The 57,671-nt window shown below is 45.8% G+C and carries 38 protein-coding genes and 1 tRNA gene (1 of these 39 running past the window's edge); 19 read left to right on the top strand and 20 right to left on the bottom strand.

Annotation, left to right across the window (positions count from 1 at the left end; genetic code table 11):
* Positions 1-42: 42 nt before the first annotated feature.
* From QUA57_RS14890 to QUA57_RS14905, 4 genes are all read right to left on the bottom strand, one after another.
* Positions 43-303: a Uma2 family endonuclease gene (locus QUA57_RS14890; protein WP_333061794.1), complete on the bottom strand. Its 261-nt coding sequence runs from the start codon at positions 301-303 to the stop codon at positions 43-45.
* A 59-nt stretch (positions 304-362) separates the two neighbouring features.
* On the bottom strand, positions 363-917 hold the full coding sequence (locus tag QUA57_RS14895) for a hypothetical protein (RefSeq protein WP_333061796.1): 555 nt from the start codon (positions 915-917) through the stop codon (positions 363-365).
* Positions 918-1,032: 115 nt separating this feature from the next.
* Positions 1,033-1,710, bottom strand: a complete 678-nt coding sequence (locus QUA57_RS14900) for an ATP-dependent Zn protease (protein ID WP_333061797.1) — start codon at positions 1,708-1,710, stop codon at positions 1,033-1,035.
* Positions 1,707-1,904: a hypothetical protein gene (locus QUA57_RS14905; RefSeq protein WP_333061798.1), complete on the bottom strand. Its 198-nt coding sequence runs from the start codon at positions 1,902-1,904 to the stop codon at positions 1,707-1,709. The genes QUA57_RS14900 and QUA57_RS14905 overlap by 4 nt, the downstream gene beginning before the upstream one ends.
* 60 nt (positions 1,905-1,964) lie before the next feature.
* Here QUA57_RS14905 and rseP point away from each other — a divergent pair, with 60 nt between their 5' ends.
* The 3 genes from rseP (at position 1,965) to rpsN (ending at position 4,404) form a co-directional block, all read left to right on the top strand.
* Complete coding sequence (gene rseP / locus QUA57_RS14910; RefSeq protein WP_333061799.1) at positions 1,965-3,059, top strand: RIP metalloprotease RseP; 1,095 nt, start codon at positions 1,965-1,967, stop codon at positions 3,057-3,059.
* A gap of 221 nt (positions 3,060-3,280) precedes the next feature.
* A complete protein-coding gene (nth, locus tag QUA57_RS14915) occupies positions 3,281-3,928 on the top strand; it encodes an endonuclease III (RefSeq protein ID WP_333061801.1) in 648 nt (215 codons plus the stop codon).
* A gap of 173 nt (positions 3,929-4,101) precedes the next feature.
* Positions 4,102-4,404, top strand: coding sequence for a 30S ribosomal protein S14 (gene rpsN / locus QUA57_RS14920; RefSeq protein ID WP_006633844.1), 303 nt, complete (start codon positions 4,102-4,104; stop codon positions 4,402-4,404).
* Positions 4,405-4,543: 139 nt separating this feature from the next.
* On the opposite strand, the gene QUA57_RS14925 is transcribed toward rpsN, so the two are convergent.
* Positions 4,544-4,873 (bottom strand): hypothetical protein, encoded by a 330-nt coding sequence (locus QUA57_RS14925; RefSeq protein WP_333049991.1) that lies wholly within the window; start codon positions 4,871-4,873, stop codon positions 4,544-4,546.
* A 46-nt stretch (positions 4,874-4,919) separates the two neighbouring features.
* Between QUA57_RS14925 and aat the strand changes: the two genes are divergently transcribed.
* The 3 genes from aat (at position 4,920) to leuS (ending at position 12,141) form a co-directional block, all read left to right on the top strand.
* Positions 4,920-5,516: a leucyl/phenylalanyl-tRNA--protein transferase gene (gene aat / locus QUA57_RS14930; protein ID WP_445304479.1), complete on the top strand. Its 597-nt coding sequence runs from the start codon at positions 4,920-4,922 to the stop codon at positions 5,514-5,516.
* A gap of 267 nt (positions 5,517-5,783) precedes the next feature.
* The gene (locus tag QUA57_RS14935) at positions 5,784-8,945 is read left to right on the top strand and encodes a HEAT repeat domain-containing protein (RefSeq protein ID WP_333061802.1); all 3,162 of its coding nucleotides are present in this window, start codon (positions 5,784-5,786) and stop codon (positions 8,943-8,945) included.
* Between the two features lie 640 nt (positions 8,946-9,585).
* On the top strand, positions 9,586-12,141 hold the full coding sequence (gene leuS, locus QUA57_RS14940) for a leucine--tRNA ligase (RefSeq protein WP_333061803.1): 2,556 nt from the start codon (positions 9,586-9,588) through the stop codon (positions 12,139-12,141).
* An 82-nt stretch (positions 12,142-12,223) separates the two neighbouring features.
* On the opposite strand, the gene QUA57_RS14945 is transcribed toward leuS, so the two are convergent.
* Entirely contained in the window at positions 12,224-13,027 is an 804-nt protein-coding gene (locus tag QUA57_RS14945; RefSeq protein ID WP_333061804.1) for a helix-turn-helix domain-containing protein, read from the bottom strand.
* A 171-nt stretch (positions 13,028-13,198) separates the two neighbouring features.
* Between QUA57_RS14945 and QUA57_RS14950 the strand changes: the two genes are divergently transcribed.
* Complete coding sequence (locus tag QUA57_RS14950) at positions 13,199-14,203, top strand: site-specific DNA-methyltransferase (RefSeq protein WP_333061805.1); 1,005 nt, start codon at positions 13,199-13,201, stop codon at positions 14,201-14,203.
* 102 nt (positions 14,204-14,305) lie between these two features.
* On the opposite strand, the gene QUA57_RS14955 is transcribed toward QUA57_RS14950, so the two are convergent.
* On the bottom strand, positions 14,306-15,115 hold the full coding sequence (locus QUA57_RS14955; RefSeq protein WP_333061807.1) for an SAM-dependent chlorinase/fluorinase: 810 nt from the start codon (positions 15,113-15,115) through the stop codon (positions 14,306-14,308).
* A gap of 18 nt (positions 15,116-15,133) precedes the next feature.
* Between QUA57_RS14955 and QUA57_RS14960 the strand changes: the two genes are divergently transcribed.
* Positions 15,134-15,982, top strand: coding sequence for a DUF3598 family protein (locus QUA57_RS14960; RefSeq protein ID WP_333061808.1), 849 nt, complete (start codon positions 15,134-15,136; stop codon positions 15,980-15,982).
* 98 nt (positions 15,983-16,080) lie between these two features.
* Here QUA57_RS14960 and QUA57_RS14965 read toward each other — a convergent pair whose 3' ends face one another.
* The 3 genes from QUA57_RS14965 to QUA57_RS14975 all read right to left on the bottom strand — a co-directional run bounded on the left by QUA57_RS14965 (position 16,081) and on the right by QUA57_RS14975 (position 18,784).
* Positions 16,081-16,758 (bottom strand): GIY-YIG nuclease family protein, encoded by a 678-nt coding sequence (locus tag QUA57_RS14965; RefSeq protein ID WP_333061809.1) that lies wholly within the window; start codon positions 16,756-16,758, stop codon positions 16,081-16,083.
* Between the two features lie 143 nt (positions 16,759-16,901).
* Positions 16,902-17,765 (bottom strand): aldo/keto reductase, encoded by an 864-nt coding sequence (locus QUA57_RS14970; protein ID WP_333061812.1) that lies wholly within the window; start codon positions 17,763-17,765, stop codon positions 16,902-16,904.
* A gap of 224 nt (positions 17,766-17,989) precedes the next feature.
* On the bottom strand, positions 17,990-18,784 hold the full coding sequence (locus tag QUA57_RS14975) for an ABC transporter permease (protein ID WP_445242199.1): 795 nt from the start codon (positions 18,782-18,784) through the stop codon (positions 17,990-17,992).
* Between the two features lie 448 nt (positions 18,785-19,232).
* On the opposite strand from QUA57_RS14975, the gene QUA57_RS14980 reads away from it, so the two are divergent.
* Positions 19,233-20,306, top strand: coding sequence for a radical SAM protein (locus QUA57_RS14980; protein WP_333036520.1), 1,074 nt, complete (start codon positions 19,233-19,235; stop codon positions 20,304-20,306).
* An 868-nt stretch (positions 20,307-21,174) separates the two neighbouring features.
* Here the strand turns inward: QUA57_RS14980 and QUA57_RS14985 are convergent.
* From QUA57_RS14985 to QUA57_RS14995, 3 genes are all read right to left on the bottom strand, one after another.
* On the bottom strand, positions 21,175-22,764 hold the full coding sequence (locus tag QUA57_RS14985) for a glycoside hydrolase family 57 protein (RefSeq protein ID WP_333036521.1): 1,590 nt from the start codon (positions 22,762-22,764) through the stop codon (positions 21,175-21,177).
* A 540-nt stretch (positions 22,765-23,304) separates the two neighbouring features.
* Positions 23,305-26,514, bottom strand: a complete 3,210-nt coding sequence (locus QUA57_RS14990) for an EAL domain-containing protein (protein WP_333061814.1) — start codon at positions 26,512-26,514, stop codon at positions 23,305-23,307.
* Between the two features lie 371 nt (positions 26,515-26,885).
* Complete coding sequence (locus tag QUA57_RS14995; protein WP_333061816.1) at positions 26,886-30,161, bottom strand: PAS domain S-box protein; 3,276 nt, start codon at positions 30,159-30,161, stop codon at positions 26,886-26,888.
* Between the two features lie 546 nt (positions 30,162-30,707).
* On the opposite strand from QUA57_RS14995, the gene gatB reads away from it, so the two are divergent.
* The 5 genes from gatB (at position 30,708) to QUA57_RS15020 (ending at position 36,417) form a co-directional block, all read left to right on the top strand.
* A complete protein-coding gene (gene gatB, locus QUA57_RS15000) occupies positions 30,708-32,210 on the top strand; it encodes an Asp-tRNA(Asn)/Glu-tRNA(Gln) amidotransferase subunit GatB (protein ID WP_333061818.1) in 1,503 nt (500 codons plus the stop codon).
* A 363-nt stretch (positions 32,211-32,573) separates the two neighbouring features.
* Entirely contained in the window at positions 32,574-33,740 is a 1,167-nt protein-coding gene (locus QUA57_RS15005) for a pentapeptide repeat-containing protein (protein ID WP_333061820.1), read from the top strand.
* A gap of 43 nt (positions 33,741-33,783) precedes the next feature.
* The gene (locus tag QUA57_RS15010) at positions 33,784-34,359 is read left to right on the top strand and encodes a Uma2 family endonuclease (RefSeq protein WP_333061822.1); all 576 of its coding nucleotides are present in this window, start codon (positions 33,784-33,786) and stop codon (positions 34,357-34,359) included.
* 80 nt (positions 34,360-34,439) lie between these two features.
* Positions 34,440-35,078, top strand: a complete 639-nt coding sequence (locus QUA57_RS15015) for a Uma2 family endonuclease (protein ID WP_333061824.1) — start codon at positions 34,440-34,442, stop codon at positions 35,076-35,078.
* Between the two features lie 106 nt (positions 35,079-35,184).
* The gene (locus QUA57_RS15020) at positions 35,185-36,417 is read left to right on the top strand and encodes a pentapeptide repeat-containing protein (RefSeq protein ID WP_333061826.1); all 1,233 of its coding nucleotides are present in this window, start codon (positions 35,185-35,187) and stop codon (positions 36,415-36,417) included.
* A 114-nt stretch (positions 36,418-36,531) separates the two neighbouring features.
* Here the strand turns inward: QUA57_RS15020 and dpdE are convergent, their stop codons facing one another.
* From dpdE to QUA57_RS15045, 5 genes are all read right to left on the bottom strand, one after another.
* Entirely contained in the window at positions 36,532-39,867 is a 3,336-nt protein-coding gene (gene dpdE, locus QUA57_RS15025) for a protein DpdE (RefSeq protein ID WP_333061827.1), read from the bottom strand.
* 331 nt (positions 39,868-40,198) lie between these two features.
* Positions 40,199-40,855 (bottom strand): glutathione S-transferase, encoded by a 657-nt coding sequence (locus QUA57_RS15030; RefSeq protein ID WP_333061828.1) that lies wholly within the window; start codon positions 40,853-40,855, stop codon positions 40,199-40,201.
* Between the two features lie 128 nt (positions 40,856-40,983).
* Entirely contained in the window at positions 40,984-41,931 is a 948-nt protein-coding gene (gene trhO / locus QUA57_RS15035; protein ID WP_333061830.1) for an oxygen-dependent tRNA uridine(34) hydroxylase TrhO, read from the bottom strand.
* Positions 41,932-41,985: 54 nt separating this feature from the next.
* A tRNA-Gly gene (locus tag QUA57_RS15040) sits at positions 41,986-42,057 on the bottom strand.
* Between the two features lie 81 nt (positions 42,058-42,138).
* Positions 42,139-42,393 (bottom strand): HEAT repeat domain-containing protein, encoded by a 255-nt coding sequence (locus QUA57_RS15045; protein ID WP_333061831.1) that lies wholly within the window; start codon positions 42,391-42,393, stop codon positions 42,139-42,141.
* Positions 42,394-43,366: 973 nt separating this feature from the next.
* Here QUA57_RS15045 and QUA57_RS15050 point away from each other — a divergent pair.
* On the top strand, positions 43,367-47,104 hold the full coding sequence (locus tag QUA57_RS15050; protein WP_333061832.1) for a chemotaxis protein CheB: 3,738 nt from the start codon (positions 43,367-43,369) through the stop codon (positions 47,102-47,104).
* A gap of 399 nt (positions 47,105-47,503) precedes the next feature.
* Here the strand turns inward: QUA57_RS15050 and QUA57_RS15055 are convergent, their stop codons facing one another.
* Complete coding sequence (locus QUA57_RS15055) at positions 47,504-49,291, bottom strand: efflux RND transporter periplasmic adaptor subunit (RefSeq protein WP_333061833.1); 1,788 nt, start codon at positions 49,289-49,291, stop codon at positions 47,504-47,506.
* 407 nt (positions 49,292-49,698) lie between these two features.
* Between QUA57_RS15055 and QUA57_RS15060 the strand changes: the two genes are divergently transcribed.
* Positions 49,699-50,832, top strand: a complete 1,134-nt coding sequence (locus QUA57_RS15060) for an AI-2E family transporter (protein WP_333061838.1) — start codon at positions 49,699-49,701, stop codon at positions 50,830-50,832.
* A gap of 153 nt (positions 50,833-50,985) precedes the next feature.
* Positions 50,986-52,053, top strand: a complete 1,068-nt coding sequence (locus QUA57_RS15065) for an ABC transporter permease (protein WP_333061840.1) — start codon at positions 50,986-50,988, stop codon at positions 52,051-52,053.
* 55 nt (positions 52,054-52,108) lie between these two features.
* On the opposite strand, the gene QUA57_RS15070 is transcribed toward QUA57_RS15065, so the two are convergent.
* Positions 52,109-55,522, bottom strand: coding sequence for a PAS domain S-box protein (locus QUA57_RS15070; RefSeq protein WP_333061856.1), 3,414 nt, complete (start codon positions 55,520-55,522; stop codon positions 52,109-52,111).
* A gap of 630 nt (positions 55,523-56,152) precedes the next feature.
* Here QUA57_RS15070 and QUA57_RS15075 point away from each other — a divergent pair.
* Together QUA57_RS15075 and QUA57_RS15080 are read left to right on the top strand one after the other, a co-directional pair.
* Entirely contained in the window at positions 56,153-56,497 is a 345-nt protein-coding gene (locus QUA57_RS15075) for a hypothetical protein (RefSeq protein ID WP_333061841.1), read from the top strand.
* Between the two features lie 208 nt (positions 56,498-56,705).
* On the top strand, positions 56,706-57,671 hold the 5' portion of the coding sequence (locus tag QUA57_RS15080; RefSeq protein ID WP_333061842.1) for an ABC transporter permease. The gene runs 60 nt beyond the window's last position; only the first 966 of its 1,026 coding nucleotides appear in the window; its start codon is at positions 56,706-56,708; the stop codon falls past the right edge of the window.

Here is a 57,671-nt window from a genome sequence, read left to right on the forward strand (position 1 = left end):
AATGAATCCCAAACATCTCAAAAACTGGTTTGCTAATTGCTGCTACTGTACCTCATAACATCCGGAAGTGCTGTAACTTAGAGCGATCGGGTCTTGAATGCGAATTAAAGCAAGTCTTGCCAGCAGATTTCTGAGATAGTCGGCTACACAGAGGTTAGTGGCTGCGTGGGGAGGATTTTTTGCACTTATTGAGATAATTTGCCCGTCAATTAATTCGACTCGTTCATCGGGATTGAGAATGCCTGTTTCGGTCATGCGGCGATATTCCTCTACAGTCCACAAGCGTAAATCTGTTACAGTCATGGCACAATTTCCTGGGGCGATATTATCTCTTATCAATTCACATTCTAGTTTTTATTGAATTACTCGGTCAACAATCTAGATTTAGCTGTAATTGATCCCACACACCACAAAATAGCATTGATAATTTCCGATCGCTGAATATCTTCTGCGTCTAAAAAACTTGCAAACTCTTCCTCAATATTCAAATGGTCTGCAAAATCATAAAGTATGCCCTTGTATTCAGTTGGCATCGGTATTAAAGTAGCTTTCACTAAATCAAAAAGCGCGTTCAAACAGTTGAGGATAGTAGCTGACTCGTCAAAATCTTCGGCATCGAGCAAGTACAGCGTTTCTGCAATGTCGCAAATAGCGTCTATTTGTGTGGGTGGCTTTCCCACTTCACTGACATCGATATTGCACAATTGGAGAGCGTTAATCGCTAGTTCTGGACGGGTAAAAAATACAAGTTGACCGCCGGCTACTAAGGGCGGCTCTTGTTCTCCATAGACAATTAGAGTATATAGATTTGGTGTTTCGGTGCCGGGGTCGATCCGGAAACCAAACAGCCACAACAATTTTTCTGTATTGGGGTTTGCTGTTTGCAGTGTTGTTGGGAAAATTTTGGGTTCTGACATAAATTTTTAATCCTTATAATACGCTGTTAAACTCGGTTTATAGGCAAAATCTGGGTTTTAGTGATAAATCTATAAATAAACCGGGTTGATCAAGGTAAGAAGGCGTAACTTTTGTTTATAAATTTTGCTGGATTATGTCGCAGCACTCAGCGACAGTTGCTCTTTTTTCCATTGCTGCTACTAGGGCTTCGTAAGCTGATTTGTGGCTTTCGATCAGGTTTTTTGCTCGCAGCAAACCCCAGTTTTGTTTGAGTTGAATTTCGGAACTGGGACGGCGCAGTTGTGTTAAAATTGCACTAATTTTTGTGCGGTCTTCTGCTCCTCCTTCTGCACTGCCGTAAACAAATTTTTCGGCGACTATTCCGGCCATCCACACTGTGCAGTATTGGTCTAAAAGTTGGGCAGAAAGAGTGCCACTTTGGAGTTGAGATGCTAATTGTTCGTCTTCAAATCGCACGCCGCCTTGGGCTGTTTGACCTTGTTTAAATGCTTCCCAAGCGTTGAGTGCGTAGCTGGTTACGGGAATTCCCAACAGGTACGCGACTAAGAAGTGTCCGGCTTCGTGGTGAAGAATACGATCGCGCTTTTGTTTGGAAGTTCCCCCCAGCCAATCTAATAAAATAGTACCGCCTTGACCTTGCCACTGGAAACTGTCAAGGGTAGCTAGCCCCAAGAGGCAAAAAGTGGCGATCGCAGGTACGGCTTCTGGCAAGTTGAATAGGGGGCCCAACAATATTGAAACGGTGATGGCAAAGATAGAAATAGCGATAATATTCAAAGAAGTGTCTTTCATAATGGGGAATTGGTAACTGGGAATTGGTAATGGGGAATTTGTAATAGAGAATTGATAATGGGAATTGGTTTTAGAGGTAAACTCAGGTACGATCGCGCGATCGGTTTGGCAGCGTCGGGTCGATCTCCGCGCCCCCGACTTCCGACAAAAACTCCACCTTCCAGTTTGACTGAAAAATGTCGCTCCCAAGCCACCGATCTTAAAAAGATATTAAAATAAATCAAAGTCAAGTAAAAGTGTTAGTGGAATCCTTCATGTCAGTTTTGGCAGCGATCGCAGTTTTAGGTATCTTGATTGTCGTTCACGAACTCGGCCACTTCCTGGCGGCGAGACTTCAACACATCCACGTCAACCGGTTCTCTATCGGTTTCGGGCCTATCCTCTGGAAGTACCAAGGTCCGGAAACTGAATATGCCCTCCGCGCCTTTCCCCTGGGAGGTTTCGTGGGTTTCCCGGACGACGATCCAGACAGTACAATTCCCCCAAATGACCCCAATTTGCTCAAAAATCGCCCCGTGCTCGATCGGGCGATCGTCATTAGTGCAGGGGTAATTGCCAACTTAATTTTTGCTTATTTCCTGCTGGTGGTGCAATTGACAACTGTCGGCGCTGCAGAAATGAACTACCTACCGGGAGTTAAAGTCCCGGAAGTCGCCGCAGAAGTCAGTTCGGCGGCGAAACAAGCGGGAATTCGATCGGGCGACGTTGTTCTGTCTGTTGACGGCAAGGAATTGGGCGCTTCCCGCGAAGCAATCAAATTATTGGTCACTGAAATCCAAGATCATCCCAACCAACCCCTAGCGTTGGAAATTCAGCGCCAAGAACAAAAATTTGTGGTGACAGTAACTCCTGAAGAGTCGCCCGACGGCAAAGGTCGCATTGGCGTGCAGCTAACTTCTAACGGCACTGTGGTGCGGCAGAGGGCAGGAATTGTAGAGGCGTTTAGCAAGGCAGCCAAAGAATTTGAGCGGATTGTGCTGCTGACTGTTCAAGGTTTTGGGCAGTTACTTAGCAATTTCAGCCAAACTGCCGACAAGTTGTCAGGGCCGGTGGCGATTGTGGCGATTGGTGCAGGGATTGCCAAATCGGATGCTGCTAGTTTGTTTCAGTATGCTGTGCTAATTAGCATCAATTTGGCTGTGATTAATATCTTGCCTTTACCTGCTTTGGACGGCGGCCAGCTAGCTTTTTTGTTAATCGAAGGACTCCGGGGTAAACCTTTACCGAACCGGATTCAGGAAAATGTGATGCAGACGGGTTTGGTGTTGTTGCTGGGTTTGGGAATTTTCTTGATTATTCGGGATACAGCTAATTTGGCTGGGATAGATTTTCGATTTTTGAGGCAATAGTAAATGAAGAAAGAGGGAAGAGGTAAGAAGGAAGAAGGAAGAATTATGTCTGATTTTCCGTTGGCCTATTTTCCTATTTTTCCCTCTACTTTTTTTCCTACGCAAGCGAGGCAGAGCCTCTGGTTATGGGTTCCCCGGTCGTGCCTGGGAACCAGTTAAAAACAAATAACTAATGACTAATGACTAATAAATAATGACTAATGACTAATGACTAATGACTAATGACTAAAAAGTTAAGTTTAAAACAACGCTCGCTCGAAATTCTGATTCGCCTCAAACGCCTCTATCCCGAAGCTCCTTGTACTCTCAACTACGAAACTCCCGTGCAGTTGCTGGTGGCGACGATTCTCTCGGCTCAGTGTACGGACGATCGAGTAAATCTGGTAACGCCGGCTTTGTTTGAGCGTTTTCCCGATGCGGTTGCTTTGGCAAATGCTGATATAGAAGAACTCGAAAGTCTCGTGCGATCGACTGGTTTCTACCGCAATAAGTCTAAAAATATTAAAGGTGCTTGTCAGGCGATCGTCAATAAATTTAACAATCAAGTGCCGCAGCGGATGGAACTGTTGCTAGAATTGCCCGGAGTTGCCCGCAAAACGGCTAATGTCGTTCTCGCTCACGCTTTTGGTATTAATATGGGCGTGACGGTAGACACTCACGTCAAACGTTTGACTCAGCGGTTGGGATTGACCGAACATACCGATCCTACAAGGATCGAGCGGGATTTGATGATATTGTTGCCGCAGCCGGATTGGGAAAATTGGTCGATTCGGTTGGTTTATCACGGCAGGGCGGTTTGTAATGCGAGAAATCCGGTTTGCAATATTTGCGAACTTGCAGATTTGTGCCCTTCTGCTAATATTTCCTAGGGTGCGTCAGCTCGAATTAGAGCAACTGTCGATCGCACAATATGAACTTACGGACTCTACAAATCAGATCAGTTGTTGTGTGTAAATAAAAATATTTAAAACTAAAGTTATCCAAAAAGACAAAAATATAGTAAAATAGTAGATTGTGATTTATCTAAGGATATCAACAGATTATGGCTAAGAAGAGCATGGTCGAGCGCGAGAAAAAGCGCCAGAGACTCGTAGACAAGTATGCCGACAAGCGGGAAGACCTGAAAGACCAGTTTGACCAAGCAAACAATCAGATGGACAAAATGGCGATTCACCGCCAACTGCAACAGCTACCCCGCAGCAGTTCGCGGACTCGCTTGCGGAACCGCTGCTGGGCAACTGGACGGCCCAGAGGTTACTATCGTGACTTCGGACTGTCTCGCAACATGATGCGAGAAATGGCTCACGAAGGTCTTTTGCCCGGTGTTGTGAAGTCTAGCTGGTAGCAGGAAGGAAGAAGGAAGAAGGGAGAAGGAAGAAGGAAGAAGGAAGAAAGAAGGAAAAAACTCACAATTAATCGGCAGGATTAGGTTTGGGGTTGATTTTTGTTTCAGACTTATGAGTTAAATTTTCCTCCTTCTTGCTTCACTGGCCGCAGCATTTATCGATGCCGAGACTTTCGAGTAACAAGTCGCTGACGGCATTGGCGATCGCAAATTCGCCGTAGAAGCTTTTAGAAAAATCATAGGCCTGCATTTCGGTGACGATCGCAATTACGAGGCTGCCCAAGTCGTTTTCGCCTTCCATGCGCTGGCGGACATAGATTTGGGCAGCTCTTTTAGCTATTTGCTGGTTGGCTGCTTCTGGGATAAACTCGGAGTCTAGCCATGCCAGCAGCGTTTGTTGGAGCCATTGGCCTTCTTGTTCGGGGTTTTTGGCGGGGGGTAAGGTAATAGGTTCAATGATTTCAGACATGATTATTCCTAATTGCTAATGTTGACTTTGAAAAGTTAACTGAGAAATGACAACTGATAAATATATGCAATATGATATACCGACAATTATACAAGGATACGCGCAAGGCTATTTCTTGATGGCCAATGAGGGCGAGGAAAGTTTGGGGTGGTATTCGAGCCGGCAGCGGGCGCTGATTCCCCTGGATGAAAGATTTACCTATCCGAAATCCCTGCGTCGCCAAATCAATCAAAATCGATTTTCAGTGGCTGTAAACCGCGATTTTGGGGCGGTGGTTGAGGGTTGTGCCGATCGCGAAACGACTTGGATTTCTAAGGAGCTCAAGAAGATTTACTGGGGTTTGTATGAGGCCGGTTGGGCTTACAGCTTCGAGACTTGGTGCGGCGACGAATTGGCGGGCGGTATTCTCGGATTGTCGATCGGCGGTGCGTTTATTGGGGAGTCGATGTTTTACCGAATTCCCGAGGGTTCTAAGGTGGCGATGGTGAAGTTGGTGGAGAGATTGCGCGATCGATCTTATCTGATGTTCGACGCTCAAATGAACAATCCGCATTTGGAAAGATTCGGCGCTTATACTGTTAAAGAAAAACTGTACAACACTCTTTTGCAAGCAGCTTTGAAGCGCCGCTGTTCCCTATTTTGAAAGCTTTGAGCTAATACTGAAAGGCCGGCAGGGAATGAATTCCACGGGGCTTTTAGCTAAAGTCCTCGCTATGAGGACTAAATGAGTTCTTCAGTCCTCTTGAGAGGACTTTAGCTTTGAGGCAGGGAATTCATTCCCTGCCGGACTGCCGGACTCAACGAAAGACCGTTAAATTGACACTAATGGGCATTGTCATGTCCTTGCCCCTAGCTAAAATTTTCAGCCCCGCTATAATGTTTCTCAAGTATACAAATCGAGCAAAAAGCAATGGTAGATCCAGTCAGCGCGGGTTTGGGTTTGGGTTGGTTATTGGTCGGCCCTATTTTGCAAGACTTGGCTAAAGCAGCTTTAGACGACTACGTTAAAGATTTTTTTAAAGACTGCATTAAAGATGTTGAAGGACTTGCTAAAAAGCCCTTCGCTCAAAATGCTGTTCGCGAAGCCATTAAATATTTTACTCAATGCTTCGAGCAGGAATTGCAGCGATCGCAGTTAGATAAAAAACAGATTCAGCAATATCTGCAACCTTTAAAACAATTTATTAAACAACCTCCAGTGCGGCAAGTTTTGGGAAGTGCATTTCAAGGGAATTGTCGGGTTTTAAATACTGCTATCTTAGCTCAGTATTGGCAAACTTTGACCTTACAACATCCGGTACGACAGCATTTGCCCACGTTTACTCGGATCCTACCTTCTCATCTTCTTAAGGGGCAACAAACTGCCTCGGTTCCCGATGCGTTTAGTTGGGAACGAGTGGCAGAAAACTATCTGGCAAGTGTTAAATTAATTATACAGCAAAATGCGGAACTACGAGAAATTGTGAATGCTCAAATTTTCGACGGTATCTTGGGACGTTTGACAGATAGTAGCCCAATTCCGGCTGATTTTAAATTAGAAAGTTATCAAGAAGGACTGCGAGAACAATATGAATATTTGGATTTAGGTAATTTAGATACTAGGTCTGGAGAGTACGAACGACAACTGACTGTTAAAGAAATATTTATTCCCCAAAATGCGCGCTCGTGTCAGGAATATTTGCCGAAAGATTATGAATTACCCAAGGAGATTCAAAAGCTATTGCGGGAACGGGGAGACATTGCCGCCGAAGTCCGTCCCGAAGATTTGGAACGCTACCAGCAAGCTTACACTCAACAGCAAGCTGACTCGGTTTTGAAAGTAATTGATGATGTCAATTACCCTTATCTAGTGATTCTCGGCGATCCGGGTTCAGGCAAATCAACGCTCTTAAAATACCTGGCGCTTCAGTGGGCAAAACTGTCTCCAAATCAGTTGTCATCTCAACCGATTCACTTACTGATTGAATTGCGAAAGTACAACCGCAGTAGAGATGAAAAAGAGTGCAATAATTTTCTAGAATTTATGGAGCGCGGTTCTAGTTGGATCGGGCATTTAAACAAATCTATTTTGCACGAATGGCTGCAAGCTGGCCACGCTGTCGTCATGTTTGACGGGCTAGATGAAGTCTTTGAGGTGCCAAAACGCAAGGGTATTGTTGCCCAAATTCATAACTTCACTCAAACCTATCCAACCGTGAAAGTGATTGTCACTTCTCGCGTGATTGGCTACAAGCCGCAACCGCTAAAAAATGCCGAATTTCATCACTTCATGCTGCAAGATTTTGAACCGGAACAAATTAAAGGTTTTATCAATAAGTGGCACGACTTGACCTTTACAGACCGCTTGAAAAAAGCTGCAAGTTTAGAACGATTGAATAAAGCCATTGGGGAATCGAGGGCGATTCAAGAGTTAGCTGGAAATCCGCTGTTGCTGACGATGATGGCAATTCTGAATCGCAATCAAAAGTTACCGCGCTTTCGAGCTAAACTCTATGAAGAAGCTTCAAAAGTGCTGCTGCATAAATGGGATTTTGAGGTAAAAGAAGAGCTAAAAAATGACAAAATTGATCCTAGTTCAATAATAGATGAAGAAGTCAAACAAAGTATCTGCAGGCAAATTGCCTACAAAATGCAGTCGAGTGAGAAAGGATTAGCCGGAAATATTATTAGTCGCGATGATTTGCGGCGAACTATAGCGGAATCTTTGAGCGGGTTGATGGGAATTGAGCCAACTACTTGTGCGAAGTTGATGGTAGATCAACTGCGGGAGCGCAATTTTATTTTGTGCTTCTTGGGTGGATACAATGAGGATTATTATGCTTTTGTCCATCGCACCTTTTTGGAATATTTTTGTGCTTGGGAGTTTGTGTGGCAATTTAAGGAACTAAAAACGCTTGAATTAGATGATTTGATTCAAATTTTTCGGCAACACTGGCGAGATGAGTCTTGGCATGAAGTGTTGCGTTTAATGGCGGGAATGCTGGATGCTAAATTTACAGGTGACATCCTGGAATATCTGATTGGTGAAAATGGGAAAGCAGACAAGTTTAGCAATCTGTTTTTGGCGGCGCAGTGTGTTTCCGAAGTCAAGAATAGAAATGATATTGCTGTTATTGCTAGTCAATTGCGCGATCGAGTTAAAGAGTTAACTAAATACCGAAATATCACTGTTTCTACATCTGTAGAATATCACAGCCTAGTTTTTCAAATTCGCGGACAAGCAGTAGCAGCAGTTGCAGCCACTTGGAAAGATGACCCAGAAACCTTACCTTGGCTCAAACAACTGGCTCAATCAGACGATAATTGGGATGTGCGAGCTTCAGCAGTACAAGAATTAGCACAAGGGTGGAAAGATGACCCAGAAACCTTACCTTGGCTCAAACAACAGGCTCAATCAAACGATGAGGACTATGTGCGACAAGCAGCAGTACAAGAATTAGCACGGGGGTGGAAAGATGACCCAGAAACCTTACCTTGGCTCAAACAATTGGCTCAACCAGACGATGATTTGGAGGTGCGATATACAGCAGTACAAGAATTAGCACGGGGGTGGAAAGATGACCCAGAAACCTTACCTTGGCTCAAACAACTGGCTCAATCAGACGATGAGTGGCTTGTGCGATCTTTAGCAGTACAAGAATTAGCACGAGGGTGGAAAGATGACCCGGAAACCTTACCCATTCTCAAACAACAGGCTCAATCAGACGATAATGAGGTTGTGCGAGCTTCAGCACTACAACAATTAGCACGGGGGTGGAAAAATGACCCAGAAACCTTATCCATTCTCAAACAACAGGCTCAATCAGACGATAATGAGGTTGTGCGAGCTTCAGCAGTACAAGAATTAGCACGGGGGTGGAAAGATGACCCAGAAACTTTACCTTGGCTCAAACAACTCGCTCAATCAAACGATAATTGGGATGTGCGACAAGCAGCTCTTGCAGCTATGATTGAGTTATATCCCGATCGCCCTGAAACTTTAGAACTTGTGCGCGATCGCGCTCAGAACGATCGCGACCAAAAACTCCGCGAATTTGCCCAGAAAAAATTGCCCCAATTAGAACGCGAATGAGCGATATATTCGATCGCCGATCGCCATTTTTTCTAATTTTAGGAGGCGTTGGGTGGGGGCGGGTTTATGATATTATGGGTTTTAAACATAGATAGTTGGTAAAACCAGCCCAGACAAAATTATCAATTACCAATGATAAATTGCGGATTGAACAATATCTATGTAGAGGCGAGTTTCACCAACAATAATTGCCTAAAACCAATATTCTGGTAAACCCGCCCCCACCCGATGACAAATTAAAAGGTACATTGCTATGCGCTCCAGATAGCATTTAAGCCGGAATAAATGCTAAGAAACCCGGTCGATCGTAGAAATCTGGTTTCTGGGAATTGGGGTTATTTATGCTTTTAGGACTTACGCATCAAGACCAAAAAAACCGGGTTTTTTGCGGTTTGGCCGACTGTAACGAAGTATGCTGGTAAAAACCCGGTTTGTGACCACCCGTGCGTAAGTCTTATTTTTTTCAGGGCGAACGGGGATATTTGGTCGATCGCCCCCAGCTAAAATTACATATACTACAATATATAATACAGAGATTTGAGCCAAAATCCTTGGAGCTCAGAAAAATCAGAATCGAAGCCCCTTGAATGTGTAAAAATACTGAAGCAAACATTACTAAACCCTGCACGGAGCAATTGTTGTGGATTCCAGATATAACCCCCAATCCATAGAAGAAAAATGGCAGCAGACATGGGCTGAGCAAAACTTAGACCAGATGCCAGAAGATACGCAAAAGCCTAAATTTTATGCCTTATCCATGTTCCCCTACCCGTCGGGAAACCTGCACATGGGCCACGTCCGCAACTACACAATCATCGATGTAATTGCCAGACTCAAGCGAATGCAAGGCTATCGGGTATTGAATCCGATGGGATGGGATGCTTTTGGTTTGCCCGCAGAAAATGCAGCTATCGAGCGAGGAATTCCCCCTGCACAATGGACTTATCAAAACATTGCCCAAATGAAAGGCTTATTTCGCCGCCTGGGTATTTCTTTTGACTGGACAAAAGAAGTTACAACTTGTTCTCCCGATTATTATCGGTGGACTCAATGGATTTTCTTGCAATTTTTAGAAGCCGGATTAGCTTATCAAAAAGAAGCCGCAGTTAATTGGGACCCTATAGACCAAACAGTCTTAGCAAACGAACAAGTAGATAACGAAGGTCGTTCCTGGCGTTCCGGTGCCAAAGTCGAGCGCAAATTATTGCGGCAGTGGTTCCTCAAAATTACCGATTACGCCGAACAGTTATTAAACGACTTAGACAAATTGCCAGATTGGCCAGAAAGAGTCAAATTAATGCAAGCCAACTGGATCGGAAAATCAGTCGGCGCTTACTTAGAATTTCCGATTGTCGGAATGGATGAAAAAATCGCCGTTTTCACCACACGTCCCGATACAGTTTACGGCGTCAGTTACGTTGTTTTAGCACCGGAACATCCACTAACTCAGCGGGTGACAACCGAAGATAGAAAAACCGCCGTAGAAACCTTCATCAAAGAAGTCGCCGCCCAAAGCGAGATCGATCGCACAGCCGAAGACAAACCAAAGCGCGGCATCCCCACAGGCGGCAAAGCAATCAATCCTTTCAACGGCGAAGAAATTCCCATTTGGATAGCCGATTATGTGCTGTACGAATACGGCACCGGCGCAGTCATGGGAGTACCCGCCCACGACACGCGAGATTTCAAATTTGCCAATCAATATCAACTGCCAATTAAAGTAGTAATTGTTGATGATGATGAAGTTCCGCTGACGGAAGCTTACACAGAACCAGGAATTATGATTAATTCCGAAAGCTTCAACGGCATGGATTCAATTAAAGGCAAAGCAGCAATTATTCACCATGCCGAAAATGCAGGTTATGGCAAAGCCCGAATCCAATACCGCTTGAGAGATTGGTTGATTTCTAGACAGCGTTATTGGGGCGCTCCGATTCCCGTAATTCACTGTCCCACCTGCGGCACAGTACCCGTACCCCAATCGGATTTGCCCGTATTGTTGCCGGAAAATGTAGAATTTACGGGCAAAGGTTCGCCATTGGCAAAGATGGAAGAATGGGTAAACGTTCCTTGTCCGAGTTGTGGCACTCCCGCGAAGCGAGAAACAGATACGATGGATACTTTTATCGATTCTTCGTGGTATTTCTTGCGCTACCCCGATGCTCAAAATCAAGAGCAAGTCTTCGACACGGCGAAGACCAACGATTGGATGCCCGTAGACCAATATGTGGGCGGCATCGAACACGCAATCTTGCACTTACTGTATTCCCGGTTCTTTACCAAGGTTTTGCGCGATCGGGGTTTAATCAATTGTGACGAACCATTTAAACGCCTGTTAACTCAAGGCATGGTGCAAGCAATGGCATACAAAAATCCTGTTACTGGCAAATACGTTCCCCCAGCAGATATAGACCCCGCAAATCCAAAAGATCCTGAAACTGGTGAAGCTTTAGAAGTCTTCTATGAGAAGATGTCAAAATCCAAATATAACGGCGTTGACCCCTTGCAAGTTATGGGAAAATATGGGGTAGATACGGCGCGGATGTTTATTTTATTCAAAGCACCGCCAGAGAAAGATTTGGAGTGGGATGACGCTGATGTAGAAGGGCAATTTCGCTTTTTAAATCGCGTTTGGCGCGTGGTGACAGAGTTTGCTGCACGCCCCCCGGCGACCCCCGGTCAAGGGGTAGAAAATGCTGAATTAAGTAAAATTGAGAAGGATTTACGGCGGGCAATTCACACTGCAATTAAGGCAGTTAGCGAAGATTTGGAGGGCGATTATCAGTTCAACACTGCTGTTTCTGAAATGATGAAACTCAGCAATGCTTTGAATGATGCTAAGTGTAAAGACTCGCCAATTTATGCCGAAGGAATCAACACTTTGATTCGCTTGTTAGCGCCTTTTGCACCGCACATTGCTGATGAATTGTGGCACAATACTGGTAACAGTGAATCGGTGCATACGCAAACTTGGCCGACTGTCGATCCATCTGCATTAGTTACCGATGAAATTACGCTGGTAATTCAAGTTATGGGCAAGACTCGCGGCACAATTCAAGTGCCTTCTGGTGCTGATAAAGCTGCTTTGGAAAAGTTTGCTCGCGAGTCGGAATTGGCTAAGCGTCACCTGGAAGGTAAGGAGATTAAAAAGGTAATTGTGGTGCCTGGAAAGTTAGTTAATTTCGTGGTAGCTTGAGTGTAAAAATCGCTACCTGTAAGCAACTTATCGTTTAAACACAAACACAACCTAATCCCCTTTAAACACTATCGGGCAACTATTATTTACTGTAAGAGTAGACAAGTTGCCCTTTTTTTACTAGCTTTAAGGGAATTTTAGGATTGTTTAGGGGCTCGTTTCTTAGCCTCACTTTTTCTTCCCATTCTTTAAATTTAGGTTCCAGCATTTCAGGTGTAAGTTTATAAATCTCTTTGAGAGTTATGCCTTCATACAGTCCAATATACCAAGCTTCTACTCTGCGATATTTGTCAAGTATAATTTCATTCAAATGATGGTGAGTAGTCACCCCACCACTTCTATTGAGAGCAATATTGATTGTTTTAAGTTCGTATTCTTTTCCTTCAGCATCAATAGCATCGTTTCCTTCACGTCCAGGTGATATCCGCAGCCCTAAAAGGATTAATAACTGTAAAGTCTTTCCCCCGTTATCTTGAAAAATATCCGCAATACCATATTCACTAGCCAGATTTTGCAATTCTTGGATGCTTTTCATAGCATTTTCTAGCCGTTTAGCATCTGAAATGCGTTCTGCTTCCGTGGTAACAGCCTCTTCAACAGGCTCTACAACTGACGGAGAAACAGGTTCAGCTATTAGGGTGCTAATGAGAGCTGTACTCTCGCCACTTTGGCTAAAACTGATTAAATAAGTAGCGGGTACATCGAGCGCTTCAGCTAGAGCGAAAATAACTTCAAAGGATGGCGATCTTTCACCGCGTTCCAATAAGCTGATATAGTCAGTAGTCTTGTCTATGAGTTCTGCTAACTCGTCCTGTGTCATCCTTTTTTCTCTGCGTAACTGACTTACCTTGGCCGCAAATTGTTGTCTGGCTTCTTTGTAATTCATACCCCTCACAATTGATAAAAACGAACTGAAAGTTCGCTTTGTGAATGGTACGAAGAATTTATACACAAAACAACGTACTGACAGTACGGATTTAATCAGACTGAGAGTACGGATTTTGATATAATGACAGTAGGCTGTGTCTGTTGTACCTTAAACTAATCTAAATTAAGCATGAGTAACATTTTGCCTGCCCCAATTTACACCACCCAATACGGTCAATCTTATTTGGGAGATTCTCTTCATCTCCTGAATAGTCTTGCTAACAATTCTGTAGATTTGGTGATTACATCCCCTCCTTTTGCATTGCAACGCCAAAAGAGTTATGGAAATGAAGATCAAGATTTATATGTTGATTGGCTGCTGGGCTTTGCTCCGGAAATTAAAAGAGTTCTTAAGGATACTGGAAGTTTTGTTATAGACCTTGGAGGTGCTTATCAAAAAGGAATACCTGTACGCTCACTGTATAATTACCGCGTACTTATTAGGTTATGTGACGAATATGAATTTAAACTTGCTCAAGAATTTTTCTGGTTTAATCCTTCAAAACTTCCATCTCCTATAGAGTGGGTGAATAAAAAGAAAATCCGGGCTAAAGATTCTGTGAATACTGTTTGGTGGCTTTCCAAAACGAATCAGCCTCAAGCGAATATTAGTAAAGTCAAAGTAGAGTATTCTGAGAGAATGAAAAAACTTTTGAAAAATGCTGATGAATTTTACACGCCCAAAGAACGTCCTTCCGGTCACAATATTAGCGATCGATTTGCCAAAGATAATGGAGGTGCTATTCCATCTAATTTGCTAGAGATTTCTAATTCGGAAAGTAATTCTCAATACTTACGTTGGTGCAAAGAGTTTAATGTTAAGGCGCATCCGGCACGTTTTCCCCAAAGATTACCGTCATTTTTTATAAATTTTCTTACTGAGCCGGGAGACATGGTAGTAGATATTTTTTCTGGTTCTAATACTACGGGTCATGCAGCCGAAGAATTATCAAGAAACTGGATAAGTTTTGAAAAGGAAAAACAATATGTTGCTGCATCAATATTTAGATTTTTGCCTCAAGAATATTTTGGGCAAGCGGATACAATATACAACCAATTGTTAACTGAGGAAGCATCAGGATTGATTTTACCTCAAAATAGGCTACTTTTTGAAGTTAATAATTATTGTTTTTAATTGGGCTAAATAGTCAAAATTTTCTTTCAGATATGAAACTGTCTCTTGAAATCGCTTCTACACGCACAAATTCCCCGCAGAGAGCGACTGAAATAGATGATTTTAATTGTTAATTTCAAAAAGCAATTGCACGATCGCTCCGCATTCCAATTTTAAGACAGATTGAGCGCTGCCGCCATGAACGGCAACTTCTACCCAACCGTCAGAACCAGTTATGGCAATTAAATCGCCCGGTTCGCTGTCGCTGTAGGTTTTACCGCTGGGGATGCGAATTGCATCAGAACTATTGCTAATTGTTACTGACCAATTGTTACCTATAATGCAATTATTCGGGATATTAGTAATGAGATTGCCGAAGCGATCGACATATTGAACACACCCTTCTATACCTGTGGCTGTAACGGCACAATTTGGTATCTCTAACTGCACTAAACTTGCAGGGTCGAGATCCTCCCCCAACTCTTCCAAAGCCACCCCGTTGGCCAAGTGAGCAGCCGCAGCAGCGAAAATATCGCGACCGTGAAAAGTGCTGCTGGGTTGAGGTGTGCGCCAGTATTGCGAATTCGTGAGTTCGACACAGGCGATCGCACTTTCCCGACTTAACACCCCGCTAAACAACCCGTTATCCGGGCCGACAAGAAAGCAATTAGCACATTTAATCGCAACCCCACGTCTCTTGCTTCCCACCCCCGGATCGACGACAGCAACGTGTACGGTTTCCGGCGGAAAATAAGCAAAAGCAGTCATCAAACAAAACCTCGCCGCCGCAATATTTTGAGAGGGTATTTGGTGTGTAATGTCAATGACTTTTAACTGCGGGTTAATTTGGGCGATCGCACCTTTCATCACTCCCACATAAACATCGCTTAATCCAAAATCCGTCAGCAGAGTTATAATTCTATTTTTAGACATATATCCACAGGTAAGAATATGGTAGCGCAGTGGGAAAACTTTCTGCAAAATCTGGGAGAATGGCACGGTTCTTTTACCCAGTTATCGCCGCGAGGAGAGGTACTTCAAGATACTCCTAGCATTATTTCGCTCGAAGGTTTCAATGACAACAAAAATGTGCGATTGAAACTCCGTCGGTTTTCCCCAAATCCTAGCGGTGTCGGCGAACCAGAAGTGAGCGAACTTGTTAGGGAATATCACGGTTTGGGACGGGATATCCTATTTTTTGAGAATGGAGCTTTTTCTCAGGGTACTATTCAACTAGCGCCTTATTCTGAGTCTGGTGGCGAGTTTGGTTTTATCTACAATTATCGCCGGTTGCGCTTCGTTCAGCTATACAATACCGACGGCAATTTATCAAACCTTACCTTAATTCGGGAAAAACAGCCGGATAAAAATGTCCCCGAACGTCCGCCTTTAACTGTTGAGGCTTTGCTGGGAGAATGGCAGGGCGAGGCGGTGACAATGTATCCTGATTCGCGTTCTCCAGACTTTTATTCTACCAAACTGCAATTGCATTTGGAAAATAGCGATCGCCTAGTACACCAAATCACTTTTGGCAGTAATGCTAGTGTTATCAGTTCTAGCGCCCGCATTGACGGTTCAGTTCTGCACTTTAACGAAGGTGCTTCGCCGGTGCAAGTTGTACTGCTTCCTGACGGAGGTTCTTGCACTTTACCTGTCAAGATTGAACCCAGAAAACCTCTATTTTTCGAGGCAGGTTGGTTGGTAGAACCTGACTTGCGGTTTCGGATGATTCGCAGTTACAACGAGCGGGGTGAATGGGTAAGTTTGACTTTAGTTACTGAACGCAAAGTTAGTCATTGATTAATATGAGCTGGTGCACACACTCTTTAATTTCCACCCATAATCTACATAAACCCGCCCCCATTTAGGGCGGACAAAAGTTTATGTATCTGCGACTTTTATTCGCCGGACTTTGTTTCCTGGGTTTGCGATTGAATCACCGCACTCCAGTCATCATTGTTAACAGCAGCTTCCAAATCCTTAGCGCGTTCGCCGTCACTTTGGACTGCGGTTTCTAACTCTTTGCTAAGAGTAGAATCTGCCATTGCTTTGCGTAATTTTAGCTTCTTTTCCTCATAAGCTTTTTGTTCTTCCGCAGACATAGCAGCGCGGGCTGCTTGGCCTACTGTACTCGCCCACATTTCGCTGTCAGCACCGTTTCCAGGCGGAATGCTGCCAATTTCTGCTATCCAAGCATCCCGCAAACTTTCCATTTCTTCCCGCTTCGGGAATTTGAAAGTTTGCACGCGCAGGAAAGCACAATTTCCTGCGCCATTTTGGGCGATGTGACCGTTGATTGAAAGCAGGATATTTCGCGAATAACCGATAAACTGAGTGTTGCGGGCAGTGTCCATTACAGCGTAAACGCCGGCGACTTTCGCGTTAGTTGCCAAATCGCGCCATGTATCGATCGACATTACTTGCGTGCCGTCATTTTCTAATTCAGAAATAGCGGCTGCTGCGCTGTGTTCTGAGTCGGAACTGTATAAAAAGTTGTGCAGTCCTTCATGGGCGACTGGTACGTTTTGATGTTCAATTGCTACGTCTCTATCGGCATTCACTTGATTAGCTTCCATAAAACCCAATTCCTCAAAAAATGTCAACTTTACTCATTAAATCCCACTTTCAGGGGCGGGCTTTCCGGCCCACCCCACAATAAAGTTCTGTTTGTGGAACAGGCCGAAAAGCCTGTTCTATTGTTTTTTTTGCCCTTATATACTTAACTTGCGGCAATTTGTTGCAATTCCTCGTCAGTCAATTTAACTTCCAGCGCCCCCACAGAGTCCTCAATACTCGATACTTTGGTCGCACCGGGAATCGGAACGATGCAGGGCGATTGAGCCATTAACCAAGCTAATACTATACAGTAAACTGAAACGTTTTTTTCTGCAGCTAATTTGGCGATCGCGGGTATATCTTGCAAGCTGGTGACCCGGCGGCTTCCTCCCAAAGGACTCCAGGGAAAAAATGTCAGTTTTTCGGTTTCGCAATATTCCAGCACGCCGTCTGATTCGGGCTGTCTGTGCCAAGGATTATATTGATTCTGAACAGAGACAATTTCTACTGTATCGCGGGCGCGTTTGATCTGTTCTACAGAAAAGTTGGACACTCCAATAAATCGAATCATTCCTGCTTCTACTGCTTCTTTTGCAGGTGCTAGGGCTGCTTCGATGGTATAAGCGGGATCGGGCGAGTGATATTGCCAAAGGTCGATCGGTTTCTGGCCGCCCAATGCTTCAAAACTTTCCCGAATTGTCTTGCGTAAATGATGGGGGTTGCCATTGCGCGTCCACGCACCTTGAGGCCGCATTAAGCCGCCTTTAGTGGCCACAGTAACGGCCCTAACATCTCCGCTGTACTGTTGCAAAGCTTTGGCAATGAGGTTCTCGTTGTGGTGTTTGTCGGATTCATCTTGGCAGTAGGAATCTGCGGTGTCAATTAGGGTGACACCCAAATCGAGGGCGCGGTGAATTACCGCAATTGATTGCGATTCTGGCGGCCGGCCGCTTAAGGACATTGGCATACCTCCAAGACCGATCGCGCTGATAGTAAAATTACTGTTACCCAGTTTTTTTCTTTTCATTGGTTTGGCTTCGCTTGCGTAGTTTATTTCCAGTTTACATTTCCAGGATAGGTTGAAATCTTACATTTTTTTACCTATCTAAGTAAATAGAAAAAATATTTTTTAGATAAGCTGTTTGGCCTTGAAAGTGTATATTTCAATTCCCTATTCCCCACGTGTCAAATCCTCTCCCTCTCAAACATAATAGACAATCTAGATGTGCAGCAGCTTACCTACCTACTTAACTAGCTGGAAGCGCTGGTGTAAAAGCGGAGTGCAAAGTGCCAGAAGTAGCGGGAGAAAAATAACAGCCCGATCGCCAATATTCCCGCCCCTGCGATCCAAACGATTTCACCTCTCCCCAGCATGGCTTCTGCAGGCACAGTCGTCAAGAAGGCAACGGGAACTACGAAAGTGAAGAAAAATCGATAAGCTGCGGGATAAGCTGCCATTGGAAACCTACCGGCTTCTAACAATCCTTCGAGAACTTCGGTAACATTGTAAATTTTGACAAACCAAATGCTGGTTGCCCCTAACATAAACCATATACTGTAAAGAGTAATAGTTCCGAATAATAGCGGTATTGCTGTTAAAAAATAGTTGCCGATTGCTACTCCCAATTTGTTAGCAGCATACAGCAGCAATACGGTGCCCAAGATTAAATCTGGGATTCCCCAAGGCGAAACTGTGTTTGCAGATAGCCAGAATTGGGAACTGATGGGTTTGAGGAGTACGAAATCGAGAGTACCTTGCTGCACTCGATCGACAATACGGCTGAGATTAGGTGCTAGAAACGTTGACGAAAACCCCTGCAAAATCGTGAAAATACCGAGTACAACTAAAGCCTCTTCCCATTTCCACCCAGAAAACGTGTAACCGGTACGGTAGAACAAAAACAGCCCAAACAAGCTGCCCGCAAGATTTCCGAGGCTGCTGATGGCCGCGAGGACAAAGTTGATTCGGTATTCTAGTTCCGCTGCGATCGCCGCACCCCAGAACAATTTCAGTACGTGCAAATATCGTCCCATGTTTGTCGCCATTTTTTGCCGTTGAAATATTTAGATTTCATCCTATTGTAAAGCTTGTGTGAAGTTAACTGCTGTACGGCTGCTTATTTCACTATAATTTTAAATTATTTAGACCGCTTATTTAAGTAGTTTTATTGACAGGCAGTATTAAGTTATTTAACAAATTTTAATCAAAAAGTACAATTATTAAATTAAATCAATCTTAAGCCCATATATTTGGGGAATTATTAAGCCTGGTTCATGTTTTTACACAAAGCATCGCTTGATTGATTAGAAATCATAATATGTTACAACTCTTAATAATATAAATATTTGACAAACATCTAGCCATACCTAAACGCAACACTTAGGATGGGGCATACGTATTCAAAAGCAATACGTAATCAGCAATGCGTAATTATACGTACAAAAGAGGGATCGAGAAATTGACCTAGCTAACAACACGTAAGGAAAAAAAGACATGGATGCTTTAACATTATCGAGACTGGGCGTCAAGCACACCAAAAGTGCAGTGGCCGAATCGCTGCGAATCAATACAGGATACGACGTGACAAGCCCCGTCACTTTTTACGGGATTGTCAACGAGCGCTGCAATGTAAAATGCCGGCAGTGCGAGTATTGGCGGCTCAAAGAATATAAAGACGAAATGACGATCGAAGAATGGCAAAATGCCCTCTTGAGCGTCAAAGAATTTGTGGGCGAATTTTCAATCAACTTTAGTGGCGGCGAACCTTATATTAAAAAAGGTTTTCTAGACTTGCTGGCCTTTGCAAATAAAAATGGCATTCACGCCGGCGTCACCACAAACGGCTATTGCATGACTAGGGAAAACGCAGCCAAAACTGTGGCCGCTCGTCCTTTTAATGTGAATATCTCAGTTGACGGGCCGAATGCAGAACTGCACGATTATTTGCGAGGTCAACCGGGATTATTTGATCGGCTTTCTAAAGGAATCGGTTATCTGCGCGAAGAACAAGAAAAACAGAACGTCCTGTTTCCGATCAACATCAAACCGACAATGAACCGACTCAATTTCCGCCACCTCCCGGAAATAGTCACCTGGGCTCAGGGAATTGGCGCGACGACGGTGAACTTCCAACCAGTCAACCGCTGGACGCCAGAAACATACGAGGAATTGTGGATTGAAAAAGAAGACATCGAGGAATTTGCACAAGTAATCGAACGCCTAATTGAAATGAAGAACAACGGTGCTCCGATTATGAACAGCGATGAAGTGTTGCGATTGATGATTCCTCACTTTGCCGAAGAAAAAGCTCCTGATTCAACTCGTCCTTGTCGCGTGGGACTCCGCAATTACTGGATTGATACGCGCGGCGATGTGAAATTGTGCGATGAGTTCCCGGTAATTGGTAATGTAAAAAATGCCAGCGCCCGCGAAATTTGGTACGGCGAAAAAGCTCAGGAAGTCCGTCGCGATACTTTGAATTGCGGCAAGCTTTGTCTGATTACTTGTGTCTCACAAAAGACTATTTTGGACAAGGTGAAAATGGGGATGAAGTTATTGAAAAATTGAGGTTTTAGCCGTCGTGTTAACATTGCTTGTTTTCATGGTTGGTGACCGGGTTTGAGCAGAAACCCGGTTTTTTGTTTGATTAATTGTATTCCCTTCGGTTTTGCTAAAGGACATGGCAATGCCGTTTATTTACGAATACAATGTTTTGTATCAGTCTTGGCTAAATATATTATTGCCCCTTAAACAATAACCGATTGGTTGACGATACCTTATGTCAAGAATATTATAAATCTGTTGGAGCTTTAAGTGGGTTATCAAACGAACTCAAATGAGGGACAATTATTAAAATTAAAAATTTTCCCCTATTCAATAAATTAAATTATTTCCTGTACTTGTAAAAAAATGGATATGTCGCAACTACGGACAAGAATCAATCTACAACAAGTGATGTACACAAAGTGTGTGCCATTCGTTGGAATAACAACTAATTTCAGAGAGCTCAAGCAATTAACAAGAATATAGTCTTGGCAGTGTCGTAAAGCTCGGATTAAAATAAATCATGTTGCTTCTTGCGCTTTACTCGTGTAGGCTTTGCGCTAACAAGTTTAGCCGGTCAATCGGGTCAAACAATTTATCAAATTAAACACTCTAGTGCTGTCAAGTTATTTAATTTGTTAACTAAAACGTCCCAATGCTCATATGTTTATTGTCTAATGGTTTGGTGCAGGGTGCGAGGCTCACTTGGGACAGTTGCGTAAGTCCTGAATAGGTTTGACGCGCTACTTATCGGGGTAAGGCGCCCACTGCAAACCTGCAATATAGATGTTCTGCCCAAGTCTTGAACAACTGTATGAAAAAAAACCCGCCTACGCGGGTTTTTTTTGTGTCGCAAGTGGTTTGAAACTGTCGGGATTTGCTCGCAGTTTGCTTAAAGCGATCGATAAACGCGATAGTTAATTTCAGGGAAAATATTATCAATCTCCTCAACCTTCTCCAACCAACCCGAATCAACTTTCCCTTCTTTCACTTCATCGTACAGCTTGTGAAAGCGCATTAAGTGCGATCGAGTCCGCCGCACTGCATAGGGCACCATCGTCCCTGTACGCATGATAAATGCCCAGTCAGAAGATTGAGCTAGCAGCACTTCCCGCGCCGCCTGGTTCAAAGCCCGCCACTGCAATTCATCCGCAGGTTCCATGCTTCCCAACTCAATCATCCGTTCCGCAGCTTTGTGCAAGTGCGGGTAAATCCAAGCATTGGTATCGTTGAGCCAATACTCGTGGAAACCCCGGAAACCCCAGCTAGACTGAGACGGGCGGCACACTTGCTGAGTCGGATTGCCCCGCAAATAATCGGCTAAGTGCGTCATCTCGTAGGTATTTTGGTCGTACCAACTCTTGCGGAACAGGTAATCTAAGAACCAAGGCCCTTCGTACCACCAGTGACCGAAAAGTTCGGCGTCGTAAGGTGAAACAATAATCGGTGGACGCTGCATAATGCCGTTGAGGTGTTCGACTTGGCGTTCCCGGTTAAAAGCAAAGTTGCTGGCGTGTTCGGCTGCTTTTTCCCTTGCCCAGTAAGGATCGTACAACTGTTTATCGCCTAAACCCAATCCGCGACCGGTGATTTTGTGATATTTAATCCCGGTATTTTTCCGCTGGCCGTTGGGCATGATGTAGGGCTTAATGTAATCGTAGTCAGCTTCCCAGCCCAAATCTTTGTAGAATTCGCGGTATTCGGCAGCGCCTGGATAGCCGACTTCGGAAGACCAAACCTGCTGCGAGGATTCGTGATCCCGACCGAAGGCTGCTACTCCGCATTCGGTGAAAATTGGGGCGTAGCTGCCGTAGCGGGGACGTGGGCGGGCGTAGAGGATGCCGTGACCGTCTGTGAGAAAGTAGCGGAGGCCTGCGTCGGCTAACATCCGTTCTAAGCCTTCGTAGTAGGCGCATTCGGGCAGCCAAATTCCTTTTGGTCGGCGGCCGAAGTTTGCTTCGTAGTTGTCGCAAGCTACTTGAATTTGTGCCCAAACTGCTTCGGGGTACATTTTCATCAGCGGTAGGTAGCCGTGGGTGGCACCGCAGGTGATGATTTCGAGGTTGTTGGTGTCTTGGTGTTCTTTGAAGGCTTTGACTAAATCTCGATCGTACTTTTCCCAAAAGTTGCGGACTTGAGAGAAATGGGCGGCGTAATGTTCTGCCAAGTAGCGGAGGTGACCGTTGCCGCTGTTGTGTTCGATTTCGAGGTCCGCTAATTCTTCGAGTTTAGCCAAGTGGTCGTCGAAGCGGTCTTGCAGCAAGGGGTCGCGCAGCATGGCCACTAAGGGCGGCGTCATGCTCATGGTAATTTTAAAGTCGATGCCGTCGCGCTTGAGCCCTTCAAAGACTTGCAGCAGGGGAATATAGGTTTCCGCGATCGCCTCAAACAGCCATTCTTCTTCTAAAACGTAGTCGCTTTCGGGGTGGCGGACGAAAGGCAAGTGGGCGTGGAGAACGAGGGCGAGGTAGCCAATAGTCATAAAAAAATTCGGTAAGTGGGAAACTCAGCGTCTTTAGGGCTGAGAGGGAAACGGGTCGGCGGTTTGAACCGCCGTGAATTTTTCCATTACACGAGGATTGCTAGATGGGAGTGTACTTTTGTAATGTACTTTCAGTGGGACAATTACCACTTCCAACCTCGCAACCCGCGATCGCATAATGTTCGCTCCATAAGGAGCCTCTATGAGAGGGGTAATGTTAGCTTGCGCCTTAGTTAAGGGCCGATACTATATTTAGGACACTGATTTAACCCAATAAGTCTATTTAATCCTAAATTTCGCTTGGCAAGGAACTAGCTTCGCACTCCCTGGTAGGTCTTTAACTCTTACCGTTAACGTAGTACGCAGCTACACATCTGGTCAACTATCGTTTAAGTCTGAGGCTGAAAGCCCAGTATCTTTAGACATGGGTTGTTGACAGTGATTTGGATGCCGTAGTTATTAACTGACGCCAGTTAGGGACTGTTTTAAAATATTTTAAGATTTTATGCTGAAACGGGACTCACAAAATGCCGTGTTTTTTTAATGGCCTTTCTCTAACAAACTAAATGTCAGCAAATTCTGATTTTCTGCTTGCTGTCGGATTAGGGTTGCTGCTGTTTGAGAGTCTACTGCCTTTGAGAAAAAGAATCCCTGGGCGTACTCACATTTTAACCCTTTGAGTATAGATAGTTGCGAGGCTTCTTCGACTCCTTCGGCTACTACATCCATGCCTAAATTGTGGGACAAAGTAACGATCGACCGCACAATTTCGGTCGGGTCAATCCCTCCTTTACTGAAATCGAACTCCCCTCCCATCCTGCTAACAAAAGAGCGGTCTATTTTTAAGGTATTGGTGGGGAAGCGGTGCAGGTAGGAAAGCGATGAATAGCCGGTACCGAAGTCGTCAATACACAAGTGTATGTTTCGGGTTCTGAGCTGTACCAGCATTGCTGTTACTGATTCGGAATTTTCTATGAGTACGCTTTCGGTAATTTCTAGTTTTAAACTGCTGCCGTCGAGGTGAGTTTCTGCGAGAACTTGATCGATGTATTCGATTAAATCTGGCTGAGAAAACTGTTTGACAGAAATGTTGACGCTAACGCTTAAGGGGGGATTGCTGGGAAATAGCTGCTGCCACTGGCGGATTTGGTGGCAAGCTGTGCGGAGTACCCAGCGGCCCAGGGGTACGATCAAGCCGGTTTCTTCGGCGATGGTGATGAATTCACCGGGGGAAACTAAGCCGCGTTCTGGATGCTGCCAGCGCACTAGGGCCTCAAAACTGGTAATTGTGTTACTGGCGATCGACACGATCGGCTGGTAGTGAATAATAAACTGGGGCGCTGCGGATAAGGGAGGTAAGGCTGATTCGGGGGATGAGGGAAAGTCTTCTTCTCTGACCGACTCTCTAATTGATTCGATCGCCCGCCGTAGGTCGTTTTCTAACTGCAACAGGCGCAAAGCGTGGGCGTGCATGGAACTGTTGAAAACTTCGTGTCGGGCTCTGCCAAGTTCTTTGGCGCGGTACATTGCTGTGTCGGCGTCGCGCAGCAGGGTTGTCGGTTCCAGGTATTCGCCAGAACTCAAAGCTATGCCGATGCTGGCGGTGATAAATACTTCGTGTCCGTCTAGAAGGAGAGGGGAGGTGATTTTCTTTTGCAGGCGGTTGACAATGGTGGTAGCTTCATTGATGCCCTCGATGTCTTCTAGCAACAGCACAAACTCGTCACCTCCGAGGCGGGCCACTGTATCTCCGACCCTCAGACAAGCTTCCAGACGCCGCGCGATCGAGACTAGCAGTTGATCGCCGATGGCGTGGCCGAGGGAATCGTTGACTACTTTAAATCTATCTAAATCGAGAAACAGTACGGCAAACAAGTAGTCTTTGCGCCGTTTTGCCAGCCTCAGAGCGTGTTCCAGCCGATCGGTAAATAGCGATCGGTTCGGCAATCCGGTGAGGGCGTCGTGAAAAGCATCGTGCAGCAGTTGTTCTTCGGCGAGTTTGCGCTGAGTGATGTCGTGACAGTTAATCACGATTCCCTCGACTGCGGGATCATACAGCAAGTTGGTGGCTACAGCTTCTACATAACACCAGGAACCGTTGCGGTGGCGGACTCGGTACTCAACTGGGCACTGGCTTCTTTTGGGGTTTTTAATGGCTTTGTGGAGGGTTTCGGTGATCGTGGCGCAGTCGTCGGGGTGAACTATTTCTAAGGCGCTGCGCCCGATCGCCTGGTGGGGCGCGTATCCTAAAATTCGCTTGACGGAAGGGCTGATGTAGCGGAAGATTCCTTCGGCGTCGAGAATGATCGTGATGTCTGTGGCGTTTTCAATCAGCGAGCGAAATCGCTGTTCGCTTTGGCGCAGGGCTGATTCTGCTTGTTTGCGATCGCTGATGTCGAGGGCTACTCCGTCTATAATTACGTCGCCGTTTTCGTTTTTGGAAAATTTAGCGCTGTCTTGCACCCACTTGATCTCCCCAGATCTCAGAACGATGCGGTACTGGCGATCGCACGGCAAAAGACTCGCTCTCGATGCTGCTACGTGGCTGTCAGACGAGCTTTTGTCCTCTGGATGGATGATTTCGGTCAAGAGTTCTGGGTGCGAAATCACTTCTTCGGCCCCGAACCCAGTAACTTCGCGCACGCCCGGACTGATGTAGGGCAGGGACATTGTGCCATCTGGATGCAGCACGGTGCGGTAGACTGAGCCGGGAATGTTGGCTGCCATTGTGGCTAGCTGCTGCTGGATGCCGCAGACTGCTGCTTCGGCGCGCTTGCGTTCTGCAAGCTCGGTTTGGGCTTGTTGGTAGAGTTCGGCTTGGTGGATCGCGATCGCGCACTGATCGGCTATGGCTTTGAGTAGCGACAGTTCTTCGACGCTCCAAGAGCGCGCCCGATCGCACTGATAGAGGCTAATTCCTCCCAAAAATGACTGCTGGTAGAGCAGTGGCGCGATCGCGACGGAGCGAAACCCTACCAACCCTGCTGATTCTTGCAGGGACGGGCACAGTGTCGATAACTCGTCGATAATCAGGGTTTCCCCGGCTGCGAGCCCCGATCTGTAGTGCTCGGCTACTTTGCAATTTACCCCAACAAACCCTTCTCGGTTGGATGCTTTGCTGATGTAGCGAACTCTGATGCCGCCTTCAGCATCTGGCTGCAAGATGGCGCAGGCGCTGATGTCTAGAGCTTCGTGCAGCTGATCTGCGGTGGTTTGCAGCACTTCGTCGAGTACAAGGGTGAAGCGCATGGCTTGGAGGATGCGGTTGATGATCGCTTCTCGCTGAGCTTGCCGCTGAATTTGGGCGATCGCTTCTTGTTGCTGGCGCCGCATTTTGTATTCTTGGAGCGATCGTTCTAAGACTGTTGGCAACCTAAACAGTCGCCCTTTTAATACGTAATCGGTCATTCCGGCTTTGAGGCACTCAACTGCCGCTTCTTCTCCCAAACTTCCCGTTACTAAAATCAAGGGTATGTCTTGCCCTAATTCCTGCATTAATTTCAACACTTCTAAACCGTTGAAGCCGGGGAGGCGGTAATCTGATAGTACAGCATCGTACTTGTAATTTTCGAGCAGTTTTCTGCATTCTGTTGCTGTTTCGGCAGTGTCGCACTTAAAATTTACCCCCCCCGATTCTAAGGCGAGCACTATTAATTCCATATCTTCTGCCATGTCTTCGATAATCAACAAGTTTAATGTTGATTCCGCAACCATTTTTAGTAGATAGTTGGTCTGATTTATATCTAACATAATGTATTTGGGAGGTTTTCAATTGGTTATTCGTGTTTTTGCTAGTAATTTTTTAGACTGAGTTTTGTTGTTAATTTTATCTCTATATTTTTAGTTATTTTTAGCAAAATCAATTATCTACTCTACTCGGCAGACCTTGATTTAGCACCGGCAGTCGAGGGCTGACCGAACCGATTGGGGATCATCCCCATTTTTAAAAGAGCGTTTTTTAGGAGTACGAGCATCTTGGACAGCCTAGCCTAGATCTTTCGCTTCCATCCCTAACAGTGAACACTCCTGTCATACCAAAATTCTGATGCTCTCACCGATTGTGACTTATTTAAGTGTATAAGAGTTTTAAATTTTGAATTTAAAACTCTTATACACTTAATTTACGAATCTATACTACCGTTTGAGATTGTTTGCCCTAGTTTAAAGTAAAACGTGGCTCCTTGACTAGGTAGGCTTTCGGCCCAAACCGTGCCGCCGTGGCGGTGAATAATCCGCTGGACGATCGCCAAACCGATGCCCGTACCTTCAAATTCTCTCTGGGAGTGCAGCCTCTGAAAGGCTCCAAACAGGCGATCGGCATATTCCATTGGAAAACCCACGCCGTTATCCTTGACAAAAATCGTCCCATCCGGTAAACCCTCAATAACTATTGTAGCTGGAGTGCGTCCGCGACTGAACTTGACGGCGTTGCTAATCAAGTTGCTGAACACCTGTTGCAGCAAGGTTGGATCTCCCATTACAGTTGGCAAATCTCCGACGGTAAATTCAACGCTGTGGGGAGTTTGGGCTGGATCTGAGACAGTTGGTGGTTTAGTCAATTTAATCGCATTTTGTACTAAACGGCTCAGATCGATCGGAATTTGCCTCAACTCGGTGCGAGTCACCCGCGACAGGGCGAGCAAACCGTCAATCAACAGGCTCATTTTTTGGCTGCTTTCTTCAATTACTTCCATATAGTGAACTATTTTGCGATCGCTCAAAGCCTCAGTTAATTCTAGCCGCTGCTTCAACGCTTGTACAAAACCTGAAATGTGTCGCAAAGGTGCGCGCAAGTCGTGGGAAACTGAGTAAGAAAAAGATTCTAATTCTTGATTGGCAGCTTCTAATTGCTCTGTGCGTTCTGATAAAGCTTGTTTTGTCTCTACCAACTCAGTGATATCGCGAGCAGTGCCAATTAAAGCATAAACCTCGCCGTTGAGATTTCTCAGCGGAATTTTAAACGTGTCGAAGTAAGCATTGCCACCCGGTCTCACAAATTTTTCCTGGTAGTGCAGAGTTTTGCCCGATTCAAATACGTGCAAATTTTCCCGCCTAAATCGTTCTGTGAGTTCGCTGGGATAGCACTCAAAAATAGTTTTGCCCTGCATCTGCTGCCTGCTGTAGAAGCCGGAAAATTCTGCAAGGGGATGGTTGACAAAAGACAAGCGCATATTGTCCCGTTCTACAACATAAATGTAGTCCGGCAAAGCATCAAAAAAAGTCTCTAATTCTGCGGTACGCTGGGCAACTTGAGCTTCTAAAGTTTCGTTGAGTTCTTTAAGTTCAGATTCTACTCGTTTGCGTTCGGTGATATCTTGACCAATGCCGATACACCTGCCGTCGGAAAGACGAACATTTGCCCAAGAAGTGTCGATAATTCGCCCGTCTCTAACTTGTGTTTTGAAGTCGCTCCAGTTCTGATTTGCTGCTTGGATTTCATCCAAAACGTATTGACGGTATTCTGGCTGCGGATAAAATTCCGCCAAGATATCGCGGTCTTTGGTTTCCGCCAAACTCCAGCCGAGCACTTGTTCCCAGTGGCGGTTTACCCAGTTTACTTCACCGCTGCTTCCCAAGAATGCGAGCATGACCGGCACGTTGTCGAATATAGTTTGCAGCAGTTCTTTTTGCTGTTTTAATGATTCTTCGGCTTGTTTGCGATCGCTGATGTCGAGTACGGAACCGATAAATTGTACAATTTGTCCGTCTGGGGTTCTTTTAAAAATTTTAGAGCGATCGTGCACCCAGCGCCATTCCCCATTTTTGTGTTTTATTCTGTAGTCTATGTCATGCGTTTCATGGGTATTGCTGCTGTGTTTGAGCCGCTCCCTACCTGTAATTAGCTCTAACAAATCATCGGGATGAACCAACTTAGCCACAGCGTCTGTACCCAAATCTTGCAATTCTTGGGGAGTGTAACCCAGCATGGCTGTGACCGATTCATTTGCATAAATATTTTTGTTTTCTACTGCATCGTAAATGTAGAGAAAGTTAGGTATAGTTGTAACAATACTCTCTAAAAGTTGCTGATGTTTTTGCAGTTCCAATTCTGCCTGCTTGCGATCGCTTAAATCCAGCACAAAACTGACGCCTAACTGCTGCGTTCGTTCTAAAAATGTGCTGCCCAGCATCACCGGAGCGCGGCTCCCATCGGAGCGCATAAATTCTTTTTCAAAGGGAATAACGGTATTTTTAGCCCTCAGTTCGGCAACTTTTTCTGTGTCTAAACGCACGTATTCTGGCGGTGTCATTTCTTGCCAGTTAATTCTTCCGGCAAGCAAATCGTCCCGCGTATATTTTACCGTGTTTAAAAAAGCGGCGTTGGCATCTATAATGGGACCATTAATGTCCCAAAAGATTAGACCAATCATGTTAGAATCAACTATTGTTCTAAATTTAAATTCGCTTTGTCGTAACTGGGATTCCACTTGTTTGAGTTCAGTAATGTCCCGGGCTATGGATAAAACTGTTTCTACAGAATTGTCTTCAGTAAACTCGGGAATAACTCGACAGTGGTAATGTTTTATGCCCTCGGGAGTGGGAAACTCAAATTCTATGGTTTCTTGTTTTCCGGTGCCAAAAACTTTCAAAAAAGTGTCCTCCCACAGGTCGCACAAGTGTGGTGGCATTCCTGATTCTCTGTTGCTCTTGCCAATTAATTCGGCGGGGGTTTTTCCGGTTGCTAATTCTACTGCGTGGTTGATGTAAAGGTGGCGGAATTCTCTATCAAACCTGGCAATGATATCGGTCGCATTTTCCGCTAGGGTGCTGAAAGCTTGTTCGCGCCGGTGCAGTTCTTCTTGAATGCGGTGGCAATCGGTTATGTCTCTGCCAAAAGAGAGAATAGAAACTACTCTTCCCGATTCATCGAGGAGTGCAGAATTGTACCATTCGCAGTAAATTACCGAGCCATCTTTGGTATAGTTGCGGTTGCGGCAAATGTTGCGGGTTTCTCTGCTGTGTAACAGTTGATTTGTGACGCCGCACACTTGCTGGAAGTCTTCTTGATGAACTATTGACCATTCGTGCCAGTATTTGCCGATTACTTCTGCTGCACTCCAGCCAAATAGTTGTTCTGCCATTGGCGACCACCGCATTACCCGAAATTCGCTGTCCCACTCTACAACTGCCAGGGGCGAGTTTTCTAGATGAAATTCCCGCCGCGAGTTGGCTTTTTTTATTTGAGTTTGAAGTTGCTGCCGAAGTTGCTTCGCGCCGGCCAAGCGATCGCTAATTTCCTGTGTGTTTGCTGAGCCGGCGTTGGCAATGTGAGCAATGGTTTCTGCTGTTTGTTTTTCGAGTTCGTTCCAAGCGAGTTCGAGGGCTGATTCCGCCTGCTCTAGCTCAGTGATGCTGTTCTGAAACAGTGTGGCACTTTCTACTGGAATTTCAGGCATAGTTTTTACACTTAGGCAAGTGTTACTTTTAGAATTCAAAATTAAAGCTTAAAAATTAAAAATATGTAATTTCCTGTTAAATTATACATTTTTAATTTTTAGTCTGTCTGTGCGTGGAGCCGATCGTTGGAGGCGGCGGGCGTTATTAAATACTGCCAGTAAAAGGATTTGGGGTGTACATTGATCAGCAATTGTGGTGGATGGATCTAAAACTCTCCTGGGTAAGGGAAGGGTGCGGGCAGGAGCAGGCGCTAAGTATATTTTTGCACAGAGTTGTTGTTTGGGGGCGCTCAAAAGGAGATCGGCGTGGCTGCGGGCTTGGGTCGATCGCGAATCTGTAGCAGGGCGTTGCCTATGCAGATCCCCATTTGTCTCAACTAAACACGCTTTATCCAAGTCCGGCAGGGGTTTAAACCTGCTGAACTCAGGGTTTGACGCGCTTGTAGACACCAATGAAACCGCCCCTACCTACAAATACTCTCCAATCACTTTGGTCAATAAAAAGCTAAAATAAAATCTAAAGTTATTCAGTCTTTTAAATCGCTTATGACTGCTGCTGCACCCTCTTCGATAAAAAACCAAACTCAGTACGAAGCCATTATCGGTCTCGAAACTCATTGTCAATTGAGTACGAATACTAAAATTTTCTCCAGTTCATCTACAGAATTTGGCAATGCCCCAAATACTAACATTGACCCAATTTGTATGGGAATGCCGGGAGTATTGCCAGTATTAAATCAAAAAGTGCTGGAGTATGCGGTGAAAGCAGGGCTGGCTCTCAACTGCGAAATCGCACCTTACAGTAAGTTTGACCGCAAGCAATATTTCTATCCCGATTTGCCTAAAAATTATCAAATTTCTCAGTTCGATTTGCCGATCGCTACTAACGGTTGGCTAGAAATTGAACTGGTGGACGACAAGGGAAATTCTACTAGAAAAAAAATCGGGATCACTCGCTTGCACATGGAGGAAGATGCCGGAAAATTGGTTCACGGCGGTAGCGATCGGTTGAGCGGTTCAACTTATTCAATGGTGGATTACAACCGCGCCGGTGTGCCTCTAATCGAAATTGTTTCGGAACCGGATTTGCGATCGGGCGCGGAAGCTGCTGAATACGGTCAAGAATTGCGCCGGATCGTGCGCTACATCGGTGTTGGCGACGGAAATATGCAGGAAGGTTCGCTCCGGTGCGACGTGAATATTTCGGTGCGCCCCGTGGGCAGAAAAGAGTTCGGCACGAAGGTGGAAATTAAAAATATGAACTCTTTTAATGCGATCGAACGGGCGATCGATTACGAGATCGAGCGGCAAATTCAAGCTGTGGAAAATGGCGAAACCATCGTCCAAGAAACCCGGCTTTGGGATGAAAACAAGCAGTGTACTTTCAGTATGCGGGTTAAGGAAGGCGCAAGCGATTACCGGTATTTCCCGGAACCAGATTTGCCTCCGATCAAAGTTTCGGCCGAGCAATTGCAGGATTGGAAAGCTCAACTGCCGGAATTGCCAGCCCAAAAGCGCAATCGCTACGAAACTGAGCTCGGTCTTTCTCCCTACGACGCGCGGGTGCTGACTGACGACAAAGCGGTGGCGGAGTATTTTGAAAAATCGATCGCCGCCGGTGCTGTGGCTAAACAAGCTGCGAATTGGGTCATGGGCGATATTACTGCTTATCTGAAAAATGAAAAACTGGCGATCGCAGAAATTCCTTTCCAACCGCAGGATTTAGCCGAACTGCTGGGGCTAATTGATGCCGGTACGATCAGCGGCAAAATCGCTAAGGATATTTTGCCGGAGTTGCTGGCAAACGGTGGTTCGCCTCAGAAGTTCGTTGAGAGTAAGGGTTTGATTCAAATTTCCGATACTGGGGCGATCGAGCGAGCGATCGATGCGGTGTTGGCGGCCAATCCCAAGGAGCTCGAACAGTACCGAGCCGGTAAAACTAAGCTGCTGGGCTTTTTTGTCGGCAAGGTGATGAAGGAAACGGGCGGCCGGGCCGATCCCAAACTGACCAATGAGCTGCTGGCGGCGAAGCTTAACGGCCCAGCCTAAGCAGTTGTTAAGGGGGTCGTGTAGCGGATACAGCGGCGGGCGATCGGTTTTTCCTGAGCTCGCCGCGATCCCTGGATCGTAACTTTATAATTAATCTACATTTCTTTACAACATCTTCACGTTTGGGGGTGACACCCCTCATCCCAACCGTGTTATATTGTGTTATGTAGATGCACCCTGATGGCAGAGAGAGTTACTTAGGTAGCTCTCTCTTTTTTTTGTCTTTTTTTTTGCACGGACGTGAAAATACGGATGGGGGAGAGGGGGATTAACGATACCGATCCCCGATTACCGATTACCGATTAGCAATTACCGCTTTGAGTCGATTAATATCAATTTTAGTTATTAACTAATTTTGACATTATGAGCGAACAAGCTAGCGAGCTAATCAAGCAGGGGATTTCGCAATATCAGGCGCGTCAATTTGAGGCGGCGCTGAATTCTTGGCAGGAAGCGCTGGCGCTGTATCGCTCAATGGACGATAAGCGGCGATCGGGTGCGGCGCTGGGTAATATGGGCGTAGCTTACGAAGCGCTGGGAAATTATGCTCAGGCGATCGAGTGCTACCTGCAGCATTTGGTGTTAGCGCGAGAAATTGGCGATCGTCGGGGCGAGGCTAATGCTTTGGGAAATCTGGGCAATGCTTGCTGTGCTCTGGAGGATTTTCCTGGTGCTATTGCTTACCAGCAACAGCGTTTGGCGATCGCGCGGGACACTGGCGACGGGCGCTCTGAGCTGGAAACTTTGGGCAATTTGGCGCTAGCTTACGATGCTAAGGGAGATTTGCCTGGTGCGATCGAATGCTATCACCAGCAGTTGTCGATCGCGCGCACCAGCAAGGACGATCGCATTGAGCGCCATGCTCTCAAGAATTTGAAGCTTGCTTACAAGTATTTAGCAGATTACGAGAAGGCTAACCAGTACCGACAGCAGCAATTGGCGATCGTCCGGCAACTGTTTTTAACTGATAAAAATAAGAGTTTTGTACAACTTGTAGAAACAGTTGGTTTGAATCCGGTTGAGGATTTTGCCGGGGCTAATTTAAGCGGTTTTGACTTGCACTACGCTGATTTTAACGGTGCGGATTTGCGCGAAACCAACCTCCGAGGCGCAGATTTGACTTTGGCCGATCTCAGCGGTGCTTTGCTGAGCGCTGCTATTTTAATTGATGCTAATTTGTGCAATGCTAATTTGCGGGATGCTGAACTCAGCAGCGCCAATTTGAGCGGTGCTGATTTGCGGACAAAGCTGCCTCGGGCAAATTTGAGCGGTGCAAATTTAACCGGCGCTAATTTGAGCAGTGCTTATTTACCGAATGCGATTTTAGTAAATGCAAATTTGACAAATACTGATTTAAAAAATGCTGATTTAAGCGGTGTTAATTTGAGCGGTGCAAATTTAAACGGTGCTGATTTGAGCCGCGCTGATTTGACAAATACAGGAGTGAAAAATGCCAAGTTTTTTTGTTGTTTGGGAATTTCGGATGCCCTGAAGGTTGAATTGACAGCACGGGGCGGGATTTTTGAGTAGAATTAATTGGAAAGGTTGGTAATTGTAGGGGGTAACAAAAGCTATGACTGCCGTAACTGCAAAACGATTCTCGATCGCAGAATATCACCGTTTAGGAGAACTGGGATTTTTCGCCCCCGATGAGCGAGTTGAATTGATTCGCGGAGAAATTATCATTATGGCTGCTAAAGGTAGGCTGCACTCTTTTTGTAACAGTCTTTTAGTTCAGGAGTTAATCATTTTACTGGCAAGACGCGCTCTTGTGCGCGCGCAAGAGCCAATTATTTTGTCTGATGATAGCGAACCAGAGCCTGATGTTGTGATTGCCCGCAATCGAGCCGATCGTTATTTCTCTTCTCACCCGCAGCCTGCTGATATTTTGTTGGTAATTGAGGTATCGGATTCTACGTTGAAGTACGATCGCACAACCAAGCTGTCTCTCTATGCTGAGACTGGGATTTCTAATTATTGGATATTTAATTTGGTTGATAATCAACTGGAAATGCACAGCGAACCTTATCAGAAGCAAAACGGAAGTTATAGTTATCAATTGCAACGAGTGGTTTTGCAAAATCAGACGGTGGTAATTCCGGGTTTTACCGAGTTGTTTCTGGATTTGTCTTCGGTATTTCCAGTCTAGGCTTCCTTCGATGATATAATGCAAAAGTGCGATGGCTACACCCCGGCTTGCGCCTACGAACTCTTCACGAAAATAGCCCTATGACCGCTCAAACTCTCGCTCCACCCGAACAAATTGTCGAGCTATCGGGTATCAGTTGGCAAACCTACGAAACTTTGCTAGCCGAAATCGGCGATCGGCAAATTCGATTGACATATAATCGTGGCAATTTGAAAATTATGGTACCCTCCCCAGAACACGAACGTTTCAAAGAAGTATTGGGTCGATTTGTTGAAACCTTAGCTGAAGAATTAGATGTGAGAATTGAGCCTCTTGGTTCTACGACATTCAAACGTCCTGAACTTAGCGGTGCAGAACCAGATAAATGTTTTTACATCCAGAATATTAGTGCAATTAAAGGAAAAAAAAGAATCGACCTGACTCAAGCTCCGCCGCCGGATTTAGTAGTGGAAATTGATATTACCAGCCGTTCGGAAAATAGCTTGCAGGTTTATGCGGATCTGGGAGTGCAGGAAGTTTGGATTTATAATGGATCGCGGCTCAGAATCAACAGATTTGAAAATGGAGAATACGTTGAGGGGGAGCTCAGTTTAGCATTTCCCAGCTTGCCGATAATAGAGATTGTCAGATTTTTGGAACAAGCAGAAACAATGGAATATTTGGAATTAGTGAAAGCATTTCGGAATTGGGTAAAAAGCCAAATTCAGCAAAACCAATGAGTTGCGGATCGAATTAAACAAAATTTACAATTTTGTCCACAAAAAAAGCTGTATTGTGATAAAATAGAAATAATAAACTAATTTAAATATCAATTACAGGCTGGTAGTGCCAGCAATTCTACCCGATATGCGATCGCTAGAGTCTCACAACAAATACCCAGATTGCTTGTGGATGCAATTAGAAGCAATTCCAGTTCCATCGGTTGCACCCCCAACCCAGCGGCTCGACATTCACTTGAGTCTGAATTTTAACGAGCATTGGGAACCGCTGCTCGGCGGTCGCGTCAAATTTGGTCTGCAAGGCGGGACGCTCAAACTCTATCTAGAAAACTGCGAAATACCCGTAGCATCGCGTCAGTTAGTCGGTTCTTTCCAGCTTTTGCCAATAGAAGAAACCCTGCCAATTCAAAACAGTGCAAAAATTTTAGTAAGCGAAAGTCAGGGGGCAGTTCAAGGCGGCGAGAAGGCGGAAAAGATTAAGGAAACAGAGAGCATAGGGTGTCACGTTTCCACAATAAGGAATGATACAACGCCAGCTTGGGTTTTTGCAGTTGAACAGCGCAAATCAGTATTAAAAGGTTTGCTAAAAAGTGTTAAGCTGGGCGAATTAGCTGGCAAAGAATTTAGGATGGCGGCGGCTTTTGAAGTTGCTAAAGAAGATCTTAATCTCACCGATGCGGAGGGTTTGTGGCCGCACGATATCACTCCAAATCAACATTCGGTTTTAGAAAGAATCCTGACTATATATCTGCACGCAAATAAACTCCAACCTGCCCTCAGTTGGGCGCTATTATCCTACAATTTACCTCCGGTTGAACCGTGCGAAGTGAAAATTGTCCCGGAAGCTGAATCGGAATTGCAGGAAATGGTCGATCGCATTATCTCCGCTGAAACCGACAACTTTGTGGAGTTGGCAAAAATCGCCAATCTCGATCCAGCACTAGATTTCGCGGGTAGCAGCTTGCGGGGAACGACTTTAAGTGCAGTGGATTTTAGCAGCGCAAATCTCGATCGGGTAAATTTCCGGGGTGCAACCTTAAACGATGCCGATTTCAGCGACGCCAGCCTGCAAAATGCAAAATTCGGCGGGGCAGATTTGAGCGGCGCTTTCTTAGGAAATGCCGATCTAAGCGGTGCAGATTTACACAAAGCAAGTCTAGCTTTAGCTAACCTCAGCGGTGCCAATTTGAGCGGCGCAAACCTGCTGGAAGTGAACTTAACAAATACTAATTTCAGCGGTGCGAATGTCGAGTCAGCGAGGTTTGGGAACAATTCAGGAATGGATGAGGAGATGCAGGTGAATTTACAGCAGCGAGGCGCAATTTTTGAGGAGGTTTAGTCGGTAAGTGCGAATTCCTTTCATCCATATGCGTCCATCCCCGTTTATCCGCCTGCATCTGCGGTTCAAAAAGAGCGATCGCCTCCAAAAAGAGCGATCGCCCTCCCAAACAAATTATCCTTCATCCTCCGACTTTACAGGAGGACGCCCAGAAATCACAATAAATCCAACTGATTCGAGAGTCAGGTTTGGGCGGCGAATACCAGCTAAAACCGCTTGACTCAACAAACTTTCGGTATTGATTTCATCAGCTAAAACCGATTCTAAAAGTTGTTCGGATTTAGAAAGTCGATTCAATCGCAATTGCAATTGATTCACCCGGTTTTCGAGTTGGATCGCAGCAGTGACAGCAGATCGATCGCACATTTCCACAAAAGCCGATCGCCCGCGCAGCAATTCCTCCGATACCACCCGTCCCTTTTGACAAAAATCATCCCATTCTAGCGGATCGACAAAACTGTCAATCAGCGACGTGCGATTTTTCGACAAATTGTAATCCCGATTCGGCCCGCCTTTCCCCTTATAAGCCCGCTGCAAAATCGCCAGAAGTTCCGCATCCTCCACCAGTGACATTTCTTCGCTGCGAGCATCTACAAACACAGTTTCAAAAGTTGGGAGAAACAGAGCATCAGCGCGGCGCTGCAAAGCTTTTAAGTTGTAATTTTCGATGTTTTGTGCTTGCAAAACTTGCTCGGCTGGCTGCACATCAGTCTGAATTGAATAATTAAACTGAAAGCCGAACCACTCCTTCCCAGGCGCAGCATCCCAACTTTCATCATGCCGCCACATGGCAAAAGCTTGACCGCGATCGTCCCAGCGAATATAAGAGCCAAGTGCATCGATCAATCCCTCACCAATTCGGTAAAGAGCGACATCCGCATTCTGATAAGCAATGCGGCGATTGTAACTGCCATATTGCTGGCAATAAGGAATCAATCTGGTTCTCAAATCGTTCGAGGGAATCAACGTTTTTTGAGTAGGTTGATAGCGCAGCAACCCCGATACACTCGGATGTTCGATTTGTTTGAAGTGAAGAGCTTGACACAACCAACCTTCAGTAGCCCGCTGCATTTCTTTATGCTTAGCATCGCAGTTGTCGAGAGCTTCAAAATACTGAGATGCGCTGTCATCAAGAGTATCAATTTCATCGAGAACGTACTGTTCGTCTATTTTGATTTTCTCTTGTTCGATTTCAGTTTTAATCGCTGCAATTTCGCTGGATAAGCCCTTGCCTCCCTCAGCAAACAACTTTTCTTCAAGTTTGAGGAGTTTTTCCTCAGCATAAAACTGAAGGCTGGCAATAGATTTGTTGAAGATATCAAACCCATCTTTTAAAACTTGAAACCAAGCTTCGTGGGTACTCTCCGGCAAATCCGGGCCTGCAAACAAACAAAATTGCACTCCCATTTTGCTGCCAATGCGATCGACTCTGCCGAGTCTTTGTTCTAACTGATGGGGAAACCACGGCAAATCGAAGTGAACTAACCAATCTGTCACTTGTAGATTTACCCCTACTTCCGCCGATCGATCGCACACTAAGATAAAACAATGCGGTTCAGTCTTAAACCGCTTGAGACTAGCCTCAACATCACCAGCCGATTTGCTCGTCTCATGGCTGGCGATCGCATTTTTACCAAAGATTTTAGCTAAATTTTCCGCAATCTCTTTACAAGTTGCCGTAAAACTGCTAAAAATCACAATTTTCGGGAAACGCTCGCCCGGAATCGGCCGTTTAATTTGCTGTTGAATTCTCGACAGCAAATCGCGAGGTTTGCTGTGATACTCGCGCGGAACCTTCAAAGCAACTGCGAGAAATCGGAGAATCGCGATTCGTAACAAACTCAGTCGCTCGAGTCCTTCCTGGGGCTTTTCCAGGGTGTTGAGCAAGGTTTCCAGCATTTCCCTTTCTTCTGGAAACAGGGCAGTTTTGGTCAAGATTGCCGTGTCATTTTGTCCAAATTCGCGATCTAGTTCTGGGGTCGATTTTTTCTGCAAGCGAGCTTTGACAACCCGTTCTAAAACATTCAGCCAAGTACCGGAAGCGCGGAAAAACAGCAGAAAAATTCTCTGGTATTCGCTCGACTTGGGAGCTACTGTGCGCCATTTATCGAGTACGGTTTGAATTTCCGACCACTGTTCATCATTCAGATCGTACTCAGTTTTGGGGACAGCATCTCGATCGAAAATCACATCTTCAACCGCATCGCGGCGGTTGCGAAGGATGCGACGATGCAGACGGTAAGTATCGCTAACGTGAGTGCGAATAGTTCGGACAAGCCGAGCCTGTTCAGCGGTTTCTTTAGTTTTCAAACAACTTTCTAACTCTGTTGCTAATCCGATTAAATAATCATCTTTGGCAAAAATAGTGCGAAGTTGAGCGAGTTTTGTTTGCAAAACAGCAGGCTTGGCATTTTCTCGAAAATCCAGCAAAGCGCCACCGATTTCTTGACGGTTTCGCACCTGTTCTTTGAAGCTTTCCAGGTCATCAAGACGGTAAGTTGTGGGATCTAGCAAGTGCAGCATTGTTAGAAAATCTTGCTCGCGGCCGAGAACTGGCGTTGCAGATAATAACAATACATTTTTGCTTTTCTGAGCTAGTTTCTGACAGAGTTCAAACGACTGCTGCTGAGCGCGATCGCTCGAATTTGCCATTGCAGCCACATCATGCGCTTCATCCACAATCAGAAAATCTAGGTTGGCGTTGCGGCTAATTTGATTGATATCGCTAACAGCCACAAGCTGCACTCGGTCAGCGAAATGAGACAAATAGAATTTATTTTCCAACTCCTGCCGCCACTGTTCGAGCAGGTATTTGGGAACCAGTACCACAGCGCGTCCGTTGGGTTCATCTAGCAGAAATTGGCGGAGAATTGTGCCGGCTTCTACTGTTTTTCCGAGCCCTGGTTCGTCTGCTAATAAATAGCGCACGATGGGGTCTTCTAGGACGCGCCGGACGACTTCAACTTGGTGCGGATAGAGGTCTATGTTAGCAGAAATTAAACCCGTCATGCCACGGCTGACTGCCCGCTGTTCGATCGCAGATTGAACGAATGCCAATCGGCGATCGTGAAAATACGGCGTTTCTTGGCCTTTGACTGCTAAAATGTCGATCGGATCGGCGATCGGGATATTGCAGCGAACGTACAGTTCGGTTTCAACAGCTTGCAAACTTTGGCTGTCGGGGAGGTCAATTTCGTACTCTAATTTATCTTCATCCCAGTCATAAACTCGCCCAATTATCCATCTTTCCTGACTTGTACTCCAGAGGTAGCAGCGGGTTTGGCGCTGAAGTCTCGCTTCTTGCAGCAAGCCCAAGGGTACAGTTTTGCGGATGCGGTTTTTAACTGAGCAAAAATATTCAACTACCGCCTCGGTACGCGATACCTCGACAACTTTTCCGACTCCCAAATCGTTTCTGGGCGATCGAACTAACGAACCAACATCAATCATAATTTCAGCCTGACAATACTTACTAGATTACAATAAATCCTTTCCAGTTAAAAATTTTAGCAAAATGCGATTTTTGCCTGCATCACTTTTCTAGTCAAAGGACAGTCAATCGATTTTAGATTTTAAATTAAAGAATTGAAGGATTCACCCCACGGATAAATTCGGGGGCTTATTTATCGGATACAGGTTTTTTATTTATTCACCGATGAATCCGGGGGCTTGTACCCTGGATGCTTTCGGTCAATCTGGTATTCTCAAAACAATAAGTTTAGCATGGCAAATAACATTTTGAGAATTAATAAATATGCGGGCAGCGAATAAGAATAAGTAATTACGAGGAAGGAAAAATAACCCCTGGATTACCGGATTCCCATTTCGGATATTTCTGCATAACACTGCTATAAATTTCCGAGTCTGTAAACCCTGCTAACCAAGCTTGTAGTTGTGGCCAAGGCTGTTCGTTAAACCAAGCTTGATCCGTATGAGCGAATTGACGGACAAAAGGTGCGATCGCCATATCGGCTAATGCTACATTGTTACCAAACAAATATTTAGTTGCGCTTAACTGTGCATTGAGTTTGTCCAGGAATAAAGAACCTTCATGGCGATGTATTTGTGCATCAACGCCTGGATAACGATCGGGGTACTTATAACGGTCAAGATGATATTTAAACCTATCATCAAATAGAGCAATTAGTTCCAGCATTTCTGTAACAGAACCTAGCTGTGGCATCAACCATTTTTCAGGATCGTGTTGTCTCAATGCCCACAACATGATATCGATACTTTGATCGAGTACCCGCCCATCAACATCAATCAATATTGGTACTGTACCTTTGGCAGATACTTCCAACATCTCTTGTGGTTTGTCTCGCAAAACAACTTCCCGTAACTCACACACCCGATTGCTAACCATCAAGGCCAAGCGCGCGCGCATAGCATAGGGACAGCGGCGGAAGGAATACAAAATCGGGTATGTTGCTGACATATTATATGTTTAGTCGATCGCGCGATCGGGTTTTTCGGGTCAGAAACCCCGTTCCTTCGTAGATTTCTCGTCGCTAAACAAGATTTTTCGTAGAAACGGGGTTTCTTTAAGCTTAGTGAATAATAATATTAGTCGATCGCCGGATCTACTTTTTCCTTCGCATCGTAACGCGCGCCTATATGTACTTGGTTGCGACGCTTAGCAAGCTCAATCTGACGTTGACGTTCAGATAAGGCTTGTTTTTTGGTTTCAGTTTTTGAGTCGTGACAATGAGGACAACTCACACCAAGCACAAATAATTCACAAGCCTTATCTTCCTGACTAATCGGGTGACGACAACCGCGACAAAGTTCATAGTTACCCGGCTTTAAGTCCTGACCAACAGAAACCCGTTCATCAAAGACAAAACATTCGCCTTTCCAACGACTTTCTGCTTCCGGCACCGTTTCCAAATATTTTAAAATTCCGCCTTCGAGATGATAGACTTCCTCAAAACCTTGAGTACGCAAAAAAGCAGTAGATTTCTCGCAGCGAATACCACCCGTGCAAAACATTGCCACCTTGGGTTTAGTGCGTAAAGCAGTTTCCCGCAGCGCCCATTCAGGTAACTCAGAAAAGCTTTTTGTTTTTGGATTAATAGCACCTTCAAAAGTACCCATAGATACCTCGAAGTCGTTACGCACATCAACCACGACAACATCGGGATCGTCAAGCAGCTTATTCCACTCCTCCGGCTTAACATATTTGCCAGCCATGAGGCGGGGATTAATGTCCGGTACTCCCATCGTGACGATTTCGCGCTTCAAGCGTATTTTCAGGCGGTAAAAAGGGGCTTTTTCCGAGAAAGATTCCTTGTGTACGAGATCCGCAAAACGCGGGTCACTACGCAAGAATGCCAGCACTGCGTGTACGCCCTCGGATGAGCCGGCAATCGTGCCATTGATGCCTTCTTGGGCCAGCAAGATAGTGCCTTTGACGTTGTTGTTGTTGCAACAATCGAGTAGCGGTGCTTTCAGCTCAGCAAAATCAGGTAGTTCAACGAACTTATATAAAGCAGCGGTTAAGAAAGAAGCCATAGATTGAATTTATAGCACTAATTAATTTTCATACTTCTATGAAAATTCAGTCAAAGCGGACGGTGGGACTCGAACCCACGACGTTCAGCATGGGAAGCTGACATTCTACCACTGAATTACGCCCGCGCTTAGTGTTTTTTACCTGTTTTCACCTTCTTTGACTTTGGAGGCGCAGCGGTAAAAAATGACTAGAAAAACATTGTACAACTATTTTCTGATTTTGAGTATAGCATGGGGACAATCAATTTTGGCCGATCGCCGATCGCACAACCGAGCCATGATACTGCGGCGGACGAGCCAATTGTCATGGCGGGCAAAAGCTGCCACTAAATCAGCAATCGCCTCGGTTCCGAACCTAGACAAAGAGTTAGCGGCTTCGGATCGCACGTTCCGATCGCGCGATCGCACTGCCTCATTTTTAACAGGGCAGCTATTGAGTCCGCAGTTTGACTGTGCCGCCATCCCATCGCCACGAACGATCGCACCATAAACTCGCGATCGTTCACTTTCCTCAGCAACATCGGTAGCGCCACCGCAGAATAGCCCTTTCTCACAGCCGTTACCCCCCGCAGCCTGTCTTGAGAATCAGAACTTTGCCGTGCTGCTGAGAGTTCCCTAATTTCCCGAAGCCAATTAAAATATATTTTTGTTACTTTTCTTTACGACTTTAGCTAGGATTGCCGGACTTTGGGAAGATTAAAAAAATTCACTTATTAGATTCTCTCGGCCAATTAACAGCTTCAAACTTCAAAACCAGAAGAAGTTCATGAGGTATTTGGTGAATTTGAGCAATATTGGCAACGACCGATCGACGATACTCGGGAAATGACTAAAAAGGTAAAAATGCCTCAACAATTCGTGATGAGGCAGTTAGAAAATTATCCAGAGATAGTTTACATCGACGGGGCGCTAGCGAATTTGCAATGCCACAACCTGCCTAAAAACGAAATTAATTGCCGTTCTGTAGGGTGTTCTGTTTTCTTAAGTTTATCGACTTAATCGTACTATTTTCTTTTCCCGCAGCTTCTCCCTAGCCCCACTGCTTGAGAAGGGCGGACAAGATTCGGGTTTGAAGTTCCTTGATGAGTGGGCGGATTTAGAGAACTGGACTCTGTGGCTGCAACATTCATAGAAGTGCTACGATCGCAGAATGTGGAAAATTTACTTTTTATCAAATTTTCAGACTACAATTAGTAAAATTAATGACAGACTTCAACTATCACGATGGTTCCAGCTTATCCAGGCAGTATAGTTCTCAATAATAATAATAATAATAATAATAATAATTTGAAAATCGCACGCGCAGACTGCGCCTCAATATATCCTCTGGTAGATGGCTAATCCTTCATTTTATTATATAGATTCTAGATATAATAAAAATAAAAATTTCTCATCATAATATATTTTCTAATAGCAAAAAAACAGGGTATAAAAAATGACTGAAAAAAAGAATTCCAAGAAATCTCAACCTCAAGCTGGTATGAAAGCTGAAGGAAAGCAACAGAACAATCAAAACGAGTTATTTCCAGTCGTCGGAATAGGAGCCTCTGCGGGTGGATTGGAAGCCTTTACCCAATTACTCAGGCATTTGCCGATCGATACCGGCATGGCGTTTGTAATAATTCAGCATATGTTGCCGACTCAGGAAAGTGTGTTGAATGAGATTCTGGCTCGATCGACCCAGATGCCCGTGCATGAGGTAACAGAGGGGATGGCCATAGAACCAAATCAGGTCTACGTCATCCCGCCGAATTTCAGCATGACCATCGATGGAGGGGTGCTGAAGCTAAGGCCTCGCGGCAGAGTACGCGGGATGTTTATGTCCGTCGATATTTTTCTGCTTTCCCTCGCCGCAGAACGCGGGAACCAAGCCATCGGAGTCGTTTTGTCCGGGGGCGACGGCGATGGTGCCCAAGGATTAAAAGCCATTAAGGCTGCCGGTGGTATTACTTTTGCCCAATGCGAAGAATCGGCACAAGTCAGCAGTATGCCGAACACTGCGGTGGCTACGGGTCAGGTAGACTTTATCTTGACACCGGAAAAAATTGCCCAGAAAATAGCAGAACTCGGCCATCATCCCTACATTGCCGAGGGGTCTGCTCCAGAATCAACCACCAGCGAAAATGCGATCGAAACTAAAGATGCGATCGCCACAATATACTCTTTGCTGCGCGCCGTTACAGGAGTTGATTTTACTCACTACAAACAAACCACCTTGAAGCGGCGGATGCAGCGGCGGATGTTGCTGTACAAGCTGGAACGGATCGAGGATTATGCCCAATATCTCCAAAACAACCCGACAGAAGTAACGGCGCTTTATCACGATATCTTCATTCATGTCACCAGCTTTTTCCGTGACCCCGAAAGCTTTGAGGCCTTAAACAGCAAAGTTTTTCCCGAAATCGTCAAAGATAAATCACCGAAAACACCGATCCGAATTTGGGTGGCCGGCTGTTCAACCGGTGAAGAAGCTTACTCGCTCGCCATCTGCTTGTTAGAGTTTTTAGCAGATCGAGGTACCGACCTGCCGATTCAGATTTATGCGACAGACATCAGCGAAAATGCGATCGCCCAGGCCCGCCGCGGATTTTATACGCCAGTCCAAGTCGCGGATATTTCACCCCAACGGCTGCATCGGTTCTTTGTGCAAGTCGAGGGCGGATACCAAATCGCTCAGCCGGTGCGAGAACTCTGCGTCTTTGCTAAACACAACCTGATCGGCGATCCGCCGTTTTCCCGGATGGATTTGATCACCTGTCGGAACGTGCTGATCTATCTCGGCCCGCCTTTGCAGAAAAAGCTGCTGCCAATTTTCCACTATGGGCTTCGGCCCGCGGGCTTTTTGCTGTTAGGCACTTCGGAAACGGTTGGTGACTTTTCAGAATTGTTTGCGCTATTAGACAAAAAGAACAAAATTTATACTAAAAAACTGCTGTCGCATTGGCTGGGCATGGATTTAACTGCTAGCAACTATCCTGCGACAGCCGTCAACTTTCCACCGCTGCTGACGGAAAGCTTAAATGAAATGGAAATTGAGAAACAGGCCGATCGCATTGTTTTGAATCACTATGCGCCTGTCGGCGTCGTGATTAACACCGCCAGGGAGATTCTGCAATTTCGAGGACAGACGAATGCCTACCTAGAACCGTCTCCCGGTAGGGCTAGCTTGAATTTGCTGAGAATGGCAAAAGAAGGATTGCGCGTCGAACTCCGCACTGCAATTGAACAGGCCTCCAAGCAGCAGTTGCCGATCGCGCGCGAAGGCTTGCAAATTAGAGAAAGGGAGCGCATCCGCCAGGTCAAAATTAATGTGATTCCATTCCCAACAGGCGCTGCCACAAAAAACTATTTCTTAGTTTTGTTTCAAGACGAGCCGCCGATCCCTGCAATGCCTGCTGCTGTAAACAATGGTAAAGTTAACTCCGATGCTTTAGAGGGTGAAAGTTTGGAGATTGCGAGGCTGCAAGAAGAACTCAAAAACACCAAAGACCACCTGCAATCGATCGTCCAAGAACATCAAGCCGCTAACCAAGATTTGAGAGCCGCCAACGAGGAGATTTTGTCGAACAACGAAGAGTTGCAAAGTACAAATGAGGAACTCGAAACCGCAAAAGAAGAGATTCAAGCAACCAATGAAGAACTGAACACGATTAATGACGAATTGCAGCGGCGCAATATTGAATCAACTCAGGTGAGTAACGATTTACAGAATCTGCTCAGCACCATCAATATTCCGATTCTGATGGTGGGAGGCGACCTGCGAATCCGCCGGTTTACTCCCGCAATCGAAAGCATCTTCAACTTGATTTCTAGCGATGTCGGGCGCTGTCTGAGCGACATCACTCACAAGTTGATAGTGCCGGAGTTAGAGCCAATGATTGTAGACGTGATCCGCACCCTCAATTTAAAAGTTCAGGAGGTTCAAGATCGAGAGGGTCGTTGGTACGATCTGCATATTCGACCGTATCGGACGATCGACCACAAGATTGATGGGGCTGTGGTGATGTTGGTGGATATCAACGATCTCAAAGTCAGCGCCCAGCAGTTGATGGAAGCGAAAAACTACGCCGAAACGATCGTGGAAACCGTGCGGGAACCGTTGCTAGTGTTAGATCTCGACCTGCGGGCGATCACCGCCAACCGTTCTTTCTACGAGACGTTTCAGGTGCTGCCGAACCAAACTGAGCAGCGCTCATTGTTCGATCTAGGTAATGGACAGTGGAATATTCCCAAGTTACGATCGCTCCTAACAGAAATTCTGGCAGGAAATCCCCAGTTTCAAGATTTTGAGGTCGAGCATGACTTTGAGCAGATCGGGCATAAAATAATGCTGCTCAATGCCCGCAAAATGCCTCCAATTGGCGATACACAGATGATTCTGTTGGCGATAGAGGATATCACGGAGCAAAAACAGTTCGAGACAGAACGCAGCCTCCGGATTCGAGAACAATCGGCTCGTGCGGCTGCTGAGGATGCCAACCGCATCAAAGATGAGTTTTTGTCCGTCCTTTCTCACGAACTGCGGACGCCGCTCAATGCGATGATTGGCTGGGCACAGTTGCTGCGCCTAAAAAAATTTGACGAGGCTAAAACCGAGGAGGCGCTAAAAACGATCGAGCGCGCCGCCAAAGCACAAAACCAGCTCATCGATGACATATTAGACGTTTCGCGGATTACCGCAGGCCAGTTTCACCTCAACGCTTGTGAAATTGAGCTGAATCCACTGATTAAAAATGCGATGGAGGTGGTTCGTTTGGCAGCAGAAGCGAAAAATCTTCAAATGGAATCCAGGCTAACTCCTATAAAACTAAACGTATTGGGCGATCCAAGCCGTTTACAACAGGTAGTGTGGAATATACTTTCAAACGCGATTAAATTCACCCCAGCCGGAGGAAGAATTGAAGTCGCATTAGACTACATTGATGGCATGGCTCAAATCCAAGTTAGCGATACTGGTAAGGGCATTCACCCTGATTTTCTGCCCTATGTGTTCGAGCGCTTCCGTCAGGCGGATAGTAGTTTCTCTCGCAGAGAGGCTGGATTGGGGCTAGGACTCTCGATCGTCCGTCATTTAGTAGAACTCCACGGCGGTACTGTTGGTGCACAAAGTTCAGGTGAGGGACAAGGGGCAACGTTTACCGTGAGGTTGCCGATACGAACAGATATCCCATGATTGTTGACTGTTGAGGGTTGATTGTGAGTCAAAAAACTGAAAATAGGGCGCTATATTTGTTGGCAGCTTGATTCGACTTTATCAGGACGATGAAGCGCGGATTTGATATCATTCCCGCCCAGCCGGAATTAATATTATTTCTAATCTTATCTCCTGATCTGATATCGTTTCCGCTTGCATCACAATAATAAAATCGAGTCAACAGTTAACACTCAACCATTGAGTTTTTCCACCCCTCCTTCAACAGTCAACAGTCAACAATAATTGATATTATTTCTAATCTTATCTCCTGATCTGATATCGTTTCCGCTTGCATCACAATAATAAAATCGAGTCAACAGTCAACAGTCAACAATCAACAGTCAACAATGATAAGGAGTGCAACCGGAAGCGATATAACTATTTAGCAACCTTAACCTCAGCGCCATCCTTAAGAAAACCAGTCCCAGTAACAACCACCCGATCGCCCGCCTTCAAACCCTTTTTAACCACCACCTTAGCAGCAGTCAAATCGTCCACCGCACCCCCGGAAATTTCCCCGAGTTCCACCGGTTGAGCTTGCACCTTGTCCTGCCCGACAAGTTTATAAACAATAGAACTGCCGTCAGGTTGCGGCAAAATAGCTTTAGCGGGGACTTTCAAACCTTGAGCTGTTGCCGTCGAAATGGATGCGCGCAAAAACATTCCCGATCGCAAAAACTCGCTTGCCGGCAAATCAATCTTCACCGTAGCTTGCCGATTTTGCGGGTCAACTACCGGCGAAATCTCTCGCACAGTTCCTGACAACTTAATCCGCTTGTCAGAATCCGAAGAAATTTGCACTGCTGTTCCCGGCCGCACTTGCGAAACCTGAGTTTCCGGTACTTTCAATTGCAGTTCCAGCTTGTTGCCGCGAATAATCGAAAATAGTTTTTGACTTCCCGAAGAAACATCGCCAACTCGACCAATTCTTTCAGCCACAGTCCCACTATCCGGCGCTCGAACAATTGTTTGTTCGAGTTGAGTTTGTAACTGTTTGACTTGTGCATCATTGCTGCGGACACTTGCTGCGTTATTTCCGACATTTGCTCTCGCACTGCTGATACTCGCTCCGGCCGTATTCACTTTAGCACGAGCGCTGGCGAGGGCTGCTCTAGCCGTACTGATATTAGCTTCAGCAGTAGCTACTTTAGCAATAGAAGATTGCACTTCTTCCGCTGCTTTATTCTGTTCTTCCAAAGCTGTATTCAAGTCAGCTTTAGCTTTGTTCAAGTCTTGAACAGCCGTCTGCCGTTCCGTCTTTCGCCTTTCCAAATCTTGCTGACTAATTACTCCCTGAGTCGCCAAATCTTGGGTGCGGTTTACTTCTCTTTGAGCTTGATCTAATTTTGCCTGGGCGGAGGCAATGCCTGCTTTAGCTTGAGTGACACCGGCTTTAGCTTGTTCCACACCAGCCCTTGCCTGCCCGACGCCTGTTCTGGCTTGCGCTGCGTCAGCGATGGCTTTTTCAACGCCAGCTTGGGCTTGAGCAACGCCGGCTTGGGCTTCTTGTTGGGCTGACTCGGCTTGCTCTACCTGAGCTTGGGCTTGTTCTACCGTAGAATTGGCCGATTGTACTCCCGCAAGCGCTTCGGCAATTTGCGATCGTAGCACCGAATCGTCCAAAACCGCCATCGTCTGACCTTTTTCTACGGCATCCCCTTCATTCACCAACACCTGCTTGATTTGCAAACCGTTGGCCTGTGGCAGCACTGGCAGCAAGTCATAGGCTGCCACGGTGCCCGTCGCTTCCACAGTTTCACCCACCTGGGCAGATTCCACAGGCGCCACTGTCACAGCCTGAGCCGTCGCCTGCGGAGTTGCCGATGGAATTGGAGCTGCGGGACGCGAACTCTGATTTCCCCCAGTCAAGTTGACTGCTAGCAACGTTGCAGCAACACCAATCCCTGCGCCCGCCAACAAGGCAGGCCACCTGATTTCTTTGCGGGGTCCAACTTCAGTTGCTTCTGGTTCCCAAACTTGTTCCTCCTCGATTTCTGGAACTTCCAGCGCCACTTCTCGTTCATCATCCTCACCGGAGAATTGCCAGCGAGAGTTGTCTGAGACTTCACTTTCAGCTACATCCACTGCTGAGTTCCTGTCGCGCCCGCTCTCCACGGGGGGAAGGGGTTGCTTTTCTTCCGCTTCTGAAAAAACTTGATTGGTCACGGTAGTTCCTCTCGCCGCTATTAGCCTTTGGTTTTTTTATTGTAAAGAAAGATTGCGGTTTTTATATTTGATTCATTTTAGCGGATAGCCTCAGCAATCCCGCGTCCCCCTTTTGGGTGAGTGTGGCGTCGTTTCACCTTACAATGGCGAATAGATCGAAGTTTGTGCGATCGACATTTAATTTGATCTGCGTGCGGGGCATACTGAATATTAGCGCGGCGATCGTGGGGTCGATCGGGCTGTCATTGTCTCTCCCCAAGTGGTTTGGCCCTCACCAACCTATCTATGCGGAGAAAAGTCTGTCTAATCTTGAACTGATTCTTCCTAACTTATACTCTAATGTGTTTATTGTATAATACGGCACATCTGCTAAAAAATTTGTGCCACTTTATTTAAAAAAAATCAAAATGAATAGTCTCTTTTCTCCCCTCCAACAGTTTCTAATTACTTGGCTGCTACTGCTAGTGACGGGATGGTTTACCCTGACTGCTGTCAGTTATGTTGGGGAACTGGTCAGCATTTTAGTAACCGCGGGACTCGTTGCATTTTTATTAAATTATGCAGTAAAAAGACTGCAAGTATTTTTGCCCCGGGGAGTCGCTGCCGGGCTGGTTTATTTAACTGCGGGTGTAATAGTAGTAGTAATTGGTGTAACTATTGTGCCGCCGGTGTTCAGCCAAGCGAGCCAGTTGGGGGTGAGGTTGCCGGAATTGCTGGAGTCGGGGCGGCTGCAGCTAGGTGAATTTCAAGCCTGGAGTGCCGAGCGCAATTTACCGTTTGACGTGCAAATATTGGAGCAGCAACTGTCAGCTAGAGTCCAGGGACAAGTCCAGGCGATCGCCGGTACGGGTTTAGGCTTAGTTGTAGGTACTGTTAACTGGTTTGTGGACTTAATTTTTATTGTGGTGATTTCCTTTTATATGCTGCTAGACGGGCAAAGAGTGTGGCAGGGTTTGACCAGCATTTTTTCCCCAGAAATCCGCTATGTTTTAACAGAGACTTTGGAGCGAAACCTCCAGCGATTTGTATCGGGACAGTTATTGCTGGGACTATTTATGGCCATCTCGCTAACTTTGGCTTTTTGGTGGCTGCGAGTTCCGTTTTTTCTGTTGTTTGCCGTATTTATAGGATTGACGGAAATAATTCCGTTTATTGGAGCCACTTTGGGAATTGGCACTGTTAGTATAATTGTAGCGTTTATTGATTGGTGGCTGGCGCTGCAAGTCTTGGTAGTGGCGATCGGTCTCCAGCAAGTCAAAGATAATTTAGTAGCTCCGCGAATCATGGGGAATCTCACCGGATTGAGTCCGGTAATTATTTTCACAGCTTTGCTATTAGGAGGTAGAGTGGGAGGATTGTTGGGAGTTATCCTGGCAATTCCGCTCACTGGGGTTGTAAAAAGTATAGTAGAAATTGTACTCAATCCCAAATTGCCGCCCCAAACAGGCTCGTTTTTCTACAATCCTTTTAGCGGCGAGGAATTGGGAAAAATACCAGAAGAGGAAACTAGAATAATCTTGGTCGGAGATGAACAAAAGTAGTCTAATTTTTGTAGTAAGTAATTCAGTTATGAAAACTTTTATAAGTCAGGAATTAACTTGTAGCTGCTGAGTCGATTAAGAACAGACTAAAGTCTCTACAAAAAGCTTTAGTCTTTATTACTAACCCACTTAAAATCTCAAACCTAAAAACTTATGAACTGGTGGCAAAATCTTAGAAACAATCCTCTAGCTCGGTTGGGAGCCGTGCTACTGTTAATTTTTTATACAGTCGCGCTTTTAGCCGAATTTGTGGCACCTTACGATCCCTACGACTCTCAATTAAACGGTTCCTTGCTGCCGCCGACTCAGATTTATTTAAGCACCCAAGACGGGCGCTTTATCGGGCCCCACGTTTATCCTACTACTCAGGGCCCAGTGGATGCGAATACCGGCGCTCGCGAGGTAATTGTAGACTGGCAAAAACCCTCTGCTGTCGGTTTGTTTGTCAAAGGTTCCCCCTATAAATTTTTAGGATTTTTGCCTTTTGACAGACACCTGTTTGGCACTACAGGAGAAGGCCAAATTAATCTTTTAGGCACAGATGAACAAGCTCGCGATCAATTCAGTCGCTTAGTACACGGCAGCAGAATTAGCCTCTGCATCGGTTTAGTAGGAATAGCCATTTCTTTTCCCTTGGGATTGTTAATCGGTGGCATATCTGGTTATTTTGGCAGTTGGATTGATAGTATTTTAATGCGTTTCGCCGAAGTATTGATGACAATTCCCGGTCTTTATTTATTAGTAGCGCTAGCAGCAGTATTGCCACCGGGATTGACAAGTGCTCAGCGATTTATATTGATTGTGCTGATTACTTCATTTATTAGTTGGGCGAGTTTAGCGCGGGTGATTCGCGGTCAGGTACTGTCAATTAAACAGCTAGAATTCGTGCAAGCGGCGCGGGCAATGGGCGCCAACCCAATTTATATTATTGTCCGCCACGTTTTGCCACAAACTGCTACTTATGTAATTATTTCGGCTACTTTGTCTGTTCCGGGTTTTATTGTGGCGGAGTCAGTTTTGAGTTTAATTGGCTTGGGAATTCAACAGCCCGATCCTTCTTGGGGAAATTTACTATCCCTGTCTACTAATGCTTCGATTTTAGTGTTGCAGCCTTGGTTGGTTTGGCCTCCGGCGATACTGATTATTTTGACTGTTTTGGCGTTTAATTTATTGGGGGATGGGTTGCGCGATGCTCTCGATCCGAGAAGCATTCAAAGGTAATTGGGAGTTAGTAATTTCTAGTTTCCAGGCAGAGCAGATGTAACAGTTACGCCCCCTAATTTTGCAGATTAACCGGCAAGCGAATGGTAAAAGTAGAACCAACACCCTCCTGACTTTTTACTGAGATATTGCCGCCCATCATGAGGCAAAAACGCTGGCTGATTGCCAGTCCCAAACCAGTGCCGCCGTACTTGCGGGTGGTGGAAGCGTCTGCTTGGGTAAAGGGTTGGAAAATTTGCTGCAACTGGTCGGGAGTCATCCCTATTCCTGTATCTGTACAATTAACAACTAAAAATTCTTTACTAGCAATTGAAGATTGAGAACTTACCGCAGGTTCAGAAGTGTTTTCTTGTTTTGCTTCGCTGCTGTCGCCCGCAATTTTTTCGCGGCTGGCTGTGAGGGTAATTGTACCGTTTTGAGTGAATTTGGCGGCATTGCTCAGCAAATTTAATAAAATCTGCTGCACTTTCGTAATGTCACCGTGCATAGTGCCGATATTCGTAATTCGATCCAAGTTGAGAGTGTTGCCGTTTTTCTCAATTAGCGGCGCGGCGGTGGAGGCGACTTCTTCAATCAAGGCAGCGATGTCGAAGGTTTCTAAGTAAAGATCCATGCGACCGGCTTCGATTTTAGAAATGTCGAGAATGTCGTTAATTAGCGATAGCAAGTGTCTGCCGGAAGTGCGAATTTTGTCTAAATCTGGGGTGAGTTCATCGTAACCCAATTCTGCGGTTTCTTCTTGGAGCATTTCGCTGTAGCCGATGATGGCATTCAGAGGTGTTCGCAGTTCGTGGCTCATGTTTGCTAAAAATGCACTTTTTGCGGTGGAAGCAGCTTCGGCTGCTTCTAGGGCCAGTTGCAAGGCGGATTCAAAGACTTTGCGATCGCTAATATCCTCGACGCTGCCTTCATAGTAGAGTACCTTGCCGTCGGCGTCGCACACTGCACGCGCGCTTTCGGAAATCCAAATTACCTTGCCGTCAACGCGGTAAACTTGTGACTCAAACCCCGAAACTTCTCCGAATTCTTCCATCACCCGCATAAACTTGTCGCCCTGCTGAGGATTGACGTAAGCTTGCTGTCTGATGTTGGTGAGATTTGATGTTAATTCTTCGGGAGTGGCGTAGCCATAGATGCGCGCTAAAGCTGGATTTACGCTCAAGAAGTGGCCTTCGGGGGTTCTTTGAAAAATGCCTTCGACGGCATTTTCAAAGATGCTGCGATATTTTTGTTCTGCTTGACGCAAAGCACTTTGTGTACGATCGCGCTCGCTGGCTTCGATCGCCAATGATACCAAATCTGCCAGGGAAGCAGCAAAATTTTGTTCTTCTAATGTCCAGTTGCGAGTAGTTCCCACTTGTTCGATACAGATGACTCCAACTGTTTGTCCTCCCAGCCGCACCGGCGCGTCTAAGGTAGAAGTAGTACCCACTTGTGAAAAGTAAGATTCGGCAAATTCTCTAGTTCTAATATCTGAAAGAGCGTCCTCGGCTGCGATCGTCCGGTGTTCTTCCAAAGCTTGAAAATAAGCTGGATAGTCTGCTGCTGCGAGTTCATTACCTTGGGAATGCTGGTGGTTGCTGCGGTAAAATTGGTCGAGACATTGCAGTTTCGAGCGGCTTTCATCGTACAACCATGCTCCGGCTCGTTCTGCATCTAGGGTATGAGCCGCCGCTTCGGTGATTTGCCTCAAAGCTACTTGCAAATCACCTCGATACAGCGCTTTATTTCTTGCGAGTTCTACCAAAACCGTATTTTGTTTGAGCAATTGTTTTTGCCTTTGGCGTCGCGCCGATTCGGCTCGCTTCTGTTCGGTAATGTCGCGGATTACGCAAATTACGGATTCTTCTGAAAGCGGTGAAATGCTGGCGGCAAAACAAACTTCGCGGTCGTCAATGGTTAAATCGTACTCGATGCTGACAGTTTGCTGAGTATCTAAAGCTGCTCGGATGTGGTTGAGAAAATTGTCGGCTGTAGCTTGCGGAAACACCTCTGTGAATGTTTTGCCAACTAATTCTTCGGCTGGTTTGTAGAGCAGAGAAAGATTTGTGGGCGCGATTTTTAAATAGCGGCCGCTGGCGTCCACAACTATAATTAATTCGTTCATAGCTGCGAACAAAGCCCGCAATTCTGCTTCGGCAGCTTCGAGTTCGGCAGTCCGCTCTGCTACTCGCTGTTCTAAACTAGAGTTGGTTCGTTCTAGGGCAATAAAAGACGATCGCAATTGTCGGGCCATTTGGTTGAAAGACTGAGCTAGAAAGCCGAGTTCTTTGACGCCTTGAACTTCGACTTCGCCGTTTAATTCTACAGAGGTGAAGTCGGATGACTCCGACATTTTGGTTAAAGCTTTGGAAGCTTCCAGCAATCGAGTAATCGGTTTGACAACCCAGCGAGTGGTAAATATTCCGAGTGCGATCGCCAGTACGAAGGCAAAAAAGCACAATAAGATAGTTGTGCGAGTGTTGGCGTTAATTTGCTCCATAAAGTCTGCTTCCGGGATTGCGACTACAACCAGCCAATCGAGGCCACGACCGTCTTGCAGGGGAGCAACGGTAATGAATTGACGTTTGCCGTCTATCTCGAAGGTAAACTGTCCTTTGCTGTCAATGCGTTCAAAACTACCAAATCGTTGTTGCAAATATGTGGAGGCCGATCGAATTAGCAAATTTTTGCTCTGTGTCGCCAACAGCCGTTTTTGTCCGTCTTTGTCGGTGACAAAGGGCAGTTCGTCTGTGGAACTGGCGACTATTTCCCCGCTGCGTTCGATCGCAAAAACTTGTCCTGACGGGCTAATTTTGATGCTTTTAAGAAAATCGCTGATTTGAGAAAGAGTCAGGTCAATTGCCAATACCCCCCGCAGGTTTCCTGTTTCATTGTAAATAGGCATCACCGGCGTAATCCCCAGCACTGGCGGTGCTGCGAAAGGGTAGATGGGAGACCAAGTGGCTTTGCCTGACTGTTTGGCAGCTTGATACCAGGGTCTAGTACGGGGGTCATAGGGGACGGTTTTGATTAGCTCAGTGCGATTTCCTTGGCTGTCGAGGCGATAAATTTGGCGGTTGGGAGCGGTGGATTCGTCTCTGATGTATACTAAGTGTTCTGCTTCTCGCTTGAGCAAGACGAATCTGCCCTGTTCGTCGCCGTAGTAGATGGTTGTATTTCGATCGCTCAGCTTGGTCTGGTTCCACAAATAGCGCTCTAAATTGGGGAAGTCTTCCGGGTCTATGTTTCCAGAGGCGATCGCAGCAGTATTCATTTGCAGGAATAAATGAGACACATCCCCAAAACTGCGGAAATTTTCTTTAGTTCTCGCTGCGACTTCCAAGCTTAACCTCGTAGCAAGGTCATTGACGGCTTTCTGGCCATTGCGAAACGAAAGCCATCCAGTCACGCCGACTGCTACGGAGATTTGCACCACCAGCGGTATCAACAAGACTAGGCTCAGTGACATCTTGGGGGAGCTTTTCATCAGACAACTGCTTAAATTTTTAAATAACATCAATATTCTGACACCTACGGGGTTTGCGTATTGTTTGTCGTTTAAAAGATGCCCTAGATATAATTTACAAAGTTGTGCCGCAATAGTGAAGTGGGGTGGCGGGCTGCTCAAAACTTGGCTGAGATTTCCACCGCTACCGTAAAAAATTGTAATATTAATCATGCCACTACTTGCGTGAATGTGGCGATATCTCTGGGGAGTCGCGCCCAAAAAGTCACCCCAGGTTAGAACAAATGCAATTGTAGACCCGCAATCCCAACCCTGTTTGTCATCAGTCATTCCCAATTATTCAATTCTTTAATCTAAAATTTAAAATCTCAAATCTAAAACTGTATCTGTTCCTCCGGGCGCAGATGCCCCACCTTATCCCTGCTTAATAAAAATTTGATTTTAATTTTTTCTACAGTGCCAGGACAAATGTAAATTCTGTGACAATCGAGTGTTAAAAAATTTGCTATTAATAATATAAGCAGCCAAAATCCCGATCGCACAAAGAGGATAATTGAAGCATCTGCATTTCATCAACGCCAGCAAAGTAAAGCGTTTTTGGCTTTTTTGGACGGTCGACATTTTGGCAAAATAATACTTCTGGAGGATGACATGAACTATACATTTGAAATCCTGGGCGTATCTCCAACTTTAACATTTTTTAACCAGCAGCAGGAATTGCTGAAACAACAGCAGCAGTCGGGTGTAGAATACTTGGGAAACTGGAAGTGTACTCTCGATGCGTTTGTGGCATCCGTGGAGACAGTTTCTCCTTACCGGGGCTGGGATGTCGATCGAGTTGTAGACACCGTGATTAGTTTCTGGATGAACAACTCCGATAGCGTCCAGTATTGGAGGCACAGGCTGGAGGATGCCGGCAGCGAAAACTTGTTAGTAGCCAGAGTAGGCGATATCAAGTCTTTGCAAGCCGCCTTTGAATCGCTGCTGGGCGAATAGGAAAATCGCCAATTGCGAAAAAGTCGATCGACTTTTTCGCAAAAATCAACTCAACTGTCTATTCACAATTCCCAATTCCCCTGATTGGCGGCACGGAAGTTGCAGATATAAAATATCTGTTTTTTCCAGCTTCTAGCTTCCATCTGCCAGATGTCTTCAACATCGGGCTAATGACTAATGACTTCGCAATTGGCAATTCCCAAATATTATGTCTCGTTCCAAAGCCCTGCAATCTTATATTTTTGTCCGCTTGCTCCTCGCACCGCTAATGTTGTGGACAATCACCACAGCAGTATTTTTATTGTTGCGGGCCACTCCGGGCGACCCCATAGATGCCATTCTCGGCTCGCGAGCTCCCGCAGGCGCCAAAGAAGCAATGCGAACTCAACTCGGCCTCGACGCACCCCTGTGGCAGCAATATCTCACATACATGAAAAACTTGTTGAGCTTCGACTTGGGAACCTCCATCACCACTCGCGGACAAACCGTGTGGCAAATTATCGGAGATTATTTCCCCGCTACAGTGGAATTAGCAGTTTGTAGCATGGCCATAGCTTTAATTGTCGGCATCAGTATCGGTTCCCTGGCAGCATCTCGCCCCAACACTATTTTCGATGCAGCAGGTCGTTTGTTTGGCATTATCACTTACTCGCTGCCCGCTTTTTGGGCTGGCATGGTTTTGCAGTTGATTTTCGCAGTGCAGTTGGGATGGTTTCCTTTGGGAACTCGCTTTCCCGTCACATTCCCCGCCCCCGAAGGCTACACGGGACTCTACACGATTGACAGTCTCCTGAGCGCTAACCCTGGTCAGTTTCTCACATCTTTGCATTATTTGGCACTTCCGAGTTTGACGCTGGGCATTCTTTTGAGTGGCATTTTCGAGCGCATTGTCAGAGTGAATCTCAAGCAAACTTTGCAAGCAGATTATGTCGAAGCAGCTAGAGCTAGAGGCATTCCAGAATTCCAGATTTTATGGGCTCACGCTCTGAAAAATGCACTAATTCCGGTGATTACTGTCTTAGGATTGACTTTTGCTGCACTGTTGGGCGGTGCTATTTTAACAGAGGTTACTTTTTCTTGGCCGGGGTTGGCAAATCGCCTTTACGAAGCGATTAGCTTGCGGGATTATCCAACTGTTCAAGGTATTGTGGTGTTTTTTGCGGCAATTGTAGTA

The sequence above is a fragment of the Microcoleus sp. Pol7_B2 genome (genome assembly GCF_036701035.1).
Taxonomy (GTDB): domain Bacteria; phylum Cyanobacteriota; class Cyanobacteriia; order Cyanobacteriales; family Microcoleaceae; genus Microcoleus.

Bases quoted from the DNA above. Each gene is read 5' to 3' on its own strand.
- QUA57_RS15030 (WP_333061828.1), bottom strand. From the start codon at position 40,855: ATGTCAGCAACATACCCGATTTTGTATTCCTTCCGCCGCTGTCCCTAT.
- QUA57_RS15045 (WP_333061831.1), bottom strand. From the start codon at position 42,393: ATGGCGGCACAGTCAAACTGCGGACTCAATAGCTGCCCTGTTAAAAAT.
- rseP (WP_333061799.1), top strand. From the start codon at position 1,965: ATGTCAGTTTTGGCAGCGATCGCAGTTTTAGGTATCTTGATTGTCGTT.
- QUA57_RS14980 (WP_333036520.1), top strand. From the start codon at position 19,233: ATGGATGCTTTAACATTATCGAGACTGGGCGTCAAGCACACCAAAAGT.
- QUA57_RS15015 (WP_333061824.1), top strand. From the start codon at position 34,440: ATGACCGCTCAAACTCTCGCTCCACCCGAACAAATTGTCGAGCTATCG.
- QUA57_RS14945 (WP_333061804.1), bottom strand. From the start codon at position 13,027: ATGAATTACAAAGAAGCCAGACAACAATTTGCGGCCAAGGTAAGTCAG.
- QUA57_RS15070 (WP_333061856.1), bottom strand. From the start codon at position 55,522: ATGAAAAGCTCCCCCAAGATGTCACTGAGCCTAGTCTTGTTGATACCG.
- QUA57_RS15065 (WP_333061840.1), top strand. From the start codon at position 50,986: ATGAACTGGTGGCAAAATCTTAGAAACAATCCTCTAGCTCGGTTGGGA.
- QUA57_RS14950 (WP_333061805.1), top strand. From the start codon at position 13,199: ATGAGTAACATTTTGCCTGCCCCAATTTACACCACCCAATACGGTCAA.
- aat (WP_445304479.1), top strand. From the start codon at position 4,920: ATGACAACTGATAAATATATGCAATATGATATACCGACAATTATACAA.
- QUA57_RS15075 (WP_333061841.1), top strand. From the start codon at position 56,153: ATGAACTATACATTTGAAATCCTGGGCGTATCTCCAACTTTAACATTT.
- QUA57_RS14955 (WP_333061807.1), bottom strand. From the start codon at position 15,115: ATGTCTAAAAATAGAATTATAACTCTGCTGACGGATTTTGGATTAAGC.
- nth (WP_333061801.1), top strand. From the start codon at position 3,281: ATGACTAAAAAGTTAAGTTTAAAACAACGCTCGCTCGAAATTCTGATT.
- QUA57_RS14935 (WP_333061802.1), top strand. From the start codon at position 5,784: ATGGTAGATCCAGTCAGCGCGGGTTTGGGTTTGGGTTGGTTATTGGTC.
- QUA57_RS14925 (WP_333049991.1), bottom strand. From the start codon at position 4,873: ATGTCTGAAATCATTGAACCTATTACCTTACCCCCCGCCAAAAACCCC.
- QUA57_RS15050 (WP_333061832.1), top strand. From the start codon at position 43,367: ATGACTGAAAAAAAGAATTCCAAGAAATCTCAACCTCAAGCTGGTATG.
- QUA57_RS15005 (WP_333061820.1), top strand. From the start codon at position 32,574: ATGAGCGAACAAGCTAGCGAGCTAATCAAGCAGGGGATTTCGCAATAT.
- QUA57_RS15060 (WP_333061838.1), top strand. From the start codon at position 49,699: ATGAATAGTCTCTTTTCTCCCCTCCAACAGTTTCTAATTACTTGGCTG.
- dpdE (WP_333061827.1), bottom strand. From the start codon at position 39,867: ATGATTGATGTTGGTTCGTTAGTTCGATCGCCCAGAAACGATTTGGGA.
- QUA57_RS14975 (WP_445242199.1), bottom strand. From the start codon at position 18,784: ATGGCGACAAACATGGGACGATATTTGCACGTACTGAAATTGTTCTGG.
- QUA57_RS14890 (WP_333061794.1), bottom strand. From the start codon at position 303: ATGACTGTAACAGATTTACGCTTGTGGACTGTAGAGGAATATCGCCGC.
- rpsN (WP_006633844.1), top strand. From the start codon at position 4,102: ATGGCTAAGAAGAGCATGGTCGAGCGCGAGAAAAAGCGCCAGAGACTC.
- QUA57_RS15010 (WP_333061822.1), top strand. From the start codon at position 33,784: ATGACTGCCGTAACTGCAAAACGATTCTCGATCGCAGAATATCACCGT.
- QUA57_RS14990 (WP_333061814.1), bottom strand. From the start codon at position 26,514: ATGTTAGATATAAATCAGACCAACTATCTACTAAAAATGGTTGCGGAA.
- QUA57_RS14970 (WP_333061812.1), bottom strand. From the start codon at position 17,765: ATGAAAAGAAAAAAACTGGGTAACAGTAATTTTACTATCAGCGCGATC.
- QUA57_RS14900 (WP_333061797.1), bottom strand. From the start codon at position 1,710: ATGAAAGACACTTCTTTGAATATTATCGCTATTTCTATCTTTGCCATC.
- QUA57_RS14985 (WP_333036521.1), bottom strand. From the start codon at position 22,764: ATGACTATTGGCTACCTCGCCCTCGTTCTCCACGCCCACTTGCCTTTC.
- QUA57_RS14895 (WP_333061796.1), bottom strand. From the start codon at position 917: ATGTCAGAACCCAAAATTTTCCCAACAACACTGCAAACAGCAAACCCC.
- QUA57_RS14995 (WP_333061816.1), bottom strand. From the start codon at position 30,161: ATGCCTGAAATTCCAGTAGAAAGTGCCACACTGTTTCAGAACAGCATC.
- QUA57_RS14965 (WP_333061809.1), bottom strand. From the start codon at position 16,758: ATGGAAGCTAATCAAGTGAATGCCGATAGAGACGTAGCAATTGAACAT.
- QUA57_RS14960 (WP_333061808.1), top strand. From the start codon at position 15,134: ATGGTAGCGCAGTGGGAAAACTTTCTGCAAAATCTGGGAGAATGGCAC.
- trhO (WP_333061830.1), bottom strand. From the start codon at position 41,931: ATGGCTTCTTTCTTAACCGCTGCTTTATATAAGTTCGTTGAACTACCT.
- gatB (WP_333061818.1), top strand. From the start codon at position 30,708: ATGACTGCTGCTGCACCCTCTTCGATAAAAAACCAAACTCAGTACGAA.